Below are 56467 nucleotides of genomic sequence, written 5' to 3'. Positions count from 1 at the left end.
CCAAAACTGGGGCTGGCGATGCTATTTGGCGTCGGTTTTGGGCTGCTGATTGAGCGCGCGCAAATCTGCTTTACCTCGGCGTTCCGCGATATGTGGATCACCGGGCGTACCATGATGGCAAAAGCGATCATTGCCGGGATGGCGGTCAGCGCCATCGGTATTTTCAGCTATGTGCAGCTGGGAGTGGAGCCAAAAATCATGTGGGCCGGCCCGAATGCAGTGATTGGCGGTTTGCTGTTTGGCTTCGGTATTGTGCTGGCGGGCGGATGCGAAACCGGCTGGATGTACCGTGCTGTAGAAGGACAGGTGCACTACTGGTGGGTCGGTCTCGGCAACGTCATCGGCTCGACTATTCTGGCCTATTACTGGGACGATCTCTCGCCTGCACTCGCCACCAGCTGGGATAAGGTCAATCTGCTGAACACCTTTGGTCCGTTGGGCGGGCTACTGGTCACCTACGCCCTGCTGTTTATCGCTTTTTTACTGGTTATCGCCCAGGAGAAACGATTCTTTCGTCGCACCGCGCGTAACACTGAAGCACAGGAGAATATGGCATGACGCAAATTGTCCCTGATTATCGCCTCGATATGGTTGGCGAACCTTGTCCGTACCCGGCCGTCGCCACCCTCGAAGCCCTGCCGCAACTGAAGAAAGGGGAAATTCTGGAGGTGGTGAGCGATTGTCCTCAGTCGATCAATAACATTCCGCTGGATGCCAAAAATCACGGCTACACCGTGTTGGATATTCAGCAGGACGGCCCGACCATTCGCTATTTGATTCAGAAGTAACGCCCCCCTGACAACGTTCCCCACCGGGAACGTTGTTCCCTCGCATTGCCGATGAAAAAACAACCAACACGTTGCGTTAGCTCTCATTTTCTTTTTATCGCGAAGAATACTGTATCCACAGTTTCCATGAGGATAATCTGATGAAAAAGTTACTGATATGTTGTCTGTTCGGCAATACCGCCCAGTCGCTTGCCAGGAAAATGCAGCATGCTGCTGATGCGCGCGGAATGAAACTGCTGATAAGCGCCGTCGGGCTGGATAATTTCGCCAGCGTCGCCCCGGCTTTTGACGCTTTCCTGGTCGCGCCGCATATTCAATATAAGCTTGAAGAATTACGGGCAGTGATTGGCGAAGGCCAGCCGATCACGGTTATCGAAAGCTATCCGTTTGCCTCACTGGACGGTGAGAAAGTGCTGGAGTTTGTACTTAAGCATATGCCGGAGCTGGTGGCATAGCGTTGATCAATGAAAACTGGCCGCAGTACGACCAGTTTTTTACGAGCGTCGAAGCAATCAGAAACGATAACCCGCCGAGAACATAAACACCCATGGGTCCAGGCGCGTATGGACACTCTGCTGTTCGCCGCCAGCCTTGAAGCGCACGTCGGTGTCGATATCCATATACCAGACGGACATGTTCAGCAGCCAGTCGCGATTGATAAGATAATCCAGCCCGACCTGTCCCGCAGCACCCCAGGAATCTTTCAGACTCAGATCGGAAAGACCATTCTCTTTACCCGTATCGTTAAACTTCTCGTCGAAGAAGGTGGTGTAGTTCACACCTGCACCGATATACGGACGCACTTTGCTGCTGGCATCACCGAAGTACCACTGAGCCATCAGGGTTGGCGGGAGCTGATGAACCGTTGCAATATTTCCCGTCGGACCGGTGCCGACTTTGTGGCGGAATGGCGTTGCCGCCAGAAGTTCAATACCGACATTTTCCGTTGCCATATAGGTGAACGTCAGGCCCAGTTGGGTATTGTTGCTGACGTTAAAGCCGCCCAGACTCCCCAGTACATTGTCCGATCCCTCTGTCGGGCGAACCGTTGCCGAACCCGCACGAATAAAGAACTCGCCCGCTTCATGTGCGTACGCACCGCCAGAAATACTGCTTAAGATCAGGGCTGCCACTGCTAACTTTTTCATATCCGCTCCATCGTTGTGGTTTTATTGGCGCGGTGAATATACTCATAAATAAGTAACAAGTGATCTAACTCAGATCACACTTGGTCTGGTAATTTAACATTCATTGATCCAGATTAATTTTTGCCGTGCAAACAGACACGCATATCCTCGTCTCAGGTCAATTTTGCAAAATGACCGAGGCTTTACAAAGATATGCTTTTCCATACAAGTCATGGTGCTGCCACGACAGAGTTATCCAGGGTACAATTGCCCGCTTATTAATACCTGCAATACTCAAGGAGAGTGCATGTCTATCACGGCGAAGTCCGTCTACCGTGACACGGGGAATTTCTTCCGCAATCAGTTCATTACTTTTTTACTGATCGCCTTGCTTTGCGCGTTTATCACGGTGGTGCTTGGCCATGCGTTTTCGCCGAGTGATGATCAAATTGCCACCCTGAGCCAGGGCGATCATCTCGCCGGCAGCGGCGGGCTGTTTGATCTGGTTCAGAACATGACGCCAGAACAGCAGCAGATTTTGCTGCGCGCCTCTGCGGCATCGACCTTCTCGGGTTTGATCGGTAATGCGATTCTGGCGGGCGGTGTCTTGCTGATGGTTCAGCTCATTTCTGCGGGACATCGCGTCAGCGCCCTGCGCGCCATCGGTGCCAGCGCGCCTGTACTGCCTAAACTGTTCATCCTGATCTTTTTGACCACCATGCTGGTGCAGATTGGGGTGATGCTGGTGGTCGTGCCGGGTGTATTACTGGCAATTATCCTCTCGTTCGCCCCGGTGATGCTGGTGCAGGACAAAATGGGAATATTTACAGCCATGCGCAGCAGTGCAAAACTGGCATGGGCAAATATGCGCCTGGTGGCCCCGGCGGTGATCAGCTGGCTGCTGGCTAAAACCCTGCTGCTGCTGTTTGCGCCGAACTTTGCGGTATTGACGCCAAACGTCGGTGCGGTGGTTGCTAACACGCTTAGTAACCTGATTTCAGCCGTGTTGCTGGTCTATTTATTCCGCCTGTATATGTTGATTCGCCAATAGTCTCCCTGAAAGCAGATAATGGAATCGAAGAATGAAGCAGTTTCTTGATTTTTTACCGCTGGTCGTGTTTTTCGCGTTTTACAAGCTCTACGACATCTATGCCGGCACAGCCGCGTTAATCGTCGCGACGGCCGTGGTGTTGATTTACAGCTGGGTGCGTTATCGTAAAGTCGAAAAAATGGCGCTGATCACCTTTGTACTGGTGGCGGTGTTTGGTGGATTAACCCTGTTCTTCCATAACGATGAATTTATCAAATGGAAAGTGACGGTCATTTACGCGCTGTTCGCGGGTGCGCTTCTGTTCAGCCAGTGGGTGATGAACAAACCGCTGATTCAGCGCATGCTCGGCAAAGAGATCAACCTTCCTCAGGAAGTGTGGTCGCGCCTGAATATCGCCTGGGCGCTGTTCTTTATCCTCTGCGGGCTGGCGAATATCTACATTGCGTTCTGGCTGCCGCAGAATATCTGGGTCAACTTCAAGGTCTTTGGCCTGACGGCGTTGACGCTGATTTTCACGCTGCTCAGCGGTGTGTATATTTATCGTCATATGCCTCAGGACGATAAGCACTAAAATTGAAGGCCAGGCAGCGTGCTGTCTGGCCTTTTCTCTTCCCGACCGTTTGCTTTTCGTATTTCCCACCAGCTGTAAATCATAGTAGCATCCCGCCTGTCGTCTTCCGTAACGAGCTTAAGAAACAATGACAACAACGAATGACGCCCCTCAGGGCGAACTGGTTTTACGCACACTTGCTATGCCTGCCGACACCAATGCGAACGGTGACATCTTTGGCGGGTGGTTAATGGCCCAGATGGACATGGGTGGCGCGATCCTCGCAAAAGAGATCGCACATGGCCGCGTGGTGACGGTCAGAGTCGACGGGATGACGTTTTTACGTCCGGTCGCAGTGGGTGATGTTGTGTGCTGCTACGCACGCTGCGTCAAACGCGGTAACACGTCGATATCGATCAATATTGAAGTCTGGGTGAAGAAGGTCTCTTCCGAGCCGATTGGCCAGCGCTACAAGGCGACTGAAGCGCTGTTTATCTATGTCGCGGTGGACAATCAGGGCAAACCTCGCCCACTGCCACAGGTATAAAAAAAGCCTCCATCTGGAGGCTTTCTTGTTTATTCCATCTGCGCCCCGCCGTTCAGGCGGAAGACGATGTTAACGATAAGTCCATTCCCCGGCTTGCCAGGCTCGTAGCGCCATTTACGCATCGCGGCTTTCACTTCTCGCTCGAACATGTTTGCTGGTTGCGCCGAGAGCACTTCGACGTTATCGACACGGCCATCCGCGGTCACGTCAAACTTCACACGCAGACGCCCCTCAATGCGCAGGGCCTGTGCACGCGCAGGATACTGCGGCTGATTACGGCTCATCGCGCGCGGACCAGAAGGAGCAGACACCACCGGCTTCGCCGTCGTCGGTGAACTATTCATGACCGGTTTCGCGGGTGCGGTGTTCTGGGTTGACTGCACCGCGCGGGGTTCGACCGGACGCTCCTCGACCTTTTTCACCGGCTTCGGTTTTGGCTTCGGCTTAGGTTTTGGCTCCGGCTTGTGGATCACCACGGGCGCTTCTTTCGGCGGTTCCGGAACAATTTCAGGTTCGGGTTCTGGCTCAGGCTCGACAACCGGCTCCGGCGGAGGCGGAACCACCTGCGGCTCCAGGTCTGCTGGCGACACCATCGTCACAGAAATCGGCTGCGCAGGTGCTGGCATTTCAATAACCTGATGAACCGAAGTGTAGAGCAGCGCCGCCACGACAGCGCCGTGGATCACAACGGACAGTAGCGTCGGCCAGGGAAAGCGGCGAGGTAAATCGAGGGTCATCGAAGTCATAATCGTTACAGTTAAAAAACCAGACCCTGATTTTAAATGCAAATAGCAATCATATTCAATAAGACACTCCATCTTCTCGCGATTTAACTGCTCGCGAGGCCAAAAAAGGCGCATCTTTGTTATGGTTTTAACAAGGTCGTTATCTTTACATTGCAGTCATCGATGCTTTCACATAACGTAATTGACACTTTTTATGGCTAAGGAGCTCCGCCGTGCTTTACGTGATTTACGCTGAAGATGTTGCCGATTCTCTGGAAAAACGACTTTCCGTGCGCCCTGCCCATCTCGCGCGTCTGCAACTGTTACATGACGAAGGAAAATTACTGACCGCCGGCCCGATGCCCGCAGTGGATAGCAACGATCCCGGTGCGGCTGGCTTTAGCGGTTCTACGGTCATTGCGGAGTTTGAATCGCTGGAAGCTGCACAGTCCTGGGCCGAAGCAGACCCATACGTCGCGGCAGGGGTTTATGAGAAAGTGACGGTAAGACCGTTCAAGAAAGTGTTTTAAGGTGAGGGGAAGGCGCCCGCAGGCGCTTTTCCTATATCGTCATCACGATTGCATTGATACCAAAAGCCCCGCCAGTATGCGCGGGGCTTTTATTTTTTACATGACGCAACAGTGCAGGAAAAAAGTAATCCCCCTCACCTCATTCACTCCCCGCGCATACTAAAACCGGCTCTGCGGAAGTCTCGATATACTTCGGGATTGGTGAATGCCGGGAATTTAGCTTTCTGGGCTGCGGATTTGAGTGCTTCGCAATAGCCTTTATTGCCGTCGCTGGTCGATATGTTTAACGCCGTGCCATCCTCTGCAAACTGGATGTGCAACCTGCATTGCTTCCCTTTCCAGCGCTGGGGATCCACAAGTTCGGTATTAATAGCATCTCTGATGGCTCGCGCCTGTGCGCCCCACTCATCCTTGTCATCCCAGCGGCCGGAACTGCAATCACCCGTTGCGGTGGTTTTATGGCATCCGGACGGATGTAACGGTGCGCAGCCCGAGACCAGGCTTATCAGAATGGCGAGCATAAGAATCTTATTCATGTAAAACCTTTAATATCGTCCTGCCAACCGCTTTCACGTTTGGCGGGACGATGGTTCTCAATGTAATGACGCGAGTCGCGCCGCAAAGCCCACAAACAGCAAACCGATCAAGCCATTTCCCAGCTTCGCCAGTTTCTTTTTGGTTTTCAGGTAGCGGGTCACAAACGCGCCGGAGAAGATCAGGAAACTCATGTACATAAAGCTGATAAGCTCAAGAGTGGTCGCGAGGATCAGGAAAGAGGTGCCGGTGTTTTTCGCGCTGACGTCGATGAACTGCACGAAGAATGAGACGTAGAACAGAATCGCTTTAGGATTGGTCAGGCTCAATACCAGCGAGCGTTTCATAATCATGCTCGCGGGTTCCGTTCCCCCGGCTTGCGCGCTATTTTTATGCGTCATCACTGACCAGAGCATTTTGCCACCCAGCCACAGCAGATAGAGCGCACCGAGATAGCGGACGATGTTGAATAACACCGGTGTGGTCTGGATCAGCGCAGCGACTCCTGCCCACGCCAGAAACATCAGTACCGCATCACCGATGAAAACTCCCGTGGCGGCGAGATAACCTTTTTTCACCCCGTGGCCGATGCCAGTTTTTAAAACAAACAACGTATTCGGGCCAGGCACCAGCACAATAAAGAAAGCACCCACAACATAAGTCCAAAAATTGAGAACACCAAACTCCGCAAACACCACCCGCTCCTTTTATCAAATAAATGAAAATGCCGCAGCTAAGCGGCATTTCAGGGTTAACTTTCGCTATTGTACGCCGTTATACCCGTCAAGATAAGACGCTGCCAGCTCATTCCCGAACAGCTTCGCATCTTTCTCTTCCATATCAGATGACCACTGATCGCTCTTATTACCCGTAAAGCTGTTATTAGTTTTGACGCCTTTCAGCACCTGATCGCGGATACTTTGCGCATACTCATTGGCTTCCACCAGGGTGCGCCCCGCTTTACGGTCCGTTTTGCCCTGCTCGTAGAGCTCGCGGAACTGCGGCACATTCAGACGATAATTGAGCTGTTGGCTGTTGGCGAAATTTCCACCGACAAAATTCGATTGATGAGAAACGAAGTAATAAGCGTGTCTTTCAGGTGCGGTTTTACTGTTGGCGCATCCGACGAGGACCGTCACGGCCATGAGTGCGGCGAGGTATTTACTGTTCATCCCTTTTTATTTCCCTTTTATATGTTCCACTGCATCATCCAGGCACCGACAAAATCAACCAGCCCTGAAAATGATGACAATCCCAAACTTTCCCTGAGCGCATCCAGCGCAAAAAGCACAACCAATACCCACAGGAATGGATTCATCTGTTTTTATTCAATGCATTATGTAGGTGAATTATATCTGAACAGCAGGGGGCGAAGGATACTGCGAAAATTGATAGTTATGCGGGAAACATCAGGCACCTGTCACGGTGCCTTCAGGGTACTCAGAGATCGCGAACGGCAAACACCAGTGCATTACGGTGATGGCTTAGTCCACATTTTCTGATGGCGTGGATACGCATATTGCGGCGGGACTGAGCCTCAAGCCAGCGGGCTTTACGACGACTCATTTGTCGCAACATGCGCCAGCGCCCTACTTCCGTTCTGCTGCGCTTCATGTCTACAACTCTTTCCTTAACAGAGACGCCATTATAAACACCTGCCCACGGTAAACCAGCGCTTTTACCCACCCTTTTTATTTGCCAGATCAATTCTGATGCGTACACTCATAACAATACGCTTTCAAAAGGATTTTTTATTTATGACAACCTTCTACACCGTGGTGAGTTGGCTGGTCATTCTGGGATACTGGCTGCTGATCGCAGGTGTGACACTTCGCATCCTGATGAAACGCCGGGCCGTCCCTTCTGCCATGGCCTGGCTTTTGATCATCTACATCCTGCCGCTGGTAGGAATTATCGCATATCTCTCCTTTGGTGAATTGCATCTGGGTAAGCGCCGCGCCGAGCGCGCGCGCGCCATGTGGCCGTCGACGGCAAAATGGCTGAACGACCTGAAATCCTGCAAACATATTTTCGCCCAGGAGAACAGCAGCGTCGCCTCGTCACTGTTCAAACTTTGCGAACGTCGTCAGGGAATTGGCGGCGTCAAAGGCAACCAGCTGCAGTTACTCACTACCTCCGACGATGTGATGCAGGCGCTGATCCGCGATATCCAGCTCGCCCGACATAATATCGAGATGGTGTTCTATATCTGGCAGCCCGGCGGAATGGCCGACCAGGTAGCGGAATCGCTGATGGCGGCATCGCGCCGGGGTATTCACTGCCGTCTGATGCTCGATTCCGCCGGCAGCGTGGCGTTCTTCCGTAGCCCTTGGGCGACCATGATGCGTAATGCCGGCATTGAAGTTGTCGAAGCGCTGAAGGTAAATCTGCTGCGTGTGTTCCTGCGCCGCATGGATTTACGCCAGCATCGTAAGATGATCATGATCGACAACTATATTGCCTACACCGGCAGCATGAACATGGTCGATCCACGCTTCTTTAAACAGGACTCTGGCGTGGGTCAGTGGGTCGATTTAATGGCGCGTATGGAAGGCCCTGTTGCCACGGCGATGGGGATTGTTTACTCCTGCGACTGGGAAATCGAAACCGGCAAACGCATTCTGCCGCCGCCGCCCGACGCTAACATCATGCCGTTTGAGCAAGAGAGCGGCCATACCATTCACACCATCGCATCGGGGCCTGGATTTCCTGAGGATTTAATCCACCAGGCGCTGCTCACGGCAGCGTATTCTGCGCGTGAATATCTGATCATGACTACGCCCTACTTTGTCCCGAGCGACGATCTGCTCCATGCGATTTGCACCGCCGCACAGCGCGGTGTGGATGTCAGCATTATTATGCCGCGTAAAAACGATTCGGTTCTGGTGGGCTGGGCCAGCCGGGCCTTCTTTAGCGAACTGCTGGCAGCGGGTGTCAAAATTTATCAGTTTGAAGGGGGCTTGCTGCATACCAAGAGTGTGCTGGTCGACGGCGAACTGAGCCTGGTCGGTACGGTGAATCTGGATATGCGCAGCCTGTGGCTCAATTTTGAAATTACACTGGTGATTGATGACGTCGGTTTTGGTGGCGATCTGGCGGCGGTGCAGGACGATTATATCTCCCGCTCGCGCCTGTTGGATGCGCATCTCTGGATGAAACGTCCGCTGTGGCAGCGGATCACCGAACGACTGTTTTACTTCTTTAGTCCGTTGCTGTAAAACGTGCCCAACGATGTTTTAACAGGTAATCATCATGGAAATGGATCTGAACAATCGCCTGACTGAAGACGAAACCCTTGAGCAGGCCTACGACATTTTTCTCGAACTGGCGATGGACAATCTCGATCCCGCAGACGTGATCCTCTTCAATCTGCAATTTGAAGAGCGCGGCGGCGCAGAGCTGTTTGACCCGTCCGAAGACTGGGCCGAGCACGTCGATTTCGACCTCAACCCGGACTTCTTCGCCGAAGTGGTGATTGGGCTGGCCGATACTGACGGCGGCGAGATTAACGATATTTTTGCCCGCGTGCTGTTGTGCAGGGAAAAAGATCACAAACTGTGCCACATCCTCTGGCGCGAATAACAAAAAGGCTGCGATGGCAGCCTTTTTTATTTAGTCCGGTAGTTCACTCCCACAGCGATTACAAAACCGCGCGCTGTGCTCATGGCTCGCCTGCTGGCATCTCGGGCACTTACGCTGCTGCTGACGATTCTGAAATGCCGCGCTCATGTGAGTGGTAATCAGACCGGTCGGGATAGCAATCACCGAGTAACCAATCAAAATCAGCACCGACGCCACGATCCTGCCGAGCGGCGTGTGGGGAGTAATATCCCCGTAGCCCACGGTCGTCACGGTGACAATCGCCCAGTACACCGACGCATTCAGCGTGGTGAAACCGTAAGTCGGCCCTTCAATCAGATACATCAGCGCGCCGAAAACCACCATCACAATCGCGATAAACGAATAGAACAGGATCAGTTGATGGCGGGCGCTATAAATGGCTTTCCAGAACACGCGTAATGACGGCATAAAACGCAGCAGTTTCAGGACGCGCAGCACGCGGATGGCGCGCATCGCTCGCCACGCAAAAACATAATTGATGCTGATTTCAGGCCACAGCCACATTACATACAGCGGCAGAATCGTCGCTAAATCAATAATCCCCAGAAGCTGAACACATATTTCGCCGGATTTGCCCAGCTGAACAGGCGCAGGAAATACTCCAGGGTAAATATCAGGGTGACAAACAGCTCCAGCCAGACGAACAGATGCCATTCATCAAGCGTAAGGTGATATTGCGTCCCCAGACCGGATTCAATAAAGATGATGAATACGCTGAGAAGCGCAAACAGGCCGCACAATCCTTCGAAGCGACGCCCGGAGCGGGTGTTAGGATCGAATAGCAGGCGATAGGTCTTACGCCGTACAGAAGAAACGGATATCGACACGTTAACCTCGCAAAAGAAGAAGGGCTGACATCATGTCAGCCCTTGCGATTATAACGGGTCTACTTTCAGGCAGGAAACCGCATGTCGGAAACTTCCTTCCAATACAGGCCGGGTTTGCGCACATTCCGGCCCCGCCATTGGACAACGCGTGCGGAACACGCAGCCAGACGGCGGGTTGATCGGCGAAGGCAGCTCCCCTTCCAGAAGCTGGATCACTTTATTTTTTTCCAGATCCGGGTCGGGAACCGGCACCGCAGACATCAGCGCTTTGGTATACGGGTGCAGCGGGTTGTGATAGACCTCATCATAGGTGCCCAGCTCCACCGCATGGCCAAGATACATCACCAGTACGCGGTCGGAGATGTGTTTCACCACCGCCAGGTCGTGGGCGATGAAAATCAGCGACAGCCCCATTTCACGCTGCAATTTCTGCAGCAGGTTCACCACCTGCGCCTGAATCGACACGTCCAGTGCTGAAACCGGTTCGTCACAGATAATCAGCTTTGGCTCCAGAATCAGCGCGCGGGCAATGCCGATACGCTGACACTGACCGCCAGAAAACTCGTGCGGATAGCGGTTGATAAGGTTCGGCAGCAGGCCCACTTTCATCATCATCGCTTTCACGCGGTCGCGAACTTCCTGACGCGGCATTTTTGGATGATAGGTGCGAAGCGGCTCAGCAATGATATCGCCGATGTTCATACGCGGGTTCAGGGAGGCAAGCGGATCCTGGAAAATCATCTGGATGTCACTGCGCACCGCGCGCCACTCTTCTTGTTTCATTCCCAGCAGGTCTTTACCAAGCCAGGCCACTTTGCCGTCCGTCGCTTTGACCAGGCCGATAATGGCGCGGGCAAAGGTCGACTTTCCGCAGCCGGACTCGCCGACCACGCCCAGAGTCTCCCCTTCGTAAAGACGCAGGGTGACGCCATCGACGGCTTTCAGGGTTTTCGACGGCTGCCAGAACCACTGCTTGCCGTCTTTAATATCGAAATGCACTTTTAGGTCAGCGATTTCGAGCAAGACATTTCTTTTTTCGTCAATGGCGTTCATACCAGCTCCTCATGCGGCTTAAAGCAGGCGCGCAGACGGCCTGGTGCAAACTCTTCCAGCGGGGGTGCGCTGTTGCAGATTTCCATCGCGTACTGGCAGCGAGGCTGGAACGGGCAGCCTTTCGGCAGACGCAGCAGGTTTGGCGGGTTGCCGGGAATGGTCAGCAGGGATTCGCCTTCCGCATCGAGACGCGGAACTGCATTCAGCAGGCCGATAGAGTACGGGTGCGCAGGATGATAGAACACATCGCGCGCCCTGCCGTACTCCATGGTACGACCGGCATACATCACCAGCACTTTGTCACAGATGCCGGCCACGACGCCGAGATCGTGGGTAATCATGATGATCGCGGTGTTGAACTCACGCTTCAGTTCGTTCAGCAGGGTCATGATCTGTGCCTGAACGGTCACGTCCAGCGCGGTGGTAGGTTCATCGGCGATCAGCAGTTTTGGCCGACACAGCAGTGCCATGGCGATCATTACGCGCTGGCGCATCCCACCGGAAAACTCGTGCGGGAACATGCGCATGCGTTTACGCGCTTCTGGCATTTTGACTGCGTCCAGCATTCTCACTGACTCTTCGAACGCCTCTGCTTTGTTCATGCCTTTATGCAGCATCAGGACTTCCATCAGCTGCTCGCCCACACGCATATACGGGTTCAGCGAGGTCATTGGGTCCTGGAAAATCATCGAAATCTGTTCTGCGCGCAGCTTGTTCAGCTCGTGCTCAGGCAGATTCAGAATGTTTTTGCCGTTAAAGGAGGCGGTTCCCCCGATGCGGCCATTCGGTGCCAGCAGCCCCATCAGCGCAAAGGCGGTTTGCGATTTACCGGAGCCGGATTCACCGACGATACCCAACGTTTCACCGGCCCGCAGATCGAAATTCAGATCGTTGACGGCAGTAACGTCGCCATCCGGGGTTTTAAAGGTGACGCGCAGATCTTTGACATCCAGCAGCACGTTTTGCTGCTTTTGCGCCTGTGGCGCAGCTGCCGTTTCAATAATAGTCATCGCGGCACTCCTTAACGGTCTTTCGGGTCGAGGGCATCACGCAGGCCATCGCCGATAAAGTTGAAACAGAACAGGGTTACCACCAGGAAACCAGCCGGGAACAGCAGCAGCCACGGAGAGACTTCCATGGAGTTTGCGCCATCGCTTAACAATGCGCCCCAGCTGCTCAGCGGCTCCTGGGTACCCAGACCGAGGAAGCTCAGGAAGGATTCAAACAGGATCATGCTGGGTACCAGCAGTGATGCGTACACCACGACCACGCCGAGCACGTTTGGCACGATATGGCGCACCACAATCCCGCTGACGGAGACACCGCCCACCTGGGCTGCTTCGATAAATTCTTTACGCTTCAGGCTCAGCGTCTGGCCGCGCACGATACGCGCCATATCCAGCCAGGAAACCATCCCGATAGCCACAAAGATCAGCAGGATGTTTTGTCCAAAGAAGGTCACCAGCAGAATAACGAAGAACATAAACGGGAAGGAGTTCAGGATTTCCAGCAGACGCATCATCACGGAATCCACTTTGCCGCCGAGGTAACCGGAAAGCGAGCCGTAAAGTGTGCCGACGATCACCGCTACCAGCGCCGCAGCGATACCGACCATCAGAGAGATACGGCCACCGATCGCCACGCGCACCAGCAGGTCGCGCCCGGAGGAGTCCGTACCAAAATAGTGGCCGGAAACCATATCGGGAGCACTGGACATCATGCCCCAGTCAGTATCGAAATAGGTGAACTGCGATAACATCGGGGCCAAGGCCACGAACAGCGCAATACAGATCAACACGACCAGACTGGCGACGGCAGCACGGTTATGCATAAAGCGACGGCGGGCGTCCTGCCACAGGCTGCGCCCTTCGACTTCAAGTTTCTCAGTGAAGTTTTCCAGCGCCTCGCTGTTTTTCTTACTCAACATCATGGCGTGCTCCAGCGCTAGTAGCGAATTTTCGGGTCGATAACGGCATACAGCACATCGACAATGGCGTTAAACAGAATGGTCAGTGCACCGACCAGGATCGTAAGGCTGAGCACCAGCGAGTAGTCACGGTTCAGGGCACCATTCACAAACAGCTGACCGATACCCGGCAGGCCGTAAATGGTTTCAATGACCATGGAACCCGTGATGATCCCAACGAACGCAGGGCCCATATAGGAGAGCACAGGCAGCAGCGCAGGTTTTAACGCATGACGGAGAATGATGCGGTGCATCGGCAGGCCTTTCGCCCGCGCGGTACGAATAAAGTTGGAGTGGAGCACTTCAATCATCGAACCACGGGTAATACGGGCAATACTGGCGATATAGGCCAGAGACAGCGCCACCATCGGCAGAATCATGAATTTTAGCGCCCCGCCGTTCCAGCCGCCTCCGGGCAGCCATTTGAGCGTGATGGCAAATATCATCACCAGTAACGGTGCCACCACAAAGCTCGGGATAACCACCCCGGTCATGGCGATCCCCATTACCGTGTAGTCCCATCGGGTGTTTTGTTTCAGCGCGGCAATGACGCCTGCGGTGACCCCTAGGACAACGGCCAGAATAAACGCCGCTGCGCCTAACTTAGCCGACACGGGGAAGCTCGATGCGACGAGGTCATTAACGGAATAGTCTTTATATTTAAACGAAGGACCAAAATCGCCCTGCGCCAGCTGCTTCAGATAATTGAAGTACTGCGTGGAGATAGGATCGTTTAAATGGTATTTGGCTTCGATGTTTGCCATGACTTCTGGCGGCAGTGCGCGCTCGCTGGTAAACGGACTACCTGGTGCGAGTCGCATCATGAAGAATGAAATCGTAATGAGAATAAAAAGCGTCGGTATCGCTTCAAGACAGCGACGTAGGATAAATTTCAACATTGCCCGTACCTTCTGGCGTGTGCCTTTTACACAAGCTCGTTCAGTCGTTCCTGAATGATGCCGTGTATATTGTGCGATGAATTAAGACACGGTGGGGCAAATGACTTTGCCCCACGGTTTGCCATTAATGCTTAATGATGTACAGATCTTTGGTGTAGATGTTATCCATCGGATCTTTACCGGTATAACCGCCAACCCATGGTTTCACCAGACGCGCGTTTACATAGTAGTAAACCGGTACAATCGCAGAGTCCTGACCCAACTGCTGTTCCGCTTTGTCGTACAGTGCAGTACGCTGCGCTTCATCAGTCACTTTCAGCGTATCTTTCATGATCGCGTCAAAGGCCGGGCTCTTATAGTGCGCGGTGTTCATTGAGCTGTCAGACAGCATGGTGTTCAGGAAGGAAGTCGGTTCGTTGTAATCCGCACACCAGCCCGCACGCGCCACGTCATAGTTGCCCTGATGACGGGTATCCAGGAAGGTTTTCCACTCCTGGTTCACTAGCTTCACATCCACACCCAGGTTTTTCTTCCAGATGGAGGAAGCCGCGATGGCCAGTTTTTTGTGCAGATCGGAGGTGTTGTACAGCAGGTTAAATGTCAACGGTTTATCAGCGGTGTAGCCTGCTTCAGCCAGCAGTTTTTTCGCTTCTTCGTTACGTTTTTCCTGAGTCCAGGAGAACCACTCTGGTTTGGTCAGTTTTGCACCGTCAGTATATGGCGGGGTGTAGCCGAACGCTGGCAGATCGCCCTGCGCTTTTACTTTGTTCACGATGATGTCGCGATCCAGACCCAGTTTCAGCGCGGTACGTACGCGAGCGTCATTGAATGGCGCTTTCTGGTTGTTGATTTCGTAGTAGTAAGTACACAGATACGGGTCAACGTGAACTTCGGTCGGGATCTCTTTTTTCAGTTTCTGGAACAGTTCGATCGGCAGATTGTTATAGGTCATGTCGATCTCACCGCTGCGGTAGCGGTTTACGTCGGTGACTTCAGACGAGATCGGCAGATAGGTAATCTGATCGACGATGGTTTTCGCGTTATCCCAGTAGTTGGTATTACGCTCCATCACGATACGCTCGTTAACCACCCAGTCTTTCAGCTTGTAGGCACCGTTGGTCACGATGTTCGCTGGCTGAGTCCATTTCTCACCGAATTTTTCGATAGCGGCTTTGTTGACCGGTGACATGGCCGGGTTAACCAGCAGTTTGTAGAAATACGGAACAGGTTCGCTCAGGGTCACTTCCAGCGTGTGGTCATCAACCGCTTTTACGCCCAGCTCAGAAGGTTTCTTTTTGCCGTCGATGATTTCATCAACGTTCAGGATGTGACCGTACTGCGGATAGCTGGCGTACGGGGATGCGGTGTTTGGATCCACCAGACGCTGCCAGCTGTATACGAAATCTTGTGCGGTGACAGGTTCACCGTTGGACCATTTTGCGTCTTTACGCAGGTGGAATGTCCAGACTTTAAAGTCTTTATTATCCCAGGATTCAGCTACGCCCGGGATCGGGTGACCGTCTTTGGTGGAGGTAATCAGTAGGCCTTCAAACAGGTCGCGGCTGATGTTTGCTTCAGGAACGCCTTCAATTTTGTTCGGATCCAGTGACTGTGGCTCGGCGCCATTGTTGCGGATCATGGTTTGCTTTTCTGACAGTATGACACCTGCAGGTACATCAGCAGCCATTGCCATATTACCTGCGATTAGCGCAGTGAAAATTCCTGCGGCAATCAGACTTTTTTTTGTGATGATGGACATTGTGTTGATACTCCACTCATTATAATTACTGGTTTTAATGCCAGCCTGTTTATTTCCCCTAAGGGGTCCTGAACAACGCAGGAGTTTAGCTGCTGTCAGGTCGTTTACTTCTTGCTATCACCGACTGTACTTATTACTGGTGGCTCGTTTGGCCGCCTTGCGTCGATTCTTAACACGCCTCCCCTGTTTTGAGGCGTGTGATGTCTCGTTGAGATGAGCGTTATATTTGAAAATCATTCTCATCTGGAAGAGTGCGTTGGCAAAATATAAGGCCGGAAAGTACCAAATGGCTTAATTTCGCGCCAATACATTTTGCAAATTTGTTAAGCAATTCTCTTTTACGGGGAGTCCCGTTTTTCTGGGGGGCGTCCTGCCACACATCAAAGGTAAAGAAACTACCAAATATTCAATGTGATAGAGAGTTTCCTCTCGCCAACCGCTGTGCTGTGGTCACCTCGGTGGGTTTTTGTACAAAAATTTAACAACTGATTATTATTTAGCACATTCGTCTAGGGGAATGTTGAAATTACTAATATCATTTCAGTTATCGCACAGCAAGCCCCAGAGTATCGTGTGAGTAAAATAACAGAGTGTTTGCGCGGTTTATGTTCAGGTCGTTTGAAAGGATAAAACTAAGTTACTGAAATGTAAGAAAACAGATTTATTAGCAGAATTTATTATGTCTTGTGAAGTTTTCAACTTTATTTATATGATTTGCTGATAATCACGAAAAAAAACGGAGCCACTGGCTCCGCTCTTTCATATGAAAACGTTAATTTAGTAACCCAGGGAAAATACTTTTTAGCCCGGTCACAATAAATTCGATCCCAAGCGCCATCAGCAACAGGCCCATAATACGGGTAATAACGTTAATGCCGGTCTGCCCCAGCAAACGCACCAGCCAGGGTGCAATTCGGAAAACGCCCCAGCAGCAGAGGGCAAACAGCGCAATCGCCACCGAAAAGCCAACCAGATGCACCCAGTTGTGGTAGCGGGTTCCCCAGACGATGGTCGAGCTGATTGCACCCGGTCCGGCCATCAACGGCAACGCCAGCGGCACAACGCCAATGCTTTCGCGCACCGCCGTTTCTGATTTTTCCTGCTTGTTCTGTTTATCCTCACCCAGCTTACCGCTGATCATCGACATGGCGATAGTCACCACCAGGATGCCGCCTGCGATTCGGAAGGAGTCGATGGAGATGCCAAAGATTTGCAGAATCGAATCACCGAGGAAAAGCGACGTCAGCAAAATGATGGCCACCGACAGGTTTGCCGTCAAATTGGTCTTATTTCTGGCAACCGCCGTCTGGTAACTGGTCATGCTAATGAAGACAGGAATGATCCCGACCGGGTTCACCAGCGCGAACAACCCGATAAAAAACTTAAAATAGGTAGAAAAATCAAAGAGCAATGGGGTCACAGTTAGCTCCGTAAATCAGCATGGCCCAGGCGACAGAATAAAGGGATAAAAACCGCGCTGAAGATACGCTTTTTATCAGCATACTTCACCAGAAATCTGCGCCAAAACGCTATGATTTTCATGTGTTATGTATTTGTGTAAGCAATGATAGTTTTGATTCCATTACTTTTGTAATTATTTAACACTTGATATGATTGTGCGAAATACCCGTGCTGAAAGGTATCAGCTTCGGTGTAAATTGATTTAGATCATGTTTTTCGTACTCAGAAGTGAGTAATCTGGGTGACACCAAAAGGGAGAGAAAGAAACAAAAAGGGATGATGCTAAAGTCAGGCTCTTTTAGTAAGTTAGTGCAAAGCGTTAACAGTAAACGAGACTAAACCTTTGTTTTACTGTGTGTTAAGCAAGTACTGGCACCTCGTCTATAATGTTGTCGTATCGAGCGCTGGTTTACTAAAAGAGTTTAAACATTATCAGGAGAGCATTATGGCTGTTACTAATATCGCTGAACTGAACGCACTCGTCGAGCGCGTCAAAAAAGCCCAGCGTGAATATGCCAATTTCACCCAAGAACAGGTTGATAAAATCTTCCGCGCCGCCGCACTGGCTGCTGCAGATGCTCGAATCCCTCTCGCTAAAATGGCCGTTGCCGAATCCGGCATGGGTATCGTAGAAGATAAAGTGATCAAAAACCACTTTGCTTCTGAGTATATCTACAACGCCTATAAAGATGAGAAAACCTGTGGCGTGCTGGCTGAAGACCACACCTTCGGTACCATCACCATTGCAGAACCTATCGGTATCATTTGCGGTATCGTTCCGACAACTAACCCGACTTCTACCGCTATCTTCAAATCTCTGATCAGCCTGAAGACGCGTAACGCCATCATCTTCTCCCCACACCCACGTGCTAAAGATGCGACTAACAAAGCCGCTGACATCGTACTGCAGGCAGCCATCGCTGCGGGTGCACCAAAAGATCTGATCGGCTGGATTGACCAACCTTCTGTTGAACTGTCAAACGCACTGATGCATCACCCGGACATTAACCTGATCCTGGCGACCGGTGGCCCAGGCATGGTTAAAGCAGCATACAGCTCTGGTAAACCAGCAATCGGCGTAGGCGCAGGTAACACGCCTGTTGTTATCGACGAAACGGCTGATATCAAACGTGCTGTTGCTTCTGTCCTGATGTCCAAAACCTTCGATAACGGCGTTATCTGTGCTTCTGAGCAGTCCGTTGTTGTGGTTGATTCTGTTTATGATGCAGTGCGCGAGCGCTTCGCAAGCCACGGCGGCTACCTGCTGCAGGGCAAAGAGCTGAAAGCGGTTCAGGACATCATCCTGAAAAATGGCGCACTGAACGCCGCCATCGTTGGTCAGCCAGCATACAAAATCGCTGAACTCGCAGGTTTCACCGTACCCGCTACCACTAAGATCCTGATCGGTGAAGTGAAAGTGGTTGATGAAAGCGAACCTTTCGCACACGAAAAACTGTCCCCTACTCTGGCTATGTACCGTGCGAAAGACTTCGAAGACGCAGTGGTCAAAGCAGAGAAACTGGTGGCAATGGGCGGTATCGGTCATACCTCTTGTCTGTACACCGACCAGGACAACCAGCCAGAACGCGTGAAATTCTTCGGCGACAAAATGAAGACCGCACGTATTCTGATTAACACCCCGGCTTCTCAGGGTGGTATCGGTGACCTGTACAACTTCAAACTCGCGCCTTCCCTGACTCTGGGTTGTGGTTCATGGGGTGGTAACTCCATCTCTGAAAACGTTGGTCCTAAGCACCTGATCAACAAGAAAACCGTTGCTAAGCGAGCTGAAAACATGTTGTGGCATAAACTTCCGAAATCTATCTACTTCCGCCGTGGCTCTCTGCCAATCGCGCTGGATGAAGTGATTACTGATGGCCACAAACGTGCGCTCATCGTGACTGACCGTTTCCTGTTCAACAACGGCTATGCAGACCAGATCACCTCTGTTCTGAAAGCGGCTGGCGTTGAGACTGAAGTCTTCTTTGAAGTTGAAGCAGACCCAACCCTCACCGTTGTTCGTAAAGGTGCGGAACTGGCGAACTCCTTCAAACCAGACGTGATCATCGCACTCGGTGGCGGTTCCCCAATGGACGCCGCGAAAATCATGTGGGTTATGTACGAGCACCCAGAAACGCACTTCGAAGAACTGGCGCTGCGCTTTATGGACATCCGTAAACGTATCTACAAGTTCCCGAAAATGGGCGTGAAAGCGAAAATGATCGCCGTCACCACCACTTCTGGTACCGGTTCTGAAGTGACTCCGTTTGCGGTTGTTACCGACGACGCAACCGGCCAGAAATACCCACTGGCTGACTACGCGCTGACCCCAGACATGGCTATCGTTGATGCCAACCTGGTCATGGATATGCCGAAATCACTGTGTGCATTCGGTGGTCTGGATGCAGTAACTCACGCCCTGGAAGCTTACGTTTCTGTACTGGCATCTGAGTTCTCTGACGGTCAGGCACTGCAGGCTCTGAAACTGCTGAAAGAAAACCTGCCAGCGTCTTACAACGAAGGGTCTAAAAACCCTGTTGCTCGTGAGCGTGTGCACAATGCCGCGACTATCGCAGGTATCGCGTTTGCTAACGCCTTCCTGGGTGTATGTCACTCCATGGCGCACAAGCTGGGCTCTCAGTTCCACATTCCTCACGGTCTGGCGAACGCCCTGCTGATTTCCAACGTTATCCGCTATAACGCGAATGACAACCCAACCAAGCAGACTGCATTCAGCCAGTACGACCGCCCAATGGCTCGTCGTCGCTACGCTGAAATCGCAGACCACCTGGGTCTGAGCGCTCCTGGTGACCGTACCGCTGCGAAGATCGAGAAACTGCTGGCATGGCTGGACAGCATCAAAGCTGAACTGGGTATTCCTAAGTCAATCCGTGAAGCGGGCGTTCAGGAAGCTGACTTCCTGGCACACGTTGACAAGCTGTCTGAAGATGCCTTTGATGACCAGTGTACTGGTGCGAACCCGCGCTACCCACTGATCTCCGAGCTGAAACAGATTCTGCTGGATACCTACTACGGCCGTGAGTTCCACGAAGACAACGCTGTTGCAGTGAAAACTGAAGCACCTGTTGTTCTTAAAGCTGACAAGAAAGTGAAGAAAAACGCTTAATTGCTTAGCCCAATAAAAAACCCGCCTCGGCGGGTTTTTTTATGTCTGTTGATTACTCTACAAACAAAGGGGAATAAGCTGTTATCGGCGAGAATTTTCCTGAATTGCCGTCAGTGAGCCGACAACCAGCGCTTCTTTATAATGCTTGCGGCATACCGAGATATAACGCTCATTGCCACCAATCACCACCTGCTCCCCTTCTGCGTACGGTTTCCCTTCCTGATCAAGACGAAGCACCATACTGGCTTTACGGCCACAGAAACAGATAGTTTTCAGTTCCACCAGCTTATCTGACCACGCCAGTAAATACTGGCTGCCAATAAACAGCTCTCCGCGGAAATCTGTGCGTAAACCATAGCAAAGCACGGGAATATCCAGCTGATCGACCACTTCAGATAACGCATGGACTTGCTCACGGGTCAGAAACTGGCTCTCGTCCACCAGAACGCAATGTACCGGCTTCTGCGCGTGTTCTGTGCCGATATCTTTTAGCAGGTCAGTCTCTTTATTAAACAGCGTTGCAGGCGACGACAGGCCGATACGTGAGCTCACCTTTCCGGCACCAAAGCGATCGTCAATCTCGGCGGTGTAGACGATAGCGCGCATACCCCTTTCTTGATAGTTATAAGCCGACTGTAGGAGCGCCGTGGACTTCCCTGCATTCATTGCGGAATAGTAAAAATAAAGTTGTGCCATTGGTCGTTAAACCCTAATCAATGTGTAATATTCCCGATGGTTGATTGTACCCTATTTTTCCCCCTTTCTCAGCGACGCTACGCACAGACTCAGCCTGAGAAGTAAAGTCAGGTTCCGGACGAAATGAGAAAATAGCATGTTAAAACAGGCAGTAATCACACCTGGACGTCATAAACCCTGACATTTCAACTTAAGCAAATCCTGATTTTTATAGTGGAATCAGCCGGCTTTAAAATTCAGTATTTATTAACTATCGGTGCGGTTAAACGGCTTTATGGGAGTAATACAAAAGGTTGATATTTATCCGGGGTAACTATAAGCGGTTAGAGATTTGTCACAAAACTAAACACTCTGGCCATCAGTTTATCCCATTAGCAGGGATATCAAATCCGTCTTTGGCGTAATGAAATTTAAGTTAGCGTCATTAATAATAGCGCCAGATATTAACTCTTTTTTGAATTCCTTACATTCCGACCTATTGCACATCTGAAATTATCACTCTATTATTAGGACAACAAACCAACCCAATATAAGTTTGAGATTACTACAATGAGCGAAGCACTTAAAATTCTGAACAACATCCGTACTCTTCGTGCGCAGGCAAGAGAATGCACCCTCGAAACGCTGGAAGAAATGCTGGAAAAATTAGAAGTTGTTGTAAACGAACGTCGTGAAGAAGAAAGCGCTGCTGCTGCTGAAATCGAAGAACGCACTCGTAAACTGCAGCAATATCGCGAAATGCTGATTGCAGATGGTATCGATCCAAACGAATTACTGAACAGCATGGCTGCTGCTAAGACCGGTACTAAAGCTAAACGCGCTGCTCGCCCGGCTAAATATAGCTACGTTGACGAGAACGGCGAAACTAAAACCTGGACTGGCCAGGGCCGTACCCCAGCAGTAATCAAGAAAGCCATGGATGAGCAAGGCAAACAACTGGACGATTTCCTGATCAAGGATTAATCACCCCGCCTTCAGAAAAATCCCGTTTATACGGGATTTTTTATGCCTGTAATTTACCGCCGAGATATCTTCTTACATCCCGTCATATAGCCACATCTATTAGTGCCAACTTCCTTACATACCCTCGGTGCCGGTATCAGGCATAAAAAAACCGGTGGAGTAAGACTCACACCGGTTTCGACCATCACAGGGGGCAGATTAGTTTTTAATACCCATGGTCTCTTTCAGCCAGGCTTTAAATTCTTCGCCCAGTGAGTTATGGCGAATACCATATTCAACGAAAGCCTGCATATAACCGAGTTTATTACCGCAGTCATGGCTCTTGCCTTTCATGTGGTAGGCTTCAACGGTCTCTTTTTCGATCAGCATATCAATGCCATCGGTCAGCTGGATTTCGTCGCCAGCGCCCGGAGGGGTTTTCGCCAGCAGTGGCCAGATCTCTGCGCTCAGCACATAGCGACCAACAACCGCGAGGTTAGACGGCGCTACATCGGCTTTTGGCTTCTCAACCACACCGACCATTGGCACACTCTCACCTGGCTTCAGATCAACGCCTTTGCAGTCCACAACGCCATACGCAGTCACGTCTTCAACAGGTTCAACCATGATCTGGCTGCTGCCGGTTTCGTCAAAGCGACGAATCATATCAGCGAGGTTGTCCTGAGAGAGGTCTGATTCGAACTCATCGAGAATCACGTCTGGCAGAATAACCGCGACCGGCTCATCACCGACAACCGGATGCGCGCACAGCACAGCGTGTCCCAGGCCCTTAGCCAGCCCCTGACGCACCTGCATGATGGTCACGTGAGGTGGGCAGATTGACTGAACTTCTTCCAGCAGCTGACGTTTAACGCGTTTTTCCAGCATGGCTTCAAGTTCAAAACTGGTATCGAAATGGTTTTCGATAGAGTTTTTGGACGAATGGGTCACCAGCACAATTTCTGTAATACCGGCAGCAATACATTCATTGACGACATACTGGATTAATGGCTTATCGACCAAAGGCAGCATTTCTTTCGGAATTGCCTTTGTGGCCGGTAGCATCCTGGTTCCCAATCCCGCTACCGGGATAACGGCCTTTGTAACTTTCGAATTTAGGGCAGCCATTGAAATCTCCTGAACTGTTCAAGTTTTGAACTTTATGCATTGAATAACGCGACAAGTATATCAGTCTCGTTCAGTAAACCGGGTCTGAAAAGGGCACGTTACCCATCAATTAGGATAAATACGTATCAAACTGGCAGTGATAGTAGCACTGCCGTTAAAACGAAGGTAAAGCTATCTGACGAATAAAATTCAACTGCTTATTCCGTGGACAACATTAAGCGTAAACGCCCACCTGCTCCCCAAATTTGACACTGCCAGGACGCGCAGCGGTGACTTATTTGATTAAGATAAGTCGTACCCAGCGTACCTAAAGGAACACCATTGCTGACCTGAATATGATGCTCACCGGTATTCAGCGTGGCGTTTAGACCCGCAGAGACCAGAATGAGATTTTTTAATTCGCTATGGTAATAACCGACTAACAGCGGAAACTGTCCGGGCAAATTGGCCTGACGGAAAAGATGGTTCACCTGTTTCAGCAATGCCCCTAATTCAGGAAGTCGTTGCCCCTGATGGGAGAGTTGTTCTTGTAACAAACCGTTAAATAATGCCCGCAATAATAATGCCGCTAATACCCCGTTATCACCCGCTCTCGTCACATCGAGGCAATAAAATGCCAGGTCAACATCCGATAACGGTGCAATATCAAGCACCAGGCCGTGCTGATCTGCGGCAACAAGTTGTCGATAGTTAATTCTGCAATGCGATATATTCTGCTGAACCGGTGGCTGAAGTTCTTGTAAAAGCTTAGCAGCAGCATGGGGATTACTGACCAGCGCATCCCAGTCCTGGAAAAGGCGCTCTTCTTCCTCAACGCGGGAATTAAACATATTCGGATAGAGGCAGGCAAAAACCGTTTCCCGCAGACGGTTCAAATCTTTTACCGGCTTCAGGAGGACATCCTGCACGCCGAGACGCAGCGCTTTGGCGATGTCGGCCATATTCTCGGTCGCGGAGATCACAAGGATTGGCGTCTGATCACCTTCATTGCGCAGATGCTCCACCAGTTTAAGCCCGTTCATGCGCGGCATCGCGATATCACAAATCATCAGATCGGGCTTGGCTGACGCCATTTTTTCCAGCGCATCCACCCCATCAACGGCCAGTATGGTCGTTGCTCCCAGCGAACTTAACCACGAATCCATCAGCGAACGGAAAACGGGCTCGTCTTCGACTATCAGAATCTGTTTTCCTGCCAATGGCTGTGTCATGGTCTCTCCTCTGGCAGACGATAAATCAATAGTGGCATGCTATTGGTACTACCGCCTGTCAGATTTTGCTGAAGTCTTCAAAAAAGGGCTAAGCTGTCGCTCGCACCAAAGGTAACAGTTCGTCCATTTTTTTCTCAACAGCCAGTGCTCCGGCGGCGATCGCCGCATCTGCCCGATGGAAGTCGAGTGTTGATATTTGCGGACAGAATGGCTGAATCAGAATATCCGGAGGATCACCCGCCATTCGATTTCGCTTCAGGCGATTCTCCAGTACCTGAATAGAAGTGGTCATGATCTCCATTGCCGTCGGCGCGGAGACCATCCGGCGCGTCGTTGCACGCCCTAAACGCTCACGCAGGCGCTTATGCCAGGCAAGCTTTTCATTTTCCGTTTCGTCGTTCTGGAGATTCACCGGCATTAAATCTTGTTGCATTAGGTGGGCGTCATGCTGCAAATCGACGGCGATAACAATATCAGCGCCCATCGCGCGGGTCAGCGAGATTGGTATTGGATTTACCACGCCGCCATCCACCAGCCAGTAGCCATTATGAGGAACCGGTGCCATCAGGCCAGGAATACTGCAAGACGCACGGACGGCAAGGTGGATATCACCCTCGGTGAACCAGATTTCCCTGCCCGTGCTGAGATTGGTTGCCACGGCACCAAATGGCATCTGGCAATGGTTGAAGTCATCCAATGGCATGATTTGGCGGAACTGGTTAAACACGCGCTCACCGCGCAGCAGGCCGCCGCGTTGCCATGAAAGATCCATCAGGCGCAGTACGTCCCAGTAGCTAAAGGAACGCACCCACGTTTCAAGTTCCGGCATTTTACCGCACGCGTAGGCGGCACCCACCAGCGAACCAATTGAACACCCTGCTACAAGATCAACATCGACACCCAGTCGTTTTAGCGCGTTAATCACGCCAATGTGCGACCAGCCCCGGGCTGCACCTGATCCCAGCGCCAGACCAATTTTTACCTTTCTCATTAGCCCTGTTTGACTTCCCCTGGATTCCTAACGTAGCGTCATCGCTACTGCTCAGTTAACATAGTGCCACCTGGGCGTTTAAACGCCGTGACTTTTTTATTCCAGGAAGAGAATTGTGTCTCAACTCTGCCCCTGTGGTAGCGCCCTCGAGTATAGCCTATGTTGCCAGCGATATCTTTCTGGCAACCAGGTTGCACCCGATCCATCACACCTAATGCGCTCCCGGTATGCTGCTTTTGTGATCAAAGACGCAGACTACCTGATTAAAACCTGGCACCCCTCGTGCCACGCCGCTGACTTCCGCCAGGAAATTGAAGCCGGATTTGCTAATACGCAATGGCTCGGCCTGACGCAGTATGAAACCGCCCCCGGCAGCACGCCCAATGAAGGTTTTGTCAGCTTTGTTGCCCGATTTATCGAGCACAACAAGCCTGGCGCCATCATCGAACGCTCCCGGTTCATACTGGAGGGCGGACAGTGGTACTATATTGATGGTACTCGTCCGCAGTTTGGTCGTAACGACCCCTGCCCCTGCGGTTCAGGTAAAAAATTTAAAAAGTGTTGCGGGCAATAACGCCTGACCACAGATAACAAGCAAACACTCAACAGGATTTCCTCGCGATGCAATCATTACAACGCAAAATACTGCGTACCATTTGCCCGGACCAGAAGGGTTTGATCGCCCGTATCACCAACATTTGTTACAAGCATGAACTGAACATCGTGCAGAACAACGAATTTGTGGATCACCGCACCGGCCGCTTCTTTATGCGCACCGAACTGGAAGGGATCTTCAACGACACTACCCTGCTCGCCGATCTCGATGGCGCGTTACCGGAAAACTCCATCCGTGAACTGACCCCTGCCGGGCGTCGCCGCGTGGTGATTCTGGTCACCAAAGAGGCCCACTGCCTGGGCGATCTGCTGATGAAAGCCAATTACGGTGGTCTGGACGTCGAAATTGCTGCGGTAATTGGCAACCACGATACCCTGCGCACTCTGGTTGAGCGTTTTGATATTCCGTTCGAGTTGGTGAGCCATGAAGGCCACACCCGCGAAGAGCACGACGATCTGATGGCTCAGGCCATCGAAGCGCACAACCCGGACTACGTGGTGCTGGCGAAGTATATGCGCGTGTTGACGCCATCATTCGTTTCCCGCTTCCCGAACAAGATCATCAACATTCACCACTCGTTCCTGCCGGCGTTTATTGGTGCGCGTCCTTATCACCAGGCCTACGAGCGTGGTGTGAAGATCATCGGTGCAACTGCCCACTATGTAAACGACAACCTGGATGAAGGCCCGATCATCATGCAGGACGTGATTCACGTCGATCACACCTACACGGCGGAAGACATGATGCGTGCCGGACGTGACGTCGAGAAGAACGTGTTAAGCCGCGCGCTGTATCAGGTGCTCGCCCAACGCGTCTTCGTTTATGGCAACAGAACGATTATTCTTTAATCCTTTGTGAAATGAATTGATTAGCTTTGCGCCTTTACGGGTAAAAAGCAGACAAACGAATCGTTTTCATCAAAGGAATGCTTTACAGGGGCGCGTCATTTGATATGATGCGCCCCGCTTCCAGCAGGAAGCAGGCCAGTAAAAGCATTACCCCGTGGTGGGGTTCCCGAGCGGCCAAAGGGAGCAGACTGTAAATCTGCCGTCATCGACTTCGAAGGTTCGAATCCTTCCCCCACCACCATCTCAACGCTCAAGCATTATACCCCTGGCGGGGTTCCCGAGCGGCCAAAGGGAGCAGACTGTAAATCTGCCGTCATCGACTTCGAAGGTTCGAATCCTTCCCCCGCCACCATTCCGAAGATTAAATCCAAACTTTTTATCCGCAGAATATTTCATATTCCCATTGGGGAAGGATGAGAAGCTTCGACTAAGGTTCGATTCGAGCGTAGCGAGAAAGCGTTGCCGCAGGCAACGACCCGAAGGGCGAAGCGCAACGCGCTGAGTCATCCTTCCCCCGCCACCATTTCTCAGACCAAATCCCAACTTTTCTGTTCGCGCAATATTTCATATTCCCGTCCACCTTTCTTCCTCTTGTATATATTTACTTGGTTTTGCGCATTAGTTTTTCTCTCGTGACGATTCGTTTCTATAAACAAAAAAACCCCGCCGAAGCAGGGTTTTGTTCATTCAGCATGCGCCGCTTAGCGACGTGCGCGAACGATCTGATATCTACGCGTCAGATACTCGACCGGCACGCTCCAGATATGCACCAGGCGCGAGAACGGGAACAGCACGAACAGCGTCATACCCAGCACCAGATGCATGCGGAAGATAAACGCCACACCATCCAGATGCGTGGACGCCCCGCCGTGGAAGGTCACCACAGACTGCGCCCAGCCAACCAGTTTCATCATTTCGCTGCCGTCCATATGCTGGGCAGAGAAAGGAATCGTCGCCAGACCCAGGGCGCACTGAATCACCAGCACCGACATCACCAGAATATCAGCGGCTGTCGTGGTCGCACGGATGCGAGGGCTGAACAGACGGCGTTTGAGAAGCAGCAAACCGCCCACCAGACACATCAGGCCCGCAGCACCGCCACCAAACATCGCCATTTTCTGTTTCACTTCCAGCGGCAGCCAGGCTTCATACATCCAGTGCGGTGTCAGCATCCCGAAGGCATGGCCTGCAATCACACCCAGAATCCCGATGTGGAACAGATTAGACGCCAGGTTCATCCCTTTGCGATCCAGCATCTGGCTGGACCCTGCACGCCAGGTGTACTGGCCGTAGTCGTAGCGCAGCCAGCTGCCCACCAGGAACACGGTACCCGCAATGTAAGGATAGATATCGAAGAAGAACATATTCAGGAAGTGCATTAGTGCTGTCCTCCGTTAGAGATATTCAAATATTGCGGGGCGACAGCTCCGGCAAAACGACGCTGGTGAGCCGAGATTTCTGACTCGCCACAGTTCTGGTCAGCAAGGAATTTCACCTGCTCTTCTTCCCAGACCGCATCCAGCGCTTGTGGGGTATCATCGCGCGCTTCATCGGCGATTTTCTCCGCCACTTTATCGCTGTCGATGGCGGTATTCGCCAGTTTCACCAGCAGATCGAACAGCACCGCATAGCGGCTTTCACGCTGCTTCAGGCGCGCGCTTAACAACGCCAGAATCGGCGCGATGTCCTGCAAACCGCCCAGCGCCTCTTCACGCGGCAGCTGAGCCAGATATTCCAGGTAAAGCGGGAGATGATCCGGCAGTTCGCGGCTGTCTAACTGCAAGCCCTGAGCTTCGTACTGTGCCATCAGGTCAACCATCGCCTGGCCACGATCGCGGGATTCACCGTGAACGTGTTCGAACAGCAGCAGCGAAGTCGCACGGCCACGGTCGAACAGCTGGCTGTAGTCAGACTGCGCATCCAGCTGATCCTGAGTGAGTAAATCGCGCAGGAAAATACCCAGCGCCTGTGCATCTTCTTTATCCAGATTTTCTGATGACGCGAGTGCATCAAAGAGTTCCTGCTGATGCAGCCACAGGGCAGCATCAGGGTACTCGAGCAGACGCGAAACAATGACGAGTTCAATCATTGGTGCGGCTCCGTTTTGCTGGTCACATCCATCGCATCAATGCGACGGCTGTTAAACAGGTTGAATTTGCTGTCTGAACCGTGGCAACCGTCGCCAAAGGTAAAGCCACAACCGCTCTTCTCCGGGAAGGCTTCACGCGCCAGCTCACGGTGGCTGCTCGGCACCACGAAACGATCTTCGTAGTTCGCAATCGCCAGATAGCGGTACATCTCCTGCGCCTGGGCTTCGCTTAAACCTACCTCTTCCAGCGCGCGGGTATCGATCACACCCTCGACCGTTTCCGCACGTTTGAAATGACGCATCGCCAGCATACGTTTCAGAGCCAACAGCACCGGCTGGGTATCGCCTGCGGTGAGCAGGTTCGCAAGGTACTGAACCGGGATACGCAGGCTTTCCACGTCCGGTAAAATACCGTTGCTGCCCAGCTCACCCGCATCGGCAGCGGACTGAATCGGTGACAGCGGCGGCACGTACCAGACCATGGGCAGCGTGCGATATTCCGGGTGCAGTGGCAGGGCCAGCTTCCAGTCCATCGCCATTTTGTACACCGGCGACTGCTGTGCGGCGTCAATCACGCTCTGCGGGATACCGTCTTTCAGCGCCTGCTCGATCACTTTCGGATCGTTAGGATCGAGGAATACGTCCAGCTGACGCTGATAGAGATCTTTCTCGTTCTCGGTGCTTGCAGCGGTCTCAATCGCATCCGCGTCATACAGCAGCACGCCCAGATAACGAATACGGCCTACGCAGCTTTCAGAACAGACGGTCGGCATACCCGCTTCGATACGCGGATAACAGAAGATGCACTTCTCGGACTTCCCGCTCTTCCAGTTGAAGTAGATCTTTTTGTACGGACAACCGGTAATGCACATCCGCCAGCCGCGGCACTTGTCCTGGTCGATCAGGACAATGCCGTCCTCTTCACGTTTGTAGATCGCACCGCTCGGACAGGTCGCCACACACGCAGGGTTGAGGCAGTGTTCGCACAGACGCGGCAGATACATCATGAAGGTGTTTTCGAACTGACCGTACATCGCCTTCTGCATGTTTTCGAAGTTCTGATCTTTCGACAGTTTCTCGAATTCGCCGCCCAGATCGTCTTCCCAGTTCGGACCTTTACTGATTTTGTCCATACGCTGGCCGGTGATCAGTGAACGCGGACGGGCAATCGGCTGATGTTTCCCTTCTGGCGCGTTGTGCAGATTCTGGTAGTCAAAATCAAACGGCTCGTAGTAATCATCGATGCCCGGCAGGTGCGGGTTAGCGAAGATTTTACCCAGCAGCAGCGCTTTGTTACCCATGCGCGGAACCAGTTTGCCGTTGATCTTGCGGATCCAGCCGCCCTTCCATTTTTCCTGGTTTTCCCAGTCGGTTGGGAAACCGGTGCCCGGCTTGGTTTCTACGTTGTTAAACCACGCGTATTCCGCGCCTTCGCGGCTGGTCCAGACGTTTTTACAGGTGACTGAACAGGTATGACAGCCGATGCATTTATCCAGATTCAGCACCATGCCGACTTGTGAACGAATTTTCATTTTACGCTCTCCTGTACCTGGTCATTACCTTCGCCATCTAACCAGTCAATATTCTTCATCTTACGCACCACCACGAACTCATCGCGGTTAGAGCCGACCGTACCGTAGTAGTTAAAGCTGTACGCCAGTTGCGCATAACCGCCGATCATGTGAGTCGGTTTTGGCGTGATACGCGTCACCGAGTTATGGATACCACCGCGCTGCTGGGTGATTTCAGAACCCGGCAGGTTCACGATACGTTCCTGCGCGTGGTACATCATGGTCATCCCGGCTGGCACACGCTGGCTTACCACCGCACGTGCCGTCAGCGCACCGTTGCTGTTGAACACTTCAATCCAGTCGTTATCCACGATGCCCAGATCTTTGGCATCCACTTCGCTCATCCAGACGATTGGCCCGCCGCGACCTAAGGTCAGCATCAGCAGGTTGTCGCTGTAGGTAGAGTGGATACCCCACTTCTGGTGCGGCGTCAGGAAGTTCAGCGCTTTTTCCGGGTTACCGTTGGATTTCTCGCCCATCACCTCTTTCACCGAACGGGTGTCGATTGGCGGACGATAGACCAGCAGGCTTTCACCGAAATCACGCATCCACTGGTGGTCCTGATACAGGGACTGACGGCCGGTAAGGGTGCGCCACGGAATCAGCTCGTGAACGTTGGTATACCCGGCGTTATAGGACACATGCTCATCTTCCAGACCAGACCAGGTCGGGCTGGAGATAATTTTGCGCGGCTGAGCCTGAATATCGCGGAAGCGGATTTTCTCGTCTTCTTTATTCAGCGCCAGATGCGTGTGGTCACGACCGGTAAACTCACTGAGTGCAGCCCAGGCTTTTACCGCCACCTGACCGTTGGTTTCGGGTGCGAGGGTCAGGATCATCTCTGCCGCATCAATCGCCGTGTTCAGCATTGGCTGGCCTTTTGCCGGGCCGTCTGCTTTGGTGTAATTGAGCTTCCGCAGCAGATCCATTTCGCTCTGGGTGTTCCAGGCGATACCTTTCCCGCCGTTACCGATTTTCTCCATCAATGGGCCGATAGAGGTAAAGCGCTCGTAGGTGGCAGGATAATCACGCTCCACCGGAATAATGTGCGGCGCGGTTTTACCTGGGATCAGGTCGCATTCGCCTTTTTTCCAGTCCTTCACATCCAGCGGCTGCGCCAGTTCGGCGGCGGAGTCGTGCTGGATGGGCAGCGTCACTACGTCGGTTTCCACACCCAGGTGGCCTACGCACACTTCTGAGAACTTTTTGGCGATGCCTTTGTAGATTTCCCAGTCGCTTTTGGAATCCCACGCCGGATCAACGGCTGCAGACAGCGGGTGAATAAACGGATGCATATCCGACGTATTCATGTCGTCTTTTTCGTACCAGGTTGCCGTCGGCAGCACGATATCGGAGTAGAGACAGGTACTGGAGAGACGGAAGTCCAGCGTCACCACCAGATCCAGCTTGCCGTCGAGACCGTTGTCTTTCCACTCGACTTCTTCGGGTTTCACGCCGCCCTGTTTGCCCAGATCTTTACCCTGAATACCGTGGTCAGTGCCCAGCAGGTACTTCAGCATGTATTCGTGGCCTTTACCGGACGAACCGAGCAGGTTCGAACGCCAGATAAACAGGTTACGCGGGTGGTTTTTGCCGTTTTCAGGCTGTTCCGCCGCAAAGCGAAGCGAGCCGTCTTTCAGGGATTTCACGGTGTAATCGACCGGTGACATGCCAGCTTTTTTCGCTTCTGCTGCGATGCGCAGCGGGTTAGTGCCCAGCTGTGGCGCAGAGGGCAGCCAGCCCATGCGTTCTGCACGCACGTTGAAGTCGATGAGATGTCCGGTATAGCGGGATTTATCCGCCATTGGCGACAGCAACTCCTGCGCGGTCACGGTTTCGTAACGCCACTGGCTGGAGTGGTTGTAGAAATAGGAAGTGCTGTTCATGTGACGCGCCGGACGCTGCCAGTCGAGGCCAAACGCCAGCGGCTGCCAGCCGGTCTGCGGACGCAGTTTTTCCTGGCCCACGTAGTGTGCCCAGCCGCCGCCGCTCTGACCGATACAGCCGCAGAACACCAGCATATTAATCAGGCCACGATAGTTCATATCGAGGTGATACCAGTGGTTCAGACCCGCGCCGACGATAATCATCGAACGACCGTGGGTTTTGTCAGCGTTGTCGGCGAATTCACGCGCGATACGGGTGATTTGTGCGCGTGGCACGCCCGTCACCTGCTCTGCCCAGGCCGGGGTATACGCTTTGATATCGTCGTAGCTGGTTGCGCAGTTTTCGTCGTTCAGACCGCGTTCCAGACCGTAGTTGGCCATCGTCAGATCGTAAACGGTGGTCACGAGCGCGGTTGATCCGTCAGCCAGTTGCAGACGTTTCACCGGCAGTTTGTGCAGCAGGATGTTTTCCAGCTCCACTTTCTTGAAGTGTTCAGAACCTTCGCCGCCAAAGTACGGGAATCCGACTTCCGCGATATCGTCCTGGCTGCCCAGCATGCTAAGGCGCAGTTCGGTCTCATCACCGGTGGTCGCGTTACGTTGCTCGAGGTTCCATTTGCCTTTTTCACCCCAACGGAAACCGATGGAGCCGTTCGGCGCGACCATATCCCCTTCATTGTTGAAGGCGACGGTTTTCCATTCCGGGTTATTTTCCTGGCCCAGCGCATCCACCAGATCCGCCGCACGCAGCATACGACCCGCTGCGTAGTAGCCGTCTCGCTCTTCGAGCATCACCAGCATTGGCATGTCAGTGTAGCGACGCACGTAGTCGGTGAAATACTGGCTTGGTTTGTCGAGGTGGAATTCACGCAGCATGACGTGACCCATCGCCAGCGCCATCGCGGCATCGGTACCCTGCTTCGGTGCCAGCCACAGATCGCACAGTTTAGCGATTTCGGCGTAGTCCGGCGTTACGGCAACGGTTTTGGTGCCTTTGTAACGTACTTCAGTAAAGAAGTGGGCGTCCGGAGTACGGGTCTGCGGCACGTTAGAGCCCCAGGCGATGATATAGCTGGAGTTGTACCAGTCCGCGGATTCAGGAACGTCAGTCTGTTCGCCCCAGGTCTGCGGAGAGGCTGGCGGTAAGTCACAGTACCAGTCGTAGAAGCTCAGGCAGGTCCCGCCGATGAGAGACAGGTAGCGCGCACCCGAGGCGTAAGAGACCATCGACATCGCCGGAATTGGCGAGAAGCCTGCCACGCGGTCCGGGCCGTAGGTTTTAACGGTGTAGACGTTGGAGGCCGCAATCAGCTCGTTCACTTCCTGCCAGGAGGAACGAACAAAACCGCCGCGTCCACGCGCCTGTTTAAAGCTTTTCGCTTTATCAGCGTCTTCAATAATAGAGGCCCAGGCATCAACCGGATCGCTGTGCTGCACTTTCGCTTCACGCCACATCTTCATCAGACGTTTACGCATCAGCGGGTATTTCAGGCGGTTAGCGCTGTACAGATACCAGGAGTAGCTCGCACCACGCGGGCAGCCGCGCGGTTCATGGTTGGGCATATCCGGGCGTGTACGCGGATAGTCGGTCTGCTGCATTTCCCAGGTGACCAGACCATTCTTAACGAAGATCTTCCAGCTGCAGGAACCGGTGCAGTTCACACCGTGTGTAGAACGAACGACTTTATCGTGCTGCCAACGTTGACGGTATCCATCTTCCCAGTCCCGGTTGGTTTCCAGAACCTGACCGTGCCCATCGGCAAAGGTCTCGCCCTTCTGCTTGAAGTAGCGAAACCGGTCCAAAAATTTGCTCATCGGGTATCTCCTGTGTGGAGCCTGTGGCTCTCTAAATCGACATTGCTGATTTGCAGCGAAGGTAACGCTATGAAAGATGGCGGGAATTGATAACGATCAAGGCGAGCGGGCTCTATAACGCAGGGTATTAGGGCGAATACCACCAAAGCGGTAGAAAAATTAATTTTTTAACTATCTGTTATTTATAGATATTTTATATTTATCCTCCTTATGGCCCCGCTTTTTTTAACATCTTAGGTATTAAGGGGTAGATACCGCTGCAAGGCGATGGCGATCACAGTGTTACCCCGGCTCCCGTTACTATACCCAACAAGTATGTTGTAACTAAATGCAGGATAAAAAAAACGCGGCACTGAGGCCGCGTAAACGGATAATCAAACTTACTTATTTTTCTTAGTATTCCGGCCGTATACCAGCCACGTGATCACCACGCAGGCGACATAGAAAATAAGGAAGACTTTCATCGCACCCGCCGGGGAGCCGGTCAGCTCCAGAGAGATGCCGAATGATTTCGGGATAAAGAAGCCACCGATCGCGCCAATCGCTGAGATAAAGCCCAGTGCCGCTGCGGTGTCGGTTGCGGCTTCACGCATCGCGCGCTCTTCAGTACCGCCCTGTGCTTTCACACGATCCATGGTCAGCTTACGGAAGATCACGGAGATCATCTGGAAGGTCGAAGCACTCCCGAGACCGGCCGTCAGGAACAGCCCCATGAACACCGCGAAGAACGCGATAAAGTTACCGCCCTGGCCGTTGGTTGGCAACGTCAGGAACAGCAGCGCACAGAAAACCGCCATCAGGATAAAGTTCACCAGCGTGACGCGAGTCCCGCCCAGACGGTCGGAAATCATCCCGCCGGTAGAGCGTGCCAGAGCGCCGATAAACGGACCGAAGAAGGCAAAATGCAGGATCTGCACGTCAGGGAACTGGGTTTTCGACAGCATCGCAAAACCTGCGGAGAAGCCGATAAAGGAGCCAAAGGTCGCCAGATACAGCAGCGCCATGATCCACAGATGGGCGCGTTTCAGAACCGGCAGCTGCTCACTCAGCGATGCTTTAGACGCGGACAGATCGTTCATGAAGAACCAGGCCGCCAGCGTGAAGACCACCAGGAAAGGCACCCAAATCCAGGCCGCGTTTTCCAGGAACAGTTTAGAACCGTCTGCTTGTTCCACGCCGGTGCCGCCGAAGACAGCAAAGATAGACATGGAGATCGCCAGCGGCGCGATCAACTGCATCACGCTCACGCCCATATTCCCGAGGCCGCCGTTAATACCCAGCGCGCCGCCCTGCTTTTGTTTCGGGAAGAAGAAGCTGATGTTTGCCATGCTGGAGGCAAAGTTAGCCCCTGCAAAACCGCACAGCAGCGCGATGATGACAAACACGCTGAACGGAGTAGACGTATCCTGCACCGCAAAACCCAGCCACACGCAAGGGATGATCATGATACCGGTGCTGAACGCCGTCCAGCGACGACCACCAAACAGCGGAACCATGAACGCGTAAGGAACACGCAGCAGCGCGCCGGAAAGCGCAGGTAACGCGGTCAGCATAAACAGCTGATCGGTCGTGAAGTTAAAGCCTACTTTCGGCAGGTTCACCGCCACAGCACTGAACAGCATCCAGACACAGAATGCCAACAACAAACACGGAACAGAAATCCACAGATTACGACTTGCTACACGTTGACCACGCTGTTGCCAGAACGCCGGATCTTCCGGATGCCATTCTGTTATAACAGCACCGGATGCCCTTTCCGGGGCGGATGAGTGACTCATAGACACCTCTGATTATCGAATGATGCTGCAAACATTAGGGTTTTAAGCAGGCGGTAAGTTGATATAAATCAAAGGAAAAGTTGACTGTCAGACGCTCAAAAAAACGCCATGACTCTTAGTGAGTAGATGATTTCGGCAAAAAAGGTGTGGTTTTTTAACGGCGCTGACGGTTTGCCGGTCCCCCCTCCCCCTGGCCATTACCCCTGCGGCAATTTAGGAGTAATCCTTTGTTGGTATGGGTATACTCCAGGGTATGCATGAAAATAGCGCCATTCCTGGAGGCAGGCAAAATCAGGAGCCCGGCAAGCCCATGTTAAAACGACTCTTCTCTCCGCTGACGCTAGTTAATCAGCTGGCCCTTATCGTGTTGCTGTCCACCGCTATTGGTGTGACCGGCATGGCGATCTCTGGCTGGCTGGTACAAGGCGTTCAGGGTAGCGCGCATGCCATTAACGAGGCAGGCTCCCTGCGTATGCAGAGTTATCGCCTGCTGGCGGCAGTGCCGCTGACGGCGGAAGACAAGCCCCTGCTGGATGAGATGGAGCGTACCGCATTTAGCCCGGAACTGGAAATCGCCGCCCGTCGCGATGGTCAGACTAAACAGCTTAACGCGCTACAGGGCTACTGGCACAGTCAGCTCAAACCCGGACTGCAGCAAGCGCACAGCCCTGATACGGTGGCCGGTGATGTGGCGAGTTTTGTGGCGCGCATCGACACGCTGGTCTCCTCTTTCGACTCCTCCACCGAAATGCGCATTGAGCGCGTGGTCACAGTCCACGGCGTAATGGCTGTTTTTATGGCGCTGCTGCTGGTGTTTACCATCGTCTGGCTGCGCGCTCGCCTGCTCTATCCCTGGAAGCAACTGCTGGCCGTGGCCCGCGCCGTCACTCAGCGTGATTTCACCCAGCGCGCGCACATCAGCGGACGCAATGAAATGGCGATGCTCGGTCAGGCGCTGAATGATATGTCCGGCGAGCTGGCCGAAAGCTACGCGGTGCTGGAAAAACGCGTACAGGAAAAAACCGCCGGACTGGAGCAAAAAAACGAAATCCTCTCGTTCCTGTGGCAGGCGAATCGCCGTCTGCACTCTCAGGTTCCGCTCTGCGAGCGCCTCTCACCGGTGCTTAACGGCCTGCAAAATCTGACCCTGCTGCATGACATTGAACTTCGGGTCTATGACGTTGAAGACGAAGAGAACCATCAGGAATTCACCTGTCAGTCGGATATGACCTGCGATGACAAAGGGTGCCACCTGTGCCCGCGCGGGTTACCAACGCCCGCCAGCAGTGGCACAACCCTGAAATGGCGTCTCGCGGACAACCACACTCAGTACGGCATTTTGCTGGCCACGCTGCCGACCGGCCGCCATTTGAGCCACGATCAGCAGCAGCTGGTCGATACGCTGGTCGAGCAGCTCACGGCGACGCTGGCGCTGGATCGCCATCAGGAAAAGCAGCAGCAGCTGATCGTCATGGAGGAGCGCGCGACCATTGCCCGCGAGCTGCATGACTCGATAGCCCAGTCGCTCTCCTGTATCAAAATGCAGGTCAGCTGCCTGCAAATGCAGGACGATGCCCTGCCACCCACCAGCAAAGAGTTGTTGAGTCAGATTCGCAACGAGCTGAACACCTCCTGGGTGCAGCTGCGCGAACTGCTGACCACCTTCCGTTTACAGCTCAACGAGCCCGGTTTACGCCCGGCGTTAGAGTCGAGCTGTCAGGAATTTAGCGCCCGGCTGGGCTTCCCGGTGAAGCTGGACTACCAGCTGCCGCCGCGTTTTGTCCCTTCCCATCAGGCCATTCATCTGCTGCAAATCGCCCGCGAAGCCCTGAGCAATGCGCTCAAGCACGCCGACGCGACGGCAGTGACGGTGACCGTTGCGCACCATGATAATCAGGTGAAACTGACGGTTCTGGATAACGGCCGCGGCGTGCCGGAAAACGCTGAACGCACCAACCACTATGGGTTAATTATTATGCGAGACCGCGCGCAAAGCCTGCGCGGGGATTGCCAGGTTCGCCGGGGAGAGTCTGGCGGCACTGAAGTCGTAGTGACCTTTATTCCCGAAAAGCCTCTAATCACTTCCGAAGGAGAAAACCATGACTAATCAGGAACCGGCAACCATCCTGTTGATCGACGATCATCCGATGCTGCGCACCGGCGTAAAACAACTTGTCAGCATGGCGGCAGATATCACCGTCGTTGGCGAAGCCAGCAATGGCGAACAGGGTATTGAACTTGCCGAGTCACTCGATCCTGATTTGATCCTGCTCGATCTCAATATGCCGGGCATGAACGGCCTGGAAACCCTGGATAAACTGCGCGAAAAGTCCCTCTCCGGGCGCATCGTGGTGTTCAGCGTTTCCAACCATGAAGAAGATGTCGTCACCGCGCTAAAACGCGGCGCAGATGGCTATCTGCTCAAAGATATGGAGCCGGAAGATCTGCTGAAAGCCCTGCAGCAGGCCGCCGCAGGTGAAATGGTCCTGAGTGAAGCCTTAACGCCGGTGCTCGCCGCTAGCCTGCGCGCCAACCGCGCGACGTCCGACCGCGATGTGAGCCAGCTGACCCCGCGCGAGCGCGACATCCTGAAGCTGATTGCTCAGGGCCTGCCGAACAAAATGATCGCCCGCCGTCTGGATATCACGGAAAGTACGGTCAAAGTGCACGTCAAACATATGCTCAAGAAAATGAAGCTCAAGTCGCGCGTCGAAGCGGCCGTCTGGGTTCATCAGGAGCGTATTTTCTAGTTTTATTCGTCCGGCAGCAGTTTCCATCTCGGATCGTCATCCGGCACTGCCAGCAGCGGTGGCGACAGAGAGAGCGTGATCTCATTGGAAGAGACACGCTGCCCGTCTTCATCCTCGACCACCACCGACAGCCGCCAGCGGTTCGTCGCGCCTTCGCGGTCATCCCACGCCGGAAGTATCACACTCCAGCCATCACTGCTGCTCGCATTCGGCGGCGAAGTCAGACTTAACACCTGCGTATCGCCCTGCCAGTGAAGACGACGCACCCCATGGGTACTGCGGATTTGCAGTTTCAGATTCACGGTTTCACCCGGATGCAAATCCCACGGCGGCGTCGCCAGATAGACCGACAGCGTTTTGCGCTGGCGGAATTCCATCACCGGCAGGCTGGATCGATCCGGCGAATCATAGCGACTCCCGCGCAGGGAGCGCGTAGCCGCCACTTCATCCGACGAGAGCTGTTTTTTCAGCGGAACGCCAAAACGATAGTTTAGTTTCATGCCAAGATTATTCTGGCTGACACCGCTCTCGCCCTGCTTGTGCGCCGCCGAAAACGTCAGAAGTGGCACAGGCGTGTAATCCAGCCCGAGGTTTACCGCCATCGGGTTGTGATACCCGGTGCCGCTGCGAAACAGATCGACGTTATCACCGAAATATTGTTCGAAGCTGACGCTGGTATTGAAATGATGAAAGTACGGCAGCCAGGCTTTAGCTGTCACGTCATAGCCCCGCGCCATCCGCTGCTCTTGTACGTCGGAGCTGTCGCGCCAGCTGGCGAACGGCTGGTAGTAGTTTGCCGATAAGCGCAGGTTTTCGCCCCAGGCTTCGGCACCCAGCCCGGCGCGCTGTAAATTCTCATCCAGCAAGTTATCGTAAAAGGTGTTGTAGCCCAGCAGCCATTTCCCCGCGACCCAGCGCTGGCCGATGCCCGCGTTACTCACCAGCCCGTCGGTTTGCTGCGTCAGCCCGAGCTGGCTCCAGCTCAGATAGCGGTTGTTGTCCTGCCAGGGAATAAACCACCTGCCGCTGCTGCCGGTAAATTTGCCGTCGTCATCCACCAGCAGATCGACGCTGGCATTACCCCAGGGCGACAGCCAGGACTCGATCTGCTGATTCACTTCTCCGCTGACCACGTCGCGCACCTGACCGAATGCAAACTGGCGCGCCTGCTCACCGGTGGTCAGGCCGTTGTCGGTCATGCTTGCTTCACCGAAGGCTTTCGCCATCTCCGCCAGATGTTTTTCACTCTCACCGGAGGGTTGAGCCAACCCGAGATCCGGCAGGCCATCACCGTTATTATCAAAGGGGTTTTTCGCCTGATCTTCAAAAGAACGGGAGGCAGCCGAAACGGCTCCGGCCGGAATAAGGAGGAGTAACAACAGCGCGCGAATGTGTGGTGAAGCCATCATGAATGTCGTAACTGTGATCCAGATCGCAAGTTAATACAGTGCTAACCTTAACGCGTTCCGGACATTTTTGCAGCCTTAAGGGCAATTTCAGGAATATCCCGAGAGGCTGGCTTTACACTCCACCGCGTACCGTTTTCCCGGCGCGCGCAGCCAGATGTTTAACGCACTGCGCTCGCGCGGTAGCATATGCACAAGACCGCTGATGCTGTTCCCCCTTCGATGGCACCGGGTGGCCCGCCATTGAAATTCGTCATGCTTACTCTGCGGGGTCAATATTATCCCGTGGACTGAGCCCTATCCGTGCCTTATTGCACTGAGGAGTTACCATGCAGAAAATTGTGATCGTCGCCAACGGCGCGGCCTACGGCAGTGAATCCCTGTTCAACAGCCTGCGTCTCGCCATCGCCCTGCGCGATCAGGAGAACGAACTGGAGCTGCGTCTGTTTCTGATGTCCGATGCCGTCACCGCCGGGCTGAAAGGGCAAAAACCGGCAGAGGGCTATAACATTCAGCAGATGCTGGAGATCCTCACCGCCCAGAATGTGCCCGTGAAACTGTGTAAGACCTGCACCGACGGGCGTGGGATCACCGCCCTGCCGCTGATTGACGGCGTTGAGATTGGCACCCTGGTGGAACTGGCGCAGTGGACCCTGTCCGCCGATAAAGTATTAACTTTTTAATAATAAACCCGTAAACATATTTTTTACTTATGGACGCGGTTGCACCATCAAGTTACCGGCTGGGTTGCCGATAGGCTACTTAAGTCAACTCAGCAGGTACACAGTGAATGTTAAGATCAATCCGTGCCCGTATCATCGCCGCGACAACAGGTTGTCTGGTTGTCGCCCTTCTTCTGAATACCATTATTAACTTCGAGGTCACGCGGCAGGATAACCAGCAGTCGCAGCGGGATATTCTGGCCAGCACCAGTGCCAGCCATAATCTCGCCATTGCCGACTGGGTTAACAGCAAGCTGACGGTGATCGCCTCCGCGCAATCCGTGGCACTGAGCGACGATCCGGTTCCGGTGTTTAAGCAACTGGCACAGGCCGGTGGCTTCACCAACGTCTACGTCGGCTATGCCAGCAAAACGGCAAAATTCTCTGACCCCGCAGGCGTCCCGGCGGATTACGATCCGACCGTACGCCCGTGGTATCAGCAGGTCGTCAGCGCCGATGCCCCTGTCGTTACCGCGCCCTACGTGGATGCAGGAACCGGTAAACTGGTGGTGACCTTTGCCGTGCCGGTGAAAGAAAACGGCGAACTGAAAGCGGTGGTCGCCGGGGATGTGGCGATGGACAGCGTGGTGGCTAACGTGCGCGGTATTCACCCGACGCCTGCCAGCAGCGGCCTGCTGATTGACAGCGACGGTACAGTGATTGCCGCCAGCGATCCGGCTCTGACACTCAAACCCTTCAATGAAGCCATCAACGGCGTCGATATCAACGCGCTGAAAAAAGGCACGGAACTCGACGGCACCCTAGGCGGTGCGGAGAAAACCTTTATCGCTACGCCGGTGGCGGGGACTCACTGGCTGTTAGTCGTCGCCCTCGACAGCAACGATGCCACCTCCGGGATGCGCTCTCTGCTGAAAGCCTCGGGGCTGTCACTGGTGATTCTGGTGCTGTTGAGCGGTGCGATTGTTCATTTTATTATTGCCCGCCTGCTCAAGCGCCTGTCGAATATCCGCGATGCGATGCACGCCATCGCCAACGGAACAAACGATCTGTCTCAGCGCCTGCCGGATAACGGCCAGGACGAAGTGGCGGAAATCGCCCAGGCCTTTAACGCCTTCAGCGATAAGCTGTCGACAGTAATGGTGCAGCTGCGCGACGCCAGCTCCTCGGTCAAAAACGCCGCGCGCGAAATCGCGGCGGGCAACCAGGATCTCTCAGGACGTACCGAGCAGGCGGCCTCCAGCCTGCGTGAAACCGCCAGCGCCGTAGAGCAGATTACCGCCTCCGTCACTCAGTCCACCGAATCAGCGGCAGAAGCCAACGATCAGGCGAGTAAAGCCTCGGCTGCGGCTTCTCGCGGTGGCGAAGTGGTGTCTCAGGCCATCACGACCATGCAGTCAATCGAAGTGGCGTCGGCCAAAATCGGTGATATCACCAGCGTCATTGACGGGATTGCCTTCCAGACCAACATCCTGGCGCTGAACGCCGCCGTAGAAGCGGCCCGTGCGGGCGAACAGGGCCGCGGATTTGCGGTGGTGGCCGGGGAAGTACGCAGCCTGGCAAGCCGTAGCGCGCAGGCGGCCAAAGAGATCAAAACGCTGATCGACTCAACCGCCCACAGCGTGGCGACCGGCTCCCGCTACGTGCATCTGGCCGGGGAGAGCATGGACGAGATCCGCTCCACCATCGGCAGCGTATCGGGGATTATGCGTGAAATCACCATCGCCACCAGCGAGCAGATGAAAGGCATTCATGAGATCAACCACGCCGTGACTCATCTCGACAGAATGGTGCAGCAGAACGCGGAACTGGTGGTTGAATCCGCCGCAGCAGCGAGCGCCCTGCAAAGCCAGGCGGGCGACCTTGCTGAAACGGCAGGACATTTCCGCATATAATTTTCTTTTGGCGCGTATTGGCCTGTTCAAATACGCGCCAGCTGAACCCTTTCAGGCATTTTGTCATTTTTGTTTAAACGTTATGCCATTTTTTGATCAAAATCAGCATCCCCTCCCTTCCCCTTTGGTGTTATGCAATGAGTGAATTGTGAACAACATCACGCTCAGGATTAACCGCAGGGAGAGCGTTGTTTCCGGACTATGGGGTAAAGAGATGGCACTGGTAAAAACAAGTTTGAAGCTGTTTGGCGGGGATACGGTGGTGGTGCGCTGCTCAGAGCGCTGTCATATTCATTTGATGAGCGCTAAAGCGCAGAAGTCGTCGCAGGCGGATATTTTAAGCGTGCAGAATAAAGACAATGCGTGGTTAACGGTGCCCTATACCGGCACCTGGGATGTACTGATCGACAGCCACAGTCAGTCGCTGGAGCACTCCGTCAGCTACGTCGCGGCATAACATTTACGCCCGGCAAGCCGGGCGTATCTTTTCAGGCAAAACCCGGACGCAATGTTGCTTCGCGGGGATCCCCCTCAATTAATGCTTTCACTTTAGCGACCAGCTCATTCAGGCAGTCATCCTGCATTCCTAAACGCGTCAATTCCTGATCGAGGGAGAACAGGTACTGGGCGTTGGTACCCAGCGGCCCACTGGCGGCGGCGATAAGCGGCGCGATCACCTGCGTTCGGGTGTCAGATTCGTACAACGGATGGCGCGGGTCCATGATAAACACCAGCGCGTTGACGGTGCGACCGTTGTCGAGTTCAAGCTTGCACCAGCTCGGCATGTAGCAGCCGGTGATCATTTCGCGCTTCCACAGCAGCGCCAGCTCCTCTTCGAGGGTGTCGTCTGGCAGACGATAGGCCACACCGGTGGTGCGCCCGCCCTCTTTTAGTGCAAGCATTCGGCCAGGCTGACAGGCGCTGCCACGTCCGGCGGTCAGGCGCAGACAAAATGCGCGATGCCATCCGGGGAGCGTGCCCGTTGCGGATTCCACATACTCCAGCGCAGGATTCCACATCAGCGAACCATAACCAAATATCCATACCGGGCCTTCATCCGGGCGACAGGCAATTGTCGCTGCGAGCGACGCTGCACGTTGTTCAGCCGACCAGAGAAGCGATTCCTCAATAGCACCAAATGCCGTCTTACAATCTGCCTTCATTAAGAAATCACGCGTTAACACTTTCCACCTCCGCCACTGCATGCTTCCTTGCGACATCTTGTTGCGCCTTCCCGGCATTTCGTTTTCTGCTCATTTTGACAGCAGTTAATAAACGATAAGCAATTCACAGGCCAGTTGCAATACAACGAAAGTTCAACAGCCGGAAAAGTCAAAACAGAGGCGGCTAATCATAAGGCGACTATTTCTTTTTATGCCATTTATCATCCTCTCCTTTTTCATAATCATGTTTTACCGCCGCCCACGCGACACGATGGGCAGTCTCTTCGCGGCTCGCATCGTCGCGACGGTCCTCTTTATCCTTATATTGATCCCAGGCGCTGTTAAACGCCTCTTTATAAATATCCTGTGCGTGGGCAGGCAGTACATGCTGAACGCTGTCGGGCAGGTCGCTTTTCGATTTGTAGGGCATGATTCACCTCTTTTTGGTCAAAAAGATAAGTGTGGTCGATGGCTGTTTTCCCTGCCAGTCAAAATGACAATTGTGTGAAATTAATTAACTTAATACACTGTTATTTAGACTGTATTTATATTAAAAACGTTTTTACGGGCAGTTTGAGAAAAATCGCTACCGTGACGTAAAATTAAGTAAAACATCACTGGTAATTAACGGTTTTCTGTTAGTTTAATGGCCTGCAATTTCATTCTATAATTACAAACACCTGCATTGACGGAGTATCACATGACAACAACGCATGAGGCGGTTAAGACCCGCCACAAGGAGACGTCGCTTATTTTCCCGCTTGTGGCACTGGCTGTGCTGCTCTTCTGGGGAAGTAGTCAGTCACTGCCAGTGGTCGTTGGAATTAACATTCTTGCTCTTATTGGTATTTTATCCAGCGCATTTAGCGTCGTACGCCACGCAGATGTTCTGGCTCACCGCCTGGGTGAACCCTATGGCTCTCTGATTTTAAGTCTTTCCGTCGTTATTCTCGAAGTCAGCCTGATTTCCGCACTGATGGCGACGGGCGACGCCGCACCGACTCTGATGCGCGATACGCTGTATTCGATCATTATGATTGTTACCGGCGGCCTGGTGGGCTTCTCGCTGTTATTGGGCGGGGGGAAATTTGCCACCCAATATATGAATCTGTTTGGCATTAAACAGTATTTGATCGCCCTCTTCCCGCTGGCGGTTATTGTGCTGGTCTTCCCTATGGCGCTGCCGGGTGCGAATTTCACCACCGGTCAGGCGCTGCTGGTTGCCCTGATTTCCGCCGCGATGTACGGCGTCTTCCTGCTGATTCAGACCAAAACGCACCAGAGCCTGTTCGTGTATGAGCACGAAGACGACGGCGACGACGATGACCCGCACCACGGTAAGCCGTCAGCGCACAGCAGCCTGTGGCACACGGTTTGGCTGATCGTACATCTGATTGCGGTTATCGCCGTCACCAAGATGAACGCCAACCCGCTGGAAACCCTGCTGACAGAGCTGAACGCACCTGTGGCCTTTACCGGCTTCCTGGTGGCGCTGCTGATTCTCTCGCCGGAAGGTTTAGGTGCCCTGAAAGCGGTGCTGAATAACCAGGTCCAGCGCGCCATGAACCTGTTCTTCGGCTCGGTGCTGGCGACGATTTCACTTACCGTACCGGTGGTGACGTTGATTGCCTTTATGACCGGCAATGATCTGCATTTTGCGCTGGGTGCACCAGAGATGATTGTTATGGTAGCGTCGCTGCTGCTGTGCCAGATCTCGTTCTCAACCGGACGCACTAACGTACTGAATGGCGCTGCGCATCTGGCGCTGTTTATCGCCTATCTGATGACGATATTTGCCTGACGTTCTGCGCCATTGCCGCGCCGCCAGACATAAAAAAACCCGCCGCGGCGGGTTTTTTATTTGCTCAGAGATTAGTTGCTGGTATCCAGCTCATCGAAGCTCTTCACCAGATCGTCAATCGCTTTGATCTGTTTCAGGAACGGCTCCAGTTTATCCAGCGGCAGCGCGGATGGGCCGTCGCATTTCGCGTTAGCTGGATCCGGGTGCGCTTCGATAAACAGACCGGCCAGACCGGTCGCCATACCGGCACGCGCCAGCTCGGTGACCTGACCACGACGGCCGCTGGAGGCGGCACCAAACGGGTCGCGGCACTGCAGCGCATGAGTCACGTCGAAAATCACCGGGGAGTTGTTAGAGACTTTCTTCATCACGCTGAAGCCCAGCATGTCGACCACCAGGTTGTCGTAACCGAAGTTTGCGCCACGGTCACACAGGATGACCTGGTCGTTGCCGCCTTCAATGAATTTATCGACGATGTTACCCATCTGGCCTGGGCTTACGAACTGGGGTTTTTTCACGTTGATGACTGCGCCGGTTTTCGCCATCGCTTCAACCAGATCGGTCTGACGCGCGAGGAACGCCGGAAGCTGAATCACATCCACTACGTCTGCGACAGGCTGCGCCTGAGACGCTTCGTGCACGTCGGTGATCACTTTCACGCCAAACGTCTGTTTCAGCTCCTGGAAAATCTTCATCCCCTCTTCCAGGCCCGGGCCACGGTAAGAGTTGATAGAGGAGCGGTTGGCTTTGTCAAAAGAGGCCTTAAACACATACGGAATGCCCAGTTTCTGGGTCACAGTCACGTAGTGCTCGCAGATACGCATGGCAAGATCGCGGGATTCCAGAACGTTCATGCCACCAAACAGCACGAACGGCAGGTCGTTTGCCACGTTGATATCACCAATGCTAACCACTTTTTGTTTCATAGGATCGCCTTATTCAGGTGTGAATCGGAATTAAGATTAATGCAGTGTAATTTGTTTATGCGCGATCGAGTTGATCTGCGCGCGAATCATTTCGCTTATCGGATCTTCCGGGCACTGCTCAACGAAGTAATTCAAATCGTTGAGGGCAACGTGCTCACATTCCAGCTGCGCGTAGATAAGGCCACGGTCGCGGATCTCGTACGGGTCTTCCGGATTGAACTGCAGCAGCACTTCGCTCGCGCGCAGGGCCAGCTCCATCTGCCGCTCTTCCATCAGCGCGGCTTTCAGCGTATCCAGCAGTTTACGCACCACTTCGGCGTTATCCGCCTCATCGAGATCTTCGTTAAACAGCTCTGCCACCGGGCTAATATTGCCCTTCAGCCAGACATCCAGCGTGTGCTCGTCCAGCGTGTCGCCATTGAACGGATTGATCAGCCACATTTCGCCATCCAGCCACTCCGCGCGCAAAATCATCTGCGTCGGGAAAATGACCGGCACCAGCGGAATATCCAGCCGGTTAGCGACCCACAGCAAAACAGCCCCCAGAGCAACAGCGCTGCCCTGACGGTTTTTCAGTACCTGATCCAGCCACAGCGCGTCGGAGAGGCGATACACGCCGCGCGTGTCGCAAAAGCCCCATTCGCCGTAAAACAGCTCGATCAATTTTTCCAGCTGCCAGTCCTGAGGACGCGCTTCGCTGATCTCTTCACGCGCCAGGCTCGCCAGATTTTCCAGCTCATCGTAGACCCACTGCGAGGTGAAATCGTCACGGATCATCTCAGAGATCAGGACCATTCCATCGCAAAGCGGTACTTTATTAAATTCGAAATCGGCTAAGGACCTCATACTTACCCCAGTAACGGTATTCTTGTGGTGGCGAGTTTAATGATGATGTACAGCACCACCAGCCCCAGCAGGAAGGCGATAAAACCGGCCTGCTGGCTGCGCGGACGACGACGTCCAAGCGCGATAAAACCCAAAACGATGTAGATGATAACGCCAAACAGCTTTTCAGTCAGCCATGCGCCTTTATCAGTAAATGGCAGATAGCCCGTCAGCCACATCAGACCGGCGCCGGAAAACAGCAAAACCGTGTCAATACAGTGCGGCGCAACGCGCACCCAGCGGGCGTCGATGAGCGGATGGTTGCTGTAACGCCACCAGTAGCGCACCACGAAAAAGCTGATGGTCAGCACCACGGCGGCAATGTGCACAGCGATCAACACGCTGAAGGCGCTCATGGCTTTTTCCCCAGCGTCAGGCGTTCGTTGCCGCCGTAGTCACGACAGGTTTCGACGCTCGCGTATCCCGCCGCGCTAAACAGCGCACGGACCGCTGCCCCCTGCGTCCAGCCGTGTTCAAGCAGCAGCCAGCCGCCAGGCACCAGGTACTCGCGGGCTGTCGTGATGATGTGTTCGATATCGGCCAGCCCGTCGTTCGCTGCAACCAGCGCCGTGAGCGGCTCAAAGCGCACATCCCCCTGCGACAAATGCGGGTCGTGCTCGTCGATATAAGGCGGATTGCTGACGATCATCTCAAAGGCGTGCTGTGCCAGGGCAGAAAACCAGCTGCTTTGATTGATCTGAACGTTACTGAAACCCAGACGCGCAAGATTGCGCTGCGCCAGGGCTACCGCGTCAGGCATTACGTCGACCGCGGTAACCTGACAATCGGGGCGCTCGCTCGCCAGCGCCAGCGCAATCGCGCCGGTGCCCGTGCCTAAATCCAGGATGCGACACGGGCCGTCAGGCAGACGGGCCAGCGCCTGTTCGACCAGACACTCGGTGTCCGGGCGCGGGATCAGCGTGGCGGCTGAAACATACAGCGGCAGCGACCAGAACTCCCGTTCACCGGTCAGGTGCGCCACCGGCTCACCGGTTTTACGCCGGGCCAGCAGTGCCGCGAGCTGCGCTTCCTGTTCAGGCGTCAGCAGCGTCTCACCGAATGCCAGGAGATAAGTGCGCGCTTTTCCGGTGACATGTTCCAGCAAGATTTCGGCGTCGCGACGCGGGCTTTCACTGTTGGAAAGCTCGCTCGCGGCGGCACGTAACCAGGCCTGAAAATCCATTAGTCCTGCTCGGCCAGCGCGGCCAGCTGATCGGCCTGGTATTCCTGCACGATCGGCTCGATCAGGGAGTCGAGTTTGCCTTCCATCGTCTCATCCAGACGGTAAATCGTCAGGTTGATGCGGTGGTCGGTCACGCGGCCCTGCGGGAAGTTATAGGTGCGGTTACGATCGCTGCGATCGCCGCTGCCCAACAGGTTACGACGCGTAGACGCTTCAGCCTGCTGGCGTTTCGCCATTTCGGCGGCGCGAATACGTGAGCCGAGCACTGCCAGGGCTTTGGCTTTGTTTTTGTGCTGGGAGCGTTCGTCCTGACACTCCACCACGATGCCGGTCGGCAGGTGGGTAATACGGATCGCGGAATCAGTGGTGTTAACGTGCTGACCGCCCGCGCCTGACGAACGGAAGGTATCAATACGCAGATCGGCTGGATTGATATCCGGCAGTTCAGCTTCTGGCAGCTCCGGCATCACCGCAACGGTACAGGCAGAGGTGTGAATTCGCCCCTGAGATTCCGTCGCCGGGACGCGCTGCACGCGGTGCCCGCCGGACTCAAACTTCAGACGTCCATACACGCCGTCGCCGCTGATCTTGGCGATCACTTCTTTATAGCCACCATGTTCGCCTTCGTTGGCGCTCATGATTTCTACGCGCCAGCGGCGGGATTCCGCGTAGCGGCTGTACATGCGGAACAGATCGCCGGCAAACAGCGCGGCTTCGTCGCCACCCGTTCCGGCGCGGACTTCGACAAACGCGTTGCGCTCATCGTCCGGATCTTTCGGCAGCAGAAGAACCTGGAGCTGTTGCTCCATCTCTTCGGCGCGCGCTTTGGCGTCCTGCAACTCTTCCTGCGCCATTTCGCGCATTTCAGGGTCGTCGAGCATCATCTGCGCGGTTTCAATATCTTCCTGAACCTGCTGCCATTCAGTAAAGCAGCGCGCAACATCACTGAGCTGCGCATATTCGCGCGACAGGGCGCGAAAACGATCCTGGTCAGCAATAGTCGCGGCATCACCGAGCAGGGCCTGAACTTCTTCATGGCGCTCGTGCAAAGCTTCCAGTTTGGCGACGATAGAGGGCTTCATAGGCGTAAAATGCACCTTGTAATAGAAAATGGGTGTGTGGCGCTATTCCAGCCCGAGGCTGTTGCGCAGAATAGTCAGGCGTTCATCATCCCCGTCACGGGCTGCCTGTTGAAGTGATTTGGTTGGAGCATGGATCAACCGGTTGGTTAGCTTCCACGCCAGGTCCTGCATAATGACCTGCGGATCGCCGCCCTGCTCGAGGGCCGCCATCGCTTTGGCCGTCAGATCGTCACGTACCTGTTCCGCCTGACCACGGTATTCGCGAATCGTCTCGCTGGCGCTTTGCGCGCGCAGCCAGGCCATAAATTCGCTCGATTCCTGCTCGACAATCGTCTCTGCCTGCACCGCCGCCGCTTTACGCTGGGCGAGGTTGTGGGAAATGATACTTTGCAGATCGTCAACGCTGTAGAGATAGGCGTTTGCCAGCTTGCCGACTTCCGGCTCGACGTCACGCGGGACGGCGATGTCCACCAGCAGCATTGGCTGATTGCGGCGCGATTTCAGCGCACGCTCCACCATCCCTTTACCGATAATAGGCAGCGGGCTGGCGGTTGAACTGATAATGATGTCCGCGTCTTTCAGGCGTTCATCAATGTCGCTGAGGGCAATCACCTCTGCGCCCACTTCGTCTGCCAGTACCTGCGCGCGTTCGCGGGTCCGGTTGGCGATGATCATCTGCTTGACCTTGTGTTCGCGCAGATGACGCGCCACCAGCTCAATGGTCTCCCCGGCGCCGACGAGCAGCACGGTGACCGTTGAGAGCGATTCAAAGATTTGACGTGCCAGCGTACAGGCTGCGAAGGCAACAGAAACCGCACTGGCACCAATGTCGGTTTCGGTTCGCACACGCTTCGCCACGGAGAATGATTTCTGGAACATGCGTTCCAGCTCGCTGGCTTTGAGATGGCCTTTCTGGGAATCGGCAAAGGCTTTTTTGACCTGCCCGAGTATTTGCGGCTCGCCAAGCACCAGCGAATCGAGGCCGCTGGCAACGCGCATCAAATGGCTGACCGCATCATTATCATGATGCCAGTACAGACTATTGCGCAGCTCTTCTTCGTTCAAATTGTGGTAGTCGCATAACCAGCGGATAAGCGCTTCGTGGAGGTTGTCTTGTTCTTCCACGCTCAGATATAGCTCAGTACGGTTGCACGTAGAGAGCACCACACCACCCTGCACCATCGGCTGGGCAAGCAGGCTATCCAGCGCCTGGTCGAGCGTATCCGGCGAAAACGTAACGCGTTCTCGCAGCGAAACCGGGGCTGTTTTGTGGTTGATACCGAGTGCTAAAAGGGTCATGTGAGCGGGAGTAGTACCAGCGTTAATAAGGTTAGCAGGTCGCATCATACAGGATGCGCGAGATCAATAAAAGAGAGTGCCCCCTTTCGGAGTAATAGCCGTTTCCGGCTAATTTCATGATTTAAGACAATATGAACGTAGACGCTGCCACCGCCCGGCGCTAGCATTAAGGGTTATAACTGCAACGCATCTCAAGGATTTGTCACGACTATGGCCCGATTCATTCGCTTGTTACCGCTGGCGGCGCTGATTCTCACCGCCTGCTCGATTACTCCGCCCAAGGGCCCCGGCAAAAGTCCTGACTCACCGCAGTGGCGTCAGCACCAGCAAGAGGTGCGCAATTTAAGCCAGTATCAGACGCGCGGCGCGTTCGCTTATCTGTCCGATCAGCAAAAAGTCTACGCCCGCTTCTTCTGGCAACAAACCGGTCAGGATCGCTATCGCCTGCTGCTGCTGAACCCGCTCGGCAGCACTGAACTGGAGCTGAATGCCCAGCCAGGCACCGCACAGATCACCGATAACAAAGGCCAGCACTATACTGCGACAGATGCCGAAGAGATGATCGGCAAACTGACCGGTATGCCGATTCCGCTTAATAGCCTGCGCCAGTGGATCCTCGGTCTGCCGGGCGAAGCCACCGATTACAAACTCGACGACCAGTATCGCCTGAGCGAACTCAACTACACCCAGAACGGGAAAACCTGGAAAGTGGTGTACGGCGGCTATGACAGCGCAAGTAAACCGGCATTGCCATCCAATATGGAACTGACGGAAGGCAGTCAGCGTATTAAGCTCAAAATGGATAACTGGATCGTTAAATGATGAGCCAATGGCCCTCTCCGGCGAAGCTGAACCTGTTTTTGTACATCACCGGGCAACGCGCTGACGGCTACCACATGCTGCAGACGCTGTTTCAGTTTGTCGATTATGGCGACACGATCTCCATTGAACTGCGCGACGACGGCCAGATTCACCTGCTGACGGCCGTTGAAGGCGTTGCTCATGAAGATAATCTGATCGTGCGTGCCGCGCGGCTGCTGATGAACGCGGCGGCCGGCTCGGGAAGGCTTCCGGCGGGAAGCGGTGCCGATATCCATATCGAGAAACGCCTGCCTATGGGCGGCGGCCTGGGAGGCGGCTCTTCCAATGCCGCGACGATACTGGTTGCCCTGAACCATCTCTGGGGCTGCGGATTAACGCCTGATGAACTGGCCGCGCTGGGGCTATCGCTCGGTGCCGATGTGCCGGTGTTCGTTCGCGGTCACGCCGCGTTTGCCGAAGGGGTTGGCGAGATCCTCACGCCGGTCGATCCACCGGAGAAATGGTATCTGATTGCCCACCCTGGTGTGAGTATTCCGACCCCAGTTATTTTTAAGGATCCGGCGTTGCCACGTGACACTCCCGTCCGGTCAATAGAAACGTTACTAAAATGTGAATTCAGCAACGATTGCGAGGTTATCGCAAGAAAACGTTTTCGCGAGGTTGATGCGGTGCTTTCCTGGCTGTTAGAATACGCCCCGTCGCGCCTGACTGGCACAGGATCCTGTGTTTTTGCTGAATTTGACACCGAATTCGCCGCTCGTCAGGTGCTAGAGCAAGCCCCGGAATGGCTGCATGGTTTTGTGGCGCGTGGGATGAACACTTCCCCGCTACAGCAGGCCATTCTGGCGCAGACTGAGTTTCGGTGACAACGTCACCCTGTTCCAGACGTTGCATCGCGCTCTTTAATACACCGCCTGGATAGCGTTCGCCTGGCCCGCACAGTTAGTGGCGAATGTTATCCACCATTGGACGCATGCCTGAGGTTCTTCTCGTGCCTGATATGAAGCTTTTTGCTGGTAACGCCACCCCGGAACTAGCACAACGTATTGCCAACCGCCTGTACACTTCCCTCGGCGACGCCGCTGTAGGTCGCTTTAGCGACGGCGAAGTCAGCGTACAAATTAACGAAAATGTACGCGGTGGTGATATTTTCATCATCCAGTCCACCTGTGCTCCAACTAACGACAACCTGATGGAATTGGTTGTTATGGTCGATGCCCTGCGCCGTGCTTCCGCAGGCCGTATCACGGCTGTTATTCCTTACTTCGGCTATGCCCGCCAGGACCGTCGTGTCCGTTCCGCGCGTGTACCGATTACCGCTAAAGTGGTTGCTGACTTCCTGTCGAGCGTCGGTGTTGACCGCGTTCTGACCGTTGACCTGCACGCAGAGCAGATCCAGGGCTTCTTCGACGTTCCAGTTGATAACGTATTCGGCAGCCCAATCCTGCTAGAAGACATGCTGCAGCTGAACCTGGATAACCCAATTGTGGTTTCTCCGGACATCGGCGGCGTGGTTCGTGCTCGTGCGATTGCCAAACTGCTGAACGATACCGACATGGCGATCATCGACAAACGCCGTCCGCGCGCTAACGTCTCTCAGGTGATGCACATCATCGGTGACGTCGCTGGCCGTGACTGTGTGCTGGTTGATGACATGATCGACACCGGCGGCACGCTGTGCAAAGCCGCTGAAGCGCTGAAAGAACGTGGTGCTAAGCGTGTGTTTGCTTACGCAACTCACCCGATCTTCTCTGGCAATGCTGTCAACAATCTCCGCAACTCCGTCATCGACGAAGTGGTGGTGTGCGATACCATTCCATTAAGTGATGAGATCAAGGCGCTGCCAAACGTACGTACCCTGACCCTGTCAGGCATGCTGGCCGAAGCGATTCGTCGTATCAGCAACGAAGAATCCATCTCTGCGATGTTCGAACACTAATCGAACACGGCCCAAAAACCCGCTGCGGCGGGTTTTTTTGTCTTCATTACCTATTTGTATGATTAATACCTCCTTCACCTGCCATTCACATGACAGATGATGTGCTCACGGAAAAAGAGAATTGTGAAAAACGTAGCGTCCTCACATGTTCTGCCCTTTCGCGCCCTCATCGACGCCTGCTGGAAAGAAAAATACACTTCATCGCGTTTTCTGCGTGATGTCATCGCCGGGATCACCGTCGGGATTATTGCCATTCCACTGGCGATGGCACTGGCGATTGGCAGCGGCGTTGCCCCGCAGTACGGGCTGTACACCTCGGCAGTTGCCGGGATTGTCATCGCCCTGACGGGCGGGTCGCGCTATAGCGTCTCCGGCCCGACAGCGGCCTTTGTGGTGATCCTCTACCCGGTCTCCCAGCAGTTTGGTCTGGCCGGTTTGCTGGTCGCCACGCTGATGTCGGGCGTATTTTTGATTCTGTTCGGTTTGGCCCGTTTTGGTCGGTTGATCGAGTACATCCCGCTCTCCGTGACGCTCGGTTTTACCTCCGGGATCGGCATCACCATCGGGACCATGCAAATCAAAGATTTTCTCGGTTTGCAGCTCGCACAGGTGCCTGAACACTATCTGCAAAAGGTCGGTGCCCTGTTTATGGCCCTGCCGACAGCGAATCTGGGCGATGCGGCGATCGGTATCGTTACGCTCGGCACGTTAATTCTCTGGCCACGGCTGGGCATTCGCCTGCCGGGGCATCTTCCCGCGCTGCTGCTGGGCTGCGCAGTGATGGGCGTGGTGAACCTACTCGGCGGACACGTCGCCACTATCGGCTCGCAGTTTCACTACATTCTGGCGGATGGCTCCCAGGGCAACGGCATTCCTCAGCTACTGCCTCAGCTGGTGCTGCCATGGAATTTACCTGGCTCGGACTTCACCCTCAGCTGGGATTCCCTGCGCGCCCTGCTTCCGGCGGCGTTCTCAATGGCGATGCTCGGCGCGATTGAATCGCTGCTCTGCGCGGTGGTGCTCGACGGTATGACCGGCACCAAGCATAAAGCCAACAGCGAGCTGGTCGGCCAGGGGTTGGGTAACCTTATCGCGCCGTTCTTTGGCGGTATTACCGCCACGGCAGCGATTGCCCGTTCAGCGGCCAACGTGCGCGCCGGGGCTACCTCGCCAGTGTCTGCGGTGATCCACTCTCTGCTGGTGATCCTCGCCTTGCTGGCGCTCGCCCCGCTGTTGTCGTGGCTCCCACTCTCAGCGATGGCCGCCCTGCTGCTGATGGTGGCGTGGAACATGTCTGAGGCGCACAAAGTGGTGCATCTCCTGCGCCGCGCGCCGAAAGACGACATCATCGTGATGCTGATCTGTATGTCCCTGACGGTGCTGTTTGACATGGTGATCGCCATCAGCGTCGGGATTGTGCTGGCCTCGCTGCTGTTTATGCGCCGCATTGCGCAGATGACGCGCCTGTCACCGGTGAATGTCGAGGTGCCGGAGGATGTGCTGGTGCTGCGCGTTATCGGCCCACTGTTCTTTGCGGCGGCGGAAGGTTTGTTCAGCGATCTGGAATCGCGTATTTCCGGGAAGCGGATTGTGGTGCTGAAATGGGATGCAGTCCCGGTGCTGGACGCAGGCGGTCTGGATGCATTCCAGCGCTTTGTGAAGCGTCTGCCGGAAGGCTGCGAACTGCGGGTGAGTAATCTTGAGTTCCAGCCCCTGCGCACCATGGCGCGCGCGGGTGTGCAGCCGATTCCGGGGCGCCTGGCGTTCTACCCGAATCGCGAAGCGGCATTAGCGGATCTCTAAACATAAAAACGGCTCCATCAGGAGCCGTTTTTGTATTCATCTTTTGCAGGCCGGTTATCGCTGCGGTGACCCGGCAGATGTACTAGCTAGGTTTATGCTGGTCCCGGCGGCAGCGTTTGTCGTAATGGCGTACCCACCAGTATCGGTCGCTGACCTGCTCATGACCACTCACGCGGGCCCCTGCCAGCCACAAAACCGCACCTAAAAAGATGCTCAGCACCGCGCCGTGCGCGAAGTATTGTGGGAGGTCAAGTTGCGGCAACTGGTTTAAAATAGAATAACCCACACCTGCTACCATCACGAACAGGCCCAACCCCATTAGCACGTTACCGAGTCGTGAAGCGTTTCTGCGTTTCATATGTCACCTCCGGAACTTTGGGTTGCAGGGAAATGTCCCTAATCCTTGTGTGTAAAGTATAGACAACGGGTCTTTTATGAGTTGCGTGAATGATCACAATAATGAGCACGCCCGAGACAAAAGTTTACAAATAAGCGCCTGAACAGCTTGAAATTCTAATGATTCAAACCCGTCATTATTCAAATTTCCCCTCTTCCTGCCGCAGAATTTTGTCAAGCGGCGCGCCAGACAGTAAACTACGCGGCAAATCTGGAACCTTTAGGAATTGAAACGTGACGATTAAACTGATTGTCGGCCTTGCCAACCCAGGCGCAGAGTATGCGGCCACCCGCCATAACG

Annotated in this window: 56 protein-coding genes, 2 tRNA genes, 1 other RNA gene and 2 pseudogenes (2 of these 61 cut by a window edge); 28 read left to right on the top strand and 33 right to left on the bottom strand. The window is 54.0% G+C overall.

What is annotated here, in order from left to right:
• From yedE to DAI21_RS14660, 3 genes are all read left to right on the top strand, one after another.
• Positions 1-558: the final stretch of a selenium metabolism membrane protein YedE/FdhT gene (gene yedE / locus DAI21_RS14670; RefSeq protein ID WP_107703441.1), read on the top strand. The gene continues 654 nt to the left of window position 1, outside the view; the window shows 558 of its 1212 coding nt (coding positions 655-1212); the start codon falls outside the window, past its left edge; it ends in the stop codon at positions 556-558.
• Complete coding sequence (yedF, locus tag DAI21_RS14665; RefSeq protein WP_100779956.1) at positions 555-788, top strand: sulfurtransferase-like selenium metabolism protein YedF; 234 nt, start codon at positions 555-557, stop codon at positions 786-788. Before yedE ends, yedF begins: the two co-directional genes overlap by 4 nt.
• Before the next feature lie 140 nt (positions 789-928).
• Entirely contained in the window at positions 929-1243 is a 315-nt protein-coding gene (locus tag DAI21_RS14660; protein WP_107703440.1) for a PTS sugar transporter subunit IIB, read from the top strand.
• Between the two features lie 57 nt (positions 1244-1300).
• On the opposite strand, the gene ompW is transcribed toward DAI21_RS14660, so the two are convergent.
• A complete protein-coding gene (gene ompW, locus DAI21_RS14655; RefSeq protein ID WP_100779954.1) occupies positions 1301-1936 on the bottom strand; it encodes an outer membrane protein OmpW in 636 nt (211 codons plus the stop codon).
• A gap of 174 nt (positions 1937-2110) precedes the next feature.
• Between ompW and DAI21_RS14650 the strand changes: the two are divergent.
• The 4 genes and pseudogenes from DAI21_RS14650 to yciA form a co-directional block, all read left to right on the top strand.
• Positions 2111-2197: pseudogene (locus DAI21_RS14650) on the top strand (YkgJ family cysteine cluster protein); the annotation flags it as partial.
• 25 nt (positions 2198-2222) lie between these two features.
• Entirely contained in the window at positions 2223-2966 is a 744-nt protein-coding gene (locus tag DAI21_RS14645) for a YciC family protein (RefSeq protein ID WP_107703439.1), read from the top strand.
• 31 nt (positions 2967-2997) lie between these two features.
• A complete protein-coding gene (locus DAI21_RS14640) occupies positions 2998-3537 on the top strand; it encodes a septation protein A (RefSeq protein ID WP_107703438.1) in 540 nt (179 codons plus the stop codon).
• A 127-nt stretch (positions 3538-3664) separates the two neighbouring features.
• Entirely contained in the window at positions 3665-4063 is a 399-nt protein-coding gene (gene yciA / locus DAI21_RS14635) for an acyl-CoA thioester hydrolase YciA (protein WP_100779951.1), read from the top strand.
• Positions 4064-4092: 29 nt separating this feature from the next.
• On the opposite strand, the gene tonB is transcribed toward yciA, so the two are convergent.
• Positions 4093-4800 carry a TonB system transport protein TonB gene (tonB, locus tag DAI21_RS14630; RefSeq protein ID WP_107703437.1) on the bottom strand — a complete coding sequence of 236 codons (708 nt, stop codon included), beginning with the start codon at positions 4798-4800 and terminating at the stop codon, positions 4093-4095.
• A gap of 221 nt (positions 4801-5021) precedes the next feature.
• Between tonB and DAI21_RS14625 the strand changes: the two genes are divergently transcribed.
• The gene (locus tag DAI21_RS14625; protein ID WP_100779949.1) at positions 5022-5318 is read left to right on the top strand and encodes a YciI family protein; all 297 of its coding nucleotides are present in this window, start codon (positions 5022-5024) and stop codon (positions 5316-5318) included.
• A 143-nt stretch (positions 5319-5461) separates the two neighbouring features.
• On the opposite strand, the gene DAI21_RS14620 is transcribed toward DAI21_RS14625, so the two are convergent.
• The 5 genes from DAI21_RS14620 to DAI21_RS22970 all read right to left on the bottom strand — a co-directional run bounded on the left by DAI21_RS14620 (position 5462) and on the right by DAI21_RS22970 (position 7466).
• The gene (locus tag DAI21_RS14620) at positions 5462-5854 is read right to left on the bottom strand and encodes a cell envelope integrity TolA C-terminal domain-containing protein (RefSeq protein ID WP_234419480.1); all 393 of its coding nucleotides are present in this window, start codon (positions 5852-5854) and stop codon (positions 5462-5464) included.
• 57 nt (positions 5855-5911) lie between these two features.
• The gene (gene leuE / locus DAI21_RS14615) at positions 5912-6547 is read right to left on the bottom strand and encodes a leucine efflux protein LeuE (RefSeq protein ID WP_100779948.1); all 636 of its coding nucleotides are present in this window, start codon (positions 6545-6547) and stop codon (positions 5912-5914) included.
• 66 nt (positions 6548-6613) lie between these two features.
• Entirely contained in the window at positions 6614-7024 is a 411-nt protein-coding gene (locus DAI21_RS14610) for an Exc2 family lipoprotein (protein ID WP_107703436.1), read from the bottom strand.
• 17 nt (positions 7025-7041) lie between these two features.
• Positions 7042-7170: a KPN_01571 family protein gene (locus DAI21_RS23490; RefSeq protein ID WP_213015980.1), complete on the bottom strand. Its 129-nt coding sequence runs from the start codon at positions 7168-7170 to the stop codon at positions 7042-7044.
• A gap of 122 nt (positions 7171-7292) precedes the next feature.
• Positions 7293-7466 carry a YciY family protein gene (locus DAI21_RS22970; protein ID WP_087892605.1) on the bottom strand — a complete coding sequence of 58 codons (174 nt, stop codon included), beginning with the start codon at positions 7464-7466 and terminating at the stop codon, positions 7293-7295.
• A 143-nt stretch (positions 7467-7609) separates the two neighbouring features.
• On the opposite strand from DAI21_RS22970, the gene cls reads away from it, so the two are divergent.
• Both cls and DAI21_RS14600 read left to right on the top strand, forming a co-directional pair.
• A complete protein-coding gene (gene cls, locus DAI21_RS14605; RefSeq protein ID WP_100779946.1) occupies positions 7610-9070 on the top strand; it encodes a cardiolipin synthase in 1461 nt (486 codons plus the stop codon).
• A 34-nt stretch (positions 9071-9104) separates the two neighbouring features.
• A complete protein-coding gene (locus DAI21_RS14600; protein ID WP_100779945.1) occupies positions 9105-9434 on the top strand; it encodes an HI1450 family dsDNA-mimic protein in 330 nt (109 codons plus the stop codon).
• 30 nt (positions 9435-9464) lie between these two features.
• Here DAI21_RS14600 and DAI21_RS14595 read toward each other — a convergent pair.
• The 7 genes and pseudogenes from DAI21_RS14595 to DAI21_RS14560 form a co-directional block, all read right to left on the bottom strand.
• Positions 9465-10300, bottom strand: a pseudogene (locus DAI21_RS14595) (ion transporter).
• A 48-nt stretch (positions 10301-10348) separates the two neighbouring features.
• A complete protein-coding gene (oppF, locus tag DAI21_RS14590; RefSeq protein WP_100779943.1) occupies positions 10349-11353 on the bottom strand; it encodes a murein tripeptide/oligopeptide ABC transporter ATP binding protein OppF in 1005 nt (334 codons plus the stop codon).
• Positions 11350-12363, bottom strand: a complete 1014-nt coding sequence (locus tag DAI21_RS14585; RefSeq protein WP_107703435.1) for an ABC transporter ATP-binding protein — start codon at positions 12361-12363, stop codon at positions 11350-11352. Before DAI21_RS14585 ends, oppF begins: the two co-directional genes overlap by 4 nt.
• A gap of 11 nt (positions 12364-12374) precedes the next feature.
• Complete coding sequence (gene oppC, locus DAI21_RS14580; protein ID WP_102103881.1) at positions 12375-13283, bottom strand: oligopeptide ABC transporter permease OppC; 909 nt, start codon at positions 13281-13283, stop codon at positions 12375-12377.
• Positions 13284-13297: 14 nt separating this feature from the next.
• Positions 13298-14218: an oligopeptide ABC transporter permease OppB gene (gene oppB, locus DAI21_RS14575; protein WP_100779940.1), complete on the bottom strand. Its 921-nt coding sequence runs from the start codon at positions 14216-14218 to the stop codon at positions 13298-13300.
• Between the two features lie 124 nt (positions 14219-14342).
• Positions 14343-15977: an oligopeptide ABC transporter substrate-binding protein OppA gene (gene oppA, locus DAI21_RS14570; protein WP_107703434.1), complete on the bottom strand. Its 1635-nt coding sequence runs from the start codon at positions 15975-15977 to the stop codon at positions 14343-14345.
• Between the two features lie 772 nt (positions 15978-16749).
• Positions 16750-17397 carry a YchE family NAAT transporter gene (locus DAI21_RS14560; protein WP_100779937.1) on the bottom strand — a complete coding sequence of 216 codons (648 nt, stop codon included), beginning with the start codon at positions 17395-17397 and terminating at the stop codon, positions 16750-16752.
• A gap of 486 nt (positions 17398-17883) precedes the next feature.
• On the opposite strand from DAI21_RS14560, the gene adhE reads away from it, so the two are divergent.
• The gene (adhE, locus tag DAI21_RS14555; RefSeq protein ID WP_100779936.1) at positions 17884-20565 is read left to right on the top strand and encodes a bifunctional acetaldehyde-CoA/alcohol dehydrogenase; all 2682 of its coding nucleotides are present in this window, start codon (positions 17884-17886) and stop codon (positions 20563-20565) included.
• Positions 20566-20646: 81 nt separating this feature from the next.
• Here adhE and tdk read toward each other — a convergent pair whose 3' ends face one another.
• Positions 20647-21261 (bottom strand): thymidine kinase, encoded by a 615-nt coding sequence (gene tdk / locus DAI21_RS14550; protein ID WP_100779935.1) that lies wholly within the window; start codon positions 21259-21261, stop codon positions 20647-20649.
• 549 nt (positions 21262-21810) lie between these two features.
• Between tdk and hns the strand changes: the two genes are divergently transcribed.
• Positions 21811-22224 (top strand): histone-like nucleoid-structuring protein H-NS, encoded by a 414-nt coding sequence (hns, locus tag DAI21_RS14545; RefSeq protein WP_008502781.1) that lies wholly within the window; start codon positions 21811-21813, stop codon positions 22222-22224.
• Between the two features lie 198 nt (positions 22225-22422).
• On the opposite strand, the gene galU is transcribed toward hns, so the two are convergent.
• The 3 genes from galU to rssA form a co-directional block, all read right to left on the bottom strand.
• Complete coding sequence (gene galU / locus DAI21_RS14540) at positions 22423-23331, bottom strand: UTP--glucose-1-phosphate uridylyltransferase GalU (protein WP_100779934.1); 909 nt, start codon at positions 23329-23331, stop codon at positions 22423-22425.
• Between the two features lie 197 nt (positions 23332-23528).
• The gene (rssB, locus tag DAI21_RS14535) at positions 23529-24542 is read right to left on the bottom strand and encodes a two-component system response regulator RssB (RefSeq protein ID WP_102103885.1); all 1014 of its coding nucleotides are present in this window, start codon (positions 24540-24542) and stop codon (positions 23529-23531) included.
• Between the two features lie 88 nt (positions 24543-24630).
• Positions 24631-25533, bottom strand: a complete 903-nt coding sequence (gene rssA / locus DAI21_RS14530) for a patatin-like phospholipase RssA (RefSeq protein ID WP_100779932.1) — start codon at positions 25531-25533, stop codon at positions 24631-24633.
• Between the two features lie 115 nt (positions 25534-25648).
• Here rssA and DAI21_RS14525 point away from each other — a divergent pair, with 115 nt between their 5' ends.
• From DAI21_RS14525 to DAI21_RS14505, 5 genes are all read left to right on the top strand, one after another.
• Entirely contained in the window at positions 25649-26107 is a 459-nt protein-coding gene (locus DAI21_RS14525; RefSeq protein ID WP_107703432.1) for a YchJ family protein, read from the top strand.
• A 47-nt stretch (positions 26108-26154) separates the two neighbouring features.
• Positions 26155-26997, top strand: coding sequence for a formyltetrahydrofolate deformylase (gene purU / locus DAI21_RS14520; RefSeq protein WP_100779930.1), 843 nt, complete (start codon positions 26155-26157; stop codon positions 26995-26997).
• A gap of 156 nt (positions 26998-27153) precedes the next feature.
• A tRNA-Tyr gene (locus DAI21_RS14515) sits at positions 27154-27238 on the top strand.
• 26 nt (positions 27239-27264) lie between these two features.
• Positions 27265-27349 (top strand) — tRNA-Tyr (locus tag DAI21_RS14510).
• Between the two features lie 40 nt (positions 27350-27389).
• Positions 27390-27520, top strand: a non-coding RNA gene (locus tag DAI21_RS14505) — RtT sRNA.
• Positions 27521-27698: 178 nt separating this feature from the next.
• Here the strand turns inward: DAI21_RS14505 and narI are convergent.
• The 5 genes from narI to DAI21_RS14480 form a co-directional block, all read right to left on the bottom strand.
• Positions 27699-28376: a respiratory nitrate reductase subunit gamma gene (narI, locus tag DAI21_RS14500; protein WP_107703431.1), complete on the bottom strand. Its 678-nt coding sequence runs from the start codon at positions 28374-28376 to the stop codon at positions 27699-27701.
• Positions 28376-29086, bottom strand: coding sequence for a nitrate reductase molybdenum cofactor assembly chaperone (gene narJ, locus DAI21_RS14495; protein WP_107703430.1), 711 nt, complete (start codon positions 29084-29086; stop codon positions 28376-28378). Before narJ ends, narI begins: the two co-directional genes overlap by 1 nt.
• Complete coding sequence (narH, locus tag DAI21_RS14490; RefSeq protein WP_102103888.1) at positions 29083-30618, bottom strand: nitrate reductase subunit beta; 1536 nt, start codon at positions 30616-30618, stop codon at positions 29083-29085. Before narH ends, narJ begins: the two co-directional genes overlap by 4 nt.
• Positions 30615-34358: a nitrate reductase subunit alpha gene (locus DAI21_RS14485; protein ID WP_107703429.1), complete on the bottom strand. Its 3744-nt coding sequence runs from the start codon at positions 34356-34358 to the stop codon at positions 30615-30617. The genes narH and DAI21_RS14485 overlap by 4 nt, the downstream gene beginning before the upstream one ends.
• Before the next feature lie 380 nt (positions 34359-34738).
• Positions 34739-36136, bottom strand: a complete 1398-nt coding sequence (locus tag DAI21_RS14480) for a NarK family nitrate/nitrite MFS transporter (protein ID WP_102103890.1) — start codon at positions 36134-36136, stop codon at positions 34739-34741.
• Positions 36137-36446: 310 nt separating this feature from the next.
• Here DAI21_RS14480 and narX point away from each other — a divergent pair, with 310 nt between their 5' ends.
• Together narX and narL are read left to right on the top strand one after the other, a co-directional pair.
• Entirely contained in the window at positions 36447-38243 is a 1797-nt protein-coding gene (gene narX / locus DAI21_RS14475; RefSeq protein ID WP_102103891.1) for a nitrate/nitrite two-component system sensor histidine kinase NarX, read from the top strand.
• Positions 38236-38886, top strand: a complete 651-nt coding sequence (gene narL / locus DAI21_RS14470; protein WP_100779923.1) for a two-component system response regulator NarL — start codon at positions 38236-38238, stop codon at positions 38884-38886. Before narX ends, narL begins: the two co-directional genes overlap by 8 nt.
• A gap of 2 nt (positions 38887-38888) precedes the next feature.
• Here narL and DAI21_RS14465 read toward each other — a convergent pair whose 3' ends face one another.
• Positions 38889-40295, bottom strand: coding sequence for a YchO/YchP family invasin (locus DAI21_RS14465; RefSeq protein WP_107703428.1), 1407 nt, complete (start codon positions 40293-40295; stop codon positions 38889-38891).
• 326 nt (positions 40296-40621) lie between these two features.
• Between DAI21_RS14465 and DAI21_RS14460 the strand changes: the two genes are divergently transcribed.
• From DAI21_RS14460 to DAI21_RS14450, 3 genes are all read left to right on the top strand, one after another.
• Complete coding sequence (locus DAI21_RS14460; RefSeq protein ID WP_107703427.1) at positions 40622-40975, top strand: DsrE/DsrF/TusD sulfur relay family protein; 354 nt, start codon at positions 40622-40624, stop codon at positions 40973-40975.
• Positions 40976-41082: 107 nt separating this feature from the next.
• On the top strand, positions 41083-42867 hold the full coding sequence (locus DAI21_RS14455) for a methyl-accepting chemotaxis protein (RefSeq protein WP_102103895.1): 1785 nt from the start codon (positions 41083-41085) through the stop codon (positions 42865-42867).
• Positions 42868-43081: 214 nt separating this feature from the next.
• The gene (locus tag DAI21_RS14450; RefSeq protein ID WP_100779919.1) at positions 43082-43324 is read left to right on the top strand and encodes a DUF1883 domain-containing protein; all 243 of its coding nucleotides are present in this window, start codon (positions 43082-43084) and stop codon (positions 43322-43324) included.
• Between the two features lie 31 nt (positions 43325-43355).
• On the opposite strand, the gene DAI21_RS14445 is transcribed toward DAI21_RS14450, so the two are convergent.
• Positions 43356-44051, bottom strand: a complete 696-nt coding sequence (locus DAI21_RS14445; protein WP_107703426.1) for a gamma-glutamylcyclotransferase — start codon at positions 44049-44051, stop codon at positions 43356-43358.
• A 178-nt stretch (positions 44052-44229) separates the two neighbouring features.
• Complete coding sequence (gene chaB / locus DAI21_RS14440; RefSeq protein WP_100779917.1) at positions 44230-44460, bottom strand: putative cation transport regulator ChaB; 231 nt, start codon at positions 44458-44460, stop codon at positions 44230-44232.
• 270 nt (positions 44461-44730) lie between these two features.
• Here chaB and chaA point away from each other — a divergent pair, with 270 nt between their 5' ends.
• On the top strand, positions 44731-45831 hold the full coding sequence (gene chaA, locus DAI21_RS14435; protein WP_100779916.1) for a sodium-potassium/proton antiporter ChaA: 1101 nt from the start codon (positions 44731-44733) through the stop codon (positions 45829-45831).
• Between the two features lie 71 nt (positions 45832-45902).
• Here chaA and kdsA read toward each other — a convergent pair whose 3' ends face one another.
• The 6 genes from kdsA to hemA are packed head-to-tail and all read right to left on the bottom strand — an operon-like array spanning position 45903 to position 51206.
• Complete coding sequence (gene kdsA / locus DAI21_RS14430; RefSeq protein WP_100779915.1) at positions 45903-46757, bottom strand: 3-deoxy-8-phosphooctulonate synthase; 855 nt, start codon at positions 46755-46757, stop codon at positions 45903-45905.
• Between the two features lie 36 nt (positions 46758-46793).
• Positions 46794-47603, bottom strand: coding sequence for an invasion regulator SirB1 (gene sirB1, locus DAI21_RS14425; RefSeq protein WP_100779914.1), 810 nt, complete (start codon positions 47601-47603; stop codon positions 46794-46796).
• A gap of 2 nt (positions 47604-47605) precedes the next feature.
• On the bottom strand, positions 47606-47998 hold the full coding sequence (sirB2, locus tag DAI21_RS14420; RefSeq protein ID WP_107703425.1) for an invasion regulator SirB2: 393 nt from the start codon (positions 47996-47998) through the stop codon (positions 47606-47608).
• Complete coding sequence (gene prmC, locus DAI21_RS14415) at positions 47995-48825, bottom strand: peptide chain release factor N(5)-glutamine methyltransferase (RefSeq protein WP_107703424.1); 831 nt, start codon at positions 48823-48825, stop codon at positions 47995-47997. The genes sirB2 and prmC overlap by 4 nt, the downstream gene beginning before the upstream one ends.
• A complete protein-coding gene (gene prfA / locus DAI21_RS14410) occupies positions 48825-49907 on the bottom strand; it encodes a peptide chain release factor 1 (RefSeq protein WP_100779911.1) in 1083 nt (360 codons plus the stop codon). Before prfA ends, prmC begins: the two co-directional genes overlap by 1 nt.
• Before the next feature lie 42 nt (positions 49908-49949).
• On the bottom strand, positions 49950-51206 hold the full coding sequence (hemA, locus tag DAI21_RS14405) for a glutamyl-tRNA reductase (protein ID WP_107703423.1): 1257 nt from the start codon (positions 51204-51206) through the stop codon (positions 49950-49952).
• A 210-nt stretch (positions 51207-51416) separates the two neighbouring features.
• Here hemA and lolB point away from each other — a divergent pair, with 210 nt between their 5' ends.
• The 4 genes from lolB (at position 51417) to dauA (ending at position 55770) form a co-directional block, all read left to right on the top strand.
• Positions 51417-52028: a lipoprotein insertase outer membrane protein LolB gene (lolB, locus tag DAI21_RS14400; RefSeq protein ID WP_107703422.1), complete on the top strand. Its 612-nt coding sequence runs from the start codon at positions 51417-51419 to the stop codon at positions 52026-52028.
• A complete protein-coding gene (ispE, locus tag DAI21_RS14395; RefSeq protein WP_107703421.1) occupies positions 52025-52894 on the top strand; it encodes a 4-(cytidine 5'-diphospho)-2-C-methyl-D-erythritol kinase in 870 nt (289 codons plus the stop codon). The genes lolB and ispE overlap by 4 nt, the downstream gene beginning before the upstream one ends.
• Before the next feature lie 125 nt (positions 52895-53019).
• Positions 53020-53967, top strand: a complete 948-nt coding sequence (gene prs, locus DAI21_RS14385) for a ribose-phosphate diphosphokinase (protein ID WP_003856663.1) — start codon at positions 53020-53022, stop codon at positions 53965-53967.
• A 123-nt stretch (positions 53968-54090) separates the two neighbouring features.
• Entirely contained in the window at positions 54091-55770 is a 1680-nt protein-coding gene (dauA, locus tag DAI21_RS14380) for a C4-dicarboxylic acid transporter DauA (RefSeq protein ID WP_107703420.1), read from the top strand.
• Between the two features lie 82 nt (positions 55771-55852).
• Here dauA and ychH read toward each other — a convergent pair whose 3' ends face one another.
• Positions 55853-56128: a stress-induced protein YchH gene (gene ychH, locus DAI21_RS14375; RefSeq protein WP_100779906.1), complete on the bottom strand. Its 276-nt coding sequence runs from the start codon at positions 56126-56128 to the stop codon at positions 55853-55855.
• 272 nt (positions 56129-56400) lie between these two features.
• On the opposite strand from ychH, the gene pth reads away from it, so the two are divergent.
• A protein-coding gene (gene pth / locus DAI21_RS14370; RefSeq protein ID WP_100779905.1) for an aminoacyl-tRNA hydrolase crosses the window boundary here: on the top strand, positions 56401-56467 show its 5' portion. 518 nt of this gene lie beyond the right edge of the window; only the first 67 of its 585 coding nucleotides appear in the window; it begins with the start codon at positions 56401-56403; its stop codon lies beyond the right edge, outside the window.

This window comes from Lelliottia sp. WB101 (assembly GCF_003051885.1).
GTDB classification, from domain to species: domain Bacteria; phylum Pseudomonadota; class Gammaproteobacteria; order Enterobacterales; family Enterobacteriaceae; genus Enterobacter; species Enterobacter nimipressuralis.
This window is presented reverse-complemented; position numbering and strand designations above follow the sequence as displayed.

Excerpts from the sequence above, each read along its gene's own strand:
- yedF (WP_100779956.1), top strand. The coding sequence starts at position 555 with ATGACGCAAATTGTCCCTGATTATCGCCTCGATATGGTTGGCGAACCT.
- DAI21_RS14660 (WP_107703440.1), top strand. The coding sequence starts at position 929 with ATGAAAAAGTTACTGATATGTTGTCTGTTCGGCAATACCGCCCAGTCG.
- ompW (WP_100779954.1), bottom strand. The coding sequence starts at position 1,936 with ATGAAAAAGTTAGCAGTGGCAGCCCTGATCTTAAGCAGTATTTCTGGC.
- DAI21_RS14645 (WP_107703439.1), top strand. The coding sequence starts at position 2,223 with ATGTCTATCACGGCGAAGTCCGTCTACCGTGACACGGGGAATTTCTTC.
- DAI21_RS14640 (WP_107703438.1), top strand. The coding sequence starts at position 2,998 with ATGAAGCAGTTTCTTGATTTTTTACCGCTGGTCGTGTTTTTCGCGTTT.
- yciA (WP_100779951.1), top strand. The coding sequence starts at position 3,665 with ATGACAACAACGAATGACGCCCCTCAGGGCGAACTGGTTTTACGCACA.
- tonB (WP_107703437.1), bottom strand. The coding sequence starts at position 4,800 with ATGACCCTCGATTTACCTCGCCGCTTTCCCTGGCCGACGCTACTGTCC.
- DAI21_RS14620 (WP_234419480.1), bottom strand. The coding sequence starts at position 5,854 with ATGAATAAGATTCTTATGCTCGCCATTCTGATAAGCCTGGTCTCGGGC.
- DAI21_RS14610 (WP_107703436.1), bottom strand. The coding sequence starts at position 7,024 with ATGAACAGTAAATACCTCGCCGCACTCATGGCCGTGACGGTCCTCGTC.
- DAI21_RS23490 (WP_213015980.1), bottom strand. The coding sequence starts at position 7,170 with ATGAATCCATTCCTGTGGGTATTGGTTGTGCTTTTTGCGCTGGATGCG.
- DAI21_RS22970 (WP_087892605.1), bottom strand. The coding sequence starts at position 7,466 with ATGAAGCGCAGCAGAACGGAAGTAGGGCGCTGGCGCATGTTGCGACAA.
- cls (WP_100779946.1), top strand. The coding sequence starts at position 7,610 with ATGACAACCTTCTACACCGTGGTGAGTTGGCTGGTCATTCTGGGATAC.
- DAI21_RS14600 (WP_100779945.1), top strand. The coding sequence starts at position 9,105 with ATGGAAATGGATCTGAACAATCGCCTGACTGAAGACGAAACCCTTGAG.
- oppF (WP_100779943.1), bottom strand. The coding sequence starts at position 11,353 with ATGAACGCCATTGACGAAAAAAGAAATGTCTTGCTCGAAATCGCTGAC.
- DAI21_RS14585 (WP_107703435.1), bottom strand. The coding sequence starts at position 12,363 with ATGACTATTATTGAAACGGCAGCTGCGCCACAGGCGCAAAAGCAGCAA.
- oppC (WP_102103881.1), bottom strand. The coding sequence starts at position 13,283 with ATGATGTTGAGTAAGAAAAACAGCGAGGCGCTGGAAAACTTCACTGAG.
- oppB (WP_100779940.1), bottom strand. The coding sequence starts at position 14,218 with ATGTTGAAATTTATCCTACGTCGCTGTCTTGAAGCGATACCGACGCTT.
- oppA (WP_107703434.1), bottom strand. The coding sequence starts at position 15,977 with ATGTCCATCATCACAAAAAAAAGTCTGATTGCCGCAGGAATTTTCACT.
- adhE (WP_100779936.1), top strand. The coding sequence starts at position 17,884 with ATGGCTGTTACTAATATCGCTGAACTGAACGCACTCGTCGAGCGCGTC.
- tdk (WP_100779935.1), bottom strand. The coding sequence starts at position 21,261 with ATGGCACAACTTTATTTTTACTATTCCGCAATGAATGCAGGGAAGTCC.
- hns (WP_008502781.1), top strand. The coding sequence starts at position 21,811 with ATGAGCGAAGCACTTAAAATTCTGAACAACATCCGTACTCTTCGTGCG.
- galU (WP_100779934.1), bottom strand. The coding sequence starts at position 23,331 with ATGGCTGCCCTAAATTCGAAAGTTACAAAGGCCGTTATCCCGGTAGCG.
- rssB (WP_102103885.1), bottom strand. The coding sequence starts at position 24,542 with ATGACACAGCCATTGGCAGGAAAACAGATTCTGATAGTCGAAGACGAG.
- rssA (WP_100779932.1), bottom strand. The coding sequence starts at position 25,533 with ATGAGAAAGGTAAAAATTGGTCTGGCGCTGGGATCAGGTGCAGCCCGG.
- purU (WP_100779930.1), top strand. The coding sequence starts at position 26,155 with ATGCAATCATTACAACGCAAAATACTGCGTACCATTTGCCCGGACCAG.
- narI (WP_107703431.1), bottom strand. The coding sequence starts at position 28,376 with ATGCACTTCCTGAATATGTTCTTCTTCGATATCTATCCTTACATTGCG.
- narJ (WP_107703430.1), bottom strand. The coding sequence starts at position 29,086 with ATGATTGAACTCGTCATTGTTTCGCGTCTGCTCGAGTACCCTGATGCT.
- narH (WP_102103888.1), bottom strand. The coding sequence starts at position 30,618 with ATGAAAATTCGTTCACAAGTCGGCATGGTGCTGAATCTGGATAAATGC.
- DAI21_RS14485 (WP_107703429.1), bottom strand. The coding sequence starts at position 34,358 with ATGAGCAAATTTTTGGACCGGTTTCGCTACTTCAAGCAGAAGGGCGAG.
- DAI21_RS14480 (WP_102103890.1), bottom strand. The coding sequence starts at position 36,136 with ATGAGTCACTCATCCGCCCCGGAAAGGGCATCCGGTGCTGTTATAACA.
- narX (WP_102103891.1), top strand. The coding sequence starts at position 36,447 with ATGTTAAAACGACTCTTCTCTCCGCTGACGCTAGTTAATCAGCTGGCC.
- narL (WP_100779923.1), top strand. The coding sequence starts at position 38,236 with ATGACTAATCAGGAACCGGCAACCATCCTGTTGATCGACGATCATCCG.
- DAI21_RS14465 (WP_107703428.1), bottom strand. The coding sequence starts at position 40,295 with ATGATGGCTTCACCACACATTCGCGCGCTGTTGTTACTCCTCCTTATT.
- DAI21_RS14460 (WP_107703427.1), top strand. The coding sequence starts at position 40,622 with ATGCAGAAAATTGTGATCGTCGCCAACGGCGCGGCCTACGGCAGTGAA.
- DAI21_RS14455 (WP_102103895.1), top strand. The coding sequence starts at position 41,083 with ATGTTAAGATCAATCCGTGCCCGTATCATCGCCGCGACAACAGGTTGT.
- DAI21_RS14450 (WP_100779919.1), top strand. The coding sequence starts at position 43,082 with ATGGCACTGGTAAAAACAAGTTTGAAGCTGTTTGGCGGGGATACGGTG.
- chaB (WP_100779917.1), bottom strand. The coding sequence starts at position 44,460 with ATGCCCTACAAATCGAAAAGCGACCTGCCCGACAGCGTTCAGCATGTA.
- chaA (WP_100779916.1), top strand. The coding sequence starts at position 44,731 with ATGACAACAACGCATGAGGCGGTTAAGACCCGCCACAAGGAGACGTCG.
- kdsA (WP_100779915.1), bottom strand. The coding sequence starts at position 46,757 with ATGAAACAAAAAGTGGTTAGCATTGGTGATATCAACGTGGCAAACGAC.
- sirB1 (WP_100779914.1), bottom strand. The coding sequence starts at position 47,603 with ATGAGGTCCTTAGCCGATTTCGAATTTAATAAAGTACCGCTTTGCGAT.
- sirB2 (WP_107703425.1), bottom strand. The coding sequence starts at position 47,998 with ATGAGCGCCTTCAGCGTGTTGATCGCTGTGCACATTGCCGCCGTGGTG.
- prmC (WP_107703424.1), bottom strand. The coding sequence starts at position 48,825 with ATGGATTTTCAGGCCTGGTTACGTGCCGCCGCGAGCGAGCTTTCCAAC.
- prfA (WP_100779911.1), bottom strand. The coding sequence starts at position 49,907 with ATGAAGCCCTCTATCGTCGCCAAACTGGAAGCTTTGCACGAGCGCCAT.
- hemA (WP_107703423.1), bottom strand. The coding sequence starts at position 51,206 with ATGACCCTTTTAGCACTCGGTATCAACCACAAAACAGCCCCGGTTTCG.
- lolB (WP_107703422.1), top strand. The coding sequence starts at position 51,417 with ATGGCCCGATTCATTCGCTTGTTACCGCTGGCGGCGCTGATTCTCACC.
- ispE (WP_107703421.1), top strand. The coding sequence starts at position 52,025 with ATGATGAGCCAATGGCCCTCTCCGGCGAAGCTGAACCTGTTTTTGTAC.
- ychH (WP_100779906.1), bottom strand. The coding sequence starts at position 56,128 with ATGAAACGCAGAAACGCTTCACGACTCGGTAACGTGCTAATGGGGTTG.